The organism is Exiguobacterium sp. PHA03, assembly GCF_041945985.1.
Lineage (GTDB): Bacteria > Bacillota > Bacilli > Exiguobacteriales > Exiguobacteriaceae > Exiguobacterium_A.
Genome location: NZ_JAUTYQ010000004.1, coordinates 1 through 57,671 on the forward strand (window position 1 = coordinate 1; position 57,671 = coordinate 57,671).

Genomic DNA, 57,671 nt, shown 5'->3' on the forward strand with positions numbered 1-57,671 from the left:
ATGTTTGTATTCCGTAGAATACGATTTTTGCCTCATCGTTCAGTTTTCAAAGTTCGTCGTGTCGTTTTCAGCGACTTTAATAAGATATCACGGAATAACTTAAGCGTCAATCCTTTTTTGAAATCTTTTTTCTTTCTTGTCACCGTCCAGCGCGTGTTGCCCTGTCGACATGTATTAATATACTATCTCGGTATAATACCGTCAATAGTTTTTCTAAAAAAACTTTTGAAATCTTTTTTCTTCTATATATAGCAAAAACAATTCTAAGAAAAAGTAAAGCCGATCGTCATACGACCGGCTCATACGTCACGAGTTCGACTCCCGCCCCTTTAGTCGTTTGATATGAGATACGAATCAAACCTTTTCGCATGAAGAAATCGATTAAGCTGCTCAAATCTACTTTAACTTCTTGCAATCGTTCTTCTTCCATCAATTCGTACATCGTCCAAGGATCCGTCCGTTCACGCATAATTTCGAATAAATAGCGTCCTCCCGATAAAACTTTGGACTGCAAAAGGTGCTCAAGCCCAATCAAAGCAAGATGAATACGTTGATCTAGTGTCTCTTCACTCATCAATAATTGCTCGTATAGTTTATAGACATCCGGGTCATCGAGTCGCGCCTGTTCCCAAACGACCGTTTCAGGATGTTTTCCTTTTTCGAGGACGGATAACCGTGCCAGGTGATGCAACGCATGATGGACATGTGTATAGGCATCATAATGATGTCCGCGACTAAACAAGTTTCTTCCATCTTGGAAACGACGCAACAATTTAGCAAAGGAAATCGTCATCTGTAAATGTCGTTCCTCATCAGGAAAATCGAGTAGTTGTCTTTTTAAGTCAACTAAGTAATCGTTTCGTTCGAATACGATCGTCCCTTCAGCAATCCAGTGAATCGCGCGTCGATTGGCATTTAATAAAATCCAGCGTGATAACACATCTTCATGTACGAGGTGTAACGACACCTTTAGTGTATTCAGTCGATAATGTTTGATCGTCCACTCGACTTCTGGGTCTCTCGTGATGACGACAAGAAGTGTATCAAATTGATCCGTCAGGGAATCCCGTGGTTGCCGTTTCTCAACAGCAATGATCCCTTGTGTTTCACGATAAGCCGCGTACTCCGAATAAATCGTTCGTGTTGCTTGTTCCATGTACTTCTCACCCTTCTATACGAACTCGTCGTTACCATTTTCGACAAAAAAACAAGCTTTCCTTCTTCAGGCAATCCCGCATCTTATGCTAGACTGACAACAGGGGGAATTCACTTGAAAAAACAACGTAAAAATAAAATAAACCGCGCGCGAAACTTAGCTATGTTTCTCGTCTTCGGTGGGATGCTCGTCATGTATGGCGGTCTATTACTCAAACAATTCGAGATCATCATGGTCTTACTCATGCTTCTCGGTTTCGTTATGGTCCTCGCCAGTACGGCACTCTATTTCTTGATTGGTCTGACATCAACGAAGGCAGCTGTCGTCACTTGTCCGAACTGTGGAAAAGAAACAAAAGTCCTTGGTCGCGTCGACTTATGTATGCATTGCGATGAACCACTGACGATGGATCCATCTCTTGAAGGTAAAGAATTCGATGAAAAATATAATAAACACAATAAACGAGCTCCCCGCTAAGGCAGCTCGTTTTTTTATTGGACATTCGATTGACAGTCCGGGCAAGTTCCGTACACTTCTAATCGGTGACGATCGACTTTAAAGCCTGTTAAGTGCGCCGCAACCGTTTCGACATCATCGAGCACAGGATAGTTGAAGTCAACGATCTTTCCGCAATTTTCACAGATCATGTGGTAATGGCGTGTCGTAACGAAGTCGAAGCGACTTGAAGCGTCTCCGTAATTCATTTCCTCAACGATTCCTTTTTCTCGAAACACGCGTAAGTTATTATATACAGTCGCCACACTCATATTTGGAAATCGATGTTCGAGTGCACGATAAATCTCATCCGCTGTCGGATGCGTGTGTCCCGTCGTTAAATATTCCAAAATCGCGTGACGTTGTGGTGTCATTCGAACGCCTGATTCCCGAAGTGACTTCACGGCGTCATCCAGCATTTCGTTAGCCACGTCCATCCCCTCATTTCTATCTTTCATTGATTATCAGATTGTAATCTTTATAATTAGTCTACCTACAAATAGGCATTCCGTCAACGGCTCTGCACCGGATTTGACGTCCATGATACAATCATATCGTGATATTTTTCACGAATCATCGATTGGAGGAATCCTCATGTCTACCCACACTACACGTCCTACTTCAGAGGCGTTATATGAAATCGCACAAGAGTGTATCGTTGGTGGCGTTAACAGCCCATCCCGTTCATTCAAAGCCGTCGGTGGCGGCGCACCTGTCTATATGGAACGCGGAGAAGGTGCTTACTTTTATGATGTCGATGGCAATCGTTATATCGATTACTTAGCAGCCTATGGTCCGATCATCACGGGACACGGTCACCCTCACATTACGGAAGCGATCACCCATGCTGCTCAAAACGGTCTTCTTTACGGCACACCACACCGTCTAGAAATCGACTTTGCACATAAACTACAAAAAGCGATCCCATCGCTTGAAAAAGTACGCTTTACGAACTCGGGAACCGAAGCCGTCATGACGACGATTCGTGTCGCACGAGCGTATACGGGTCGTGAGCTCGTCGTGAAGTTCAGTGGCTGTTACCACGGTCACTCGGATTTGATGCTGATTGCAGCAGGTAGCGGACCGGCGACACTTGGTTCTCCCGATTCAGCTGGTGTCACGAAAGCGACGGCAAAAGAAGTCATCACGACACCGTTCAATGATATCGAATCGTACCGTCAAATCATGGAGCAATGGGGCGATCAAGTCGCTTGTGTACTCGTTGAACCGATCGTCGGAAACTTCGGTATCGTCGAACCGCAACCTGGATTCCTTGCTGCAGTCAACGAAATTACGCATGCTCACGGCGCACTCGTCATCTATGATGAAGTCATCACAGCCTTCCGTTTCACGTACGGCAGTGCACAAGAGTTACTCGATATCCGCCCTGATATGACGGCGCTCGGCAAAATCATCGGTGGTGGTTTACCGATTGGTGCTTATGGCGGTCGCAAGGAAATCATGGAACACGTCGCGCCACTCGGTCCGGCTTATCAAGCGGGAACGATGGCAGGTAACCCAGCATCGATGGCCGCCGGTATCGCTTGTCTTGAATTACTTGAGCAGCCTGGTGTCTATGAAAAACTTGATCACCTCGGTGCCTTACTCGAACAAGGTGTACTGGAAGCAGCAAAACGTCATGACGTCACGATTACGATCAACCGTCTAAAAGGTGCCATGACGGTCTACTTCACGGATGAAACAGTCATCGATTACGATGGTGCAGAACGTGCAGATAGCGAGATGTTCGGACGTTTCTTCAAATTGATGCTAGAAGAAGGCGTCAACCTCGCTCCTTCGAAATACGAAGCGTGGTTCCTGACGACAGAACATACGGAAGCCGACATCAAGGAGACGATCGCAGCAGTCAATCGTGCCTTTGCTCGACTTTAAGTCTCTTCACTAAAAAAGCAGCGCCCTCGCAAGGGGCGCTGCTTTTTTGTTATTCGACGAGTTCCAGATTTTGAATGGCATACAGTTCAAAATAAGCGCCTCGTTTTTGCATGAGAACTTCGTGTGTGCCAATTTCCGTAATCTGACCATTTTCAATGACGACGATCTTATCGGCATCGGTAATCGTTGATAAACGGTGCGCGACAGTAAACGTTGTCCGCCCTTTTGCAAGACGCGCTAACGAATCTTGAATCATCGCTTCGCTCTCTAAATCGAGCGCACTCGTCGCCTCATCCAAGATTAGAATCGGCGGATTCTTCAAGAAGACCCGCGCAATCGCAAGACGTTGTTTTTGACCACCCGATAACTTGACGCCTCGTTCACCGACCGGCGTATGATAACCGTTCGGTAATCGTTCGATGAATTCGTGGGCATTCGCTGCTTTTGCTGCTGCGATGACTTCCTCGTCCGTCGCGTCCGGATTCCCCATCTTGATGTTCATTTGGACCGACTCACTAAATAGAATCGATTCCTGCATGACCATCCCGATCTGATCGCGAAGACCTCGCAACTTCAAGTCACGAATATCAACACCGTCAAGCGTGATCCGACCGGCAGACACATCATAAAAACGCGGAATCAAACTGACGAGCGTTGATTTCCCGCCACCTGACATCCCGACGAAAGCAATCCGTTCGCCTGCCTGAACGTCAAGCGTCAAGCGATCGATCGCCAGCTCGCCGCCTTCTTCATAAGCGAAACTGATGTTTTCAAATTGAACGTTTCCGCGGACATCTTTCGGTTCGCGCGCATTCGGTTTTTCCGTAATGTCGTACGGCTCATCTAAAAACTCGAACATCCGGTCCATCGAGGCAATCGACTGTGTCAACGTCGTTGAGGAGTTGACGAGACGACCGAGCGGTGCATACAGACGGTCGATATAACCAATGAACGCGACCATCGTCCCGAGTGTCACTTGATTGTTCAAGACGAAGAACGCCGCCGTTCCGAAGATCAGGATTGGTGCGAAGTCCGTAATCGTCGATACGACGACGTATGTCCGCGCATTCCAGTTCGTTTGACGAAGCGCTGCTTTTAAGAACCCATCATTTTGATGTTTGAACGCTTTGTTTTCGTGTGGTTCCAGTGCAAAACTACGGATGACTGCCATCCCGTTGACCCGCTCCGTCAAATGACCTTGTAGCTCCGCAAGGGCTGCCGAGCGTTCCCGTGTCAATCCACGTAAACGCCCGTAAAAGAACTTAACGGCGAGGGCGTAGAAGGGTAAAGGAATGATCGCGATAAGCGTCAACTTCGGATCAATCGTCCACATGATGGCGATCGCGATGAAAATCGTGATCATATCGAGCCACAGATTCATTAATCCCGTGACGACGAAGTCTTTCGTCTGCTCGACATCATTGATGATTCGCGAAATGACTTCCCCCGTTTTTGTGTTCGAATAAAAACGAAGCGATAATTTCTGAACATGATCAAATAATCGGTTCCGTACGTCAAATAGAATCTTCGACGCTGACCATTGTGCGAGATATTGGCGAACGTATTCAAGCGGCGGCTTGACGATCAAGAAGATGAAGACACCTGCTCCGATCAAATATGCCAATTGCTTACTTTTTTCAGCCATCGGCATCGTGTTCCCAGTTAGGATATGGTCGATGATGTACTTATACAACAATGGAAGTCCGAGTGGGATCGAGAACTTGATGATCCCGACGAAGACCGTCAAGAGGATCTGTTTTTGATACGGCTTGACGAACGCCATATACCGACGAATCGAGCCTTGTTTCTTACGTTTTGCTTGTGTTGCCACATGTTTCACTTCCTTCAACTAAAAAAAGACGATGGCGAACCATCATCTCCGATATCTTGTTTCATATTCACGATACCACATATCCACAAAAGCCGGGTTAAATGGACCCTTGCGACTACGAATCCACTGGATCAGGATTTGGACATTGTCTTTCAAAATACGATCGATCGCCTTCGGATAATTCATCTCGCGGCGATGTTTCTCATATTCGTCCTCATCGAGGATCATGTAGGACATATCCGGATATACTTTGATATCTAAATCATAATCAATGTACTTGACTGCTCGATCTTTCTCATCGAACGTAGAAGGGGATCCGAGGTTACAGTAGTAATAAATGCCATCCTCCCGAATCATGCAAATGACATTGAACCAGAGTTCTGTTGAAAAATAACAGATTGCAGGCTCTCGCGTTCGCCACTGACGACCATCCGATTCACTGACCATGATGCGATCATTGAACCCAATCAATTCTTCTTCCGTCGATTTCAGCACGAGCGTTTCTTCCCAAACTCTGTGTAAGCTCCCGTTATGTTTGAAACTTTGAATCTCAATCTTGCTACTTTCTTTTGGGAATCGACTCATGTGCTACTCCTTTCTAAAGCGTTTTTCTTCCATTCTGTTATACTCTCGTGCTTATTATACCCATTTTCAGAACACATGAAAAACGAAAGGGTATTTTTTCAGAAAAATGACGGAATTCAGCCTTGAAAGTGATTCAAAATCGCATTTTTTCGCTGTTTGAACATCGGTTTCAAGATGAATGCTTCAATGACGAAGGCTGGTAAGAAGGAGGCATACGTCACTTCATCCATGAAATAGACGCCAGATTCACGTTCTTCGACTCGGTGCACGTGGCACCAGGCACGAAACGGATACGGCACTTTTGTACCAACATCGACGAAGACATATTCTTCTACGAAAGGAATCCAAGACGTCCACGAGACAAATAGTGGTGAAACTCCGACACGTAGACGAATCGTATTCCCGGCTCGCGTCCGTGTATCACCCGACGTCTTCACTTGCGGAAATACCGTCAATCGACTCAATGCCTTGGCATCACTTAAAAAATCCCACGCTTGCTTCTTTGATGTATCGACACGCGTCTCAAATCGAAAAGTATGCATTAGATCTCCCCCTTTAATAGTCGATCAATCTTCATTTGGGCGACAGATATCGGATGCGTCGCATACGTTTCCTGATCAACTAGTATCGTCTGGTCCGGCTGTTCCGTCACGCGATAGACAGCAATCTCCCAAATCCGGTGCGAAAAGATGTGTCGAACATGTCCGATAAGCGTTCCGTCACGCTCTTCTTCTGCTTCTCGAAGTGGGTATTGCCACATGCCAGCAAGCAAACCGGTCTCCGCCCGTTGTTCAATTGCGATTTTTCCGTCTGCTTCATAAACAAGAGCATCATATGGAATAATTTGCGTCTTTCCTTTCTTCGTCTTCACAGGCAATTCTTCCTGTGCATTTCGGTCGTATGCGAAACAAACGTCTTGAACAGGACAGAGTCCACACATCGGTGACTTCGGCGTACAGACCATCGCCCCGAGTTCCATCAGACCTTGATTGAAACTGGACGGATCAGCCGGATCAATCAATTGATGCACCGCCGCTTCAAACAATTTCCGCGTCTTCGGTGCAGCGATATCCTCATAGATTCCAAGCACACGCGAAAGAACGCGCATCACATTTCCGTCTACTGCTGGTTCTGCTTGTCCATAAGCAATCGATAGAACCGCTCCTGTCGTGTATGGACCGACGCCTTTCAGCTGACTGAACAATTCCTTTTCATCGGGCACGATTCCATCATATTTTTCAACAACTTCTTGAACCGCGATTTGAAGGTTCTTGACACGGGAATAGTACCCTAAGCCCTCCCAGTGCTTTAGGACTTCACTTTGATCCGCTTCTGCTAAATCATGCGGTGTCGGAAAACGTTTCGTGAAGCGCTCATAATACGGAATGACTGTATCGACGCGCGTTTGTTGGAGCATGATTTCACTAATCCAGATATGATACGGATTTTTGGTTTTTCGCCATGGGAGATCTCGCTGTTCACGAAGGAACCAGGCAATCAGTTCTGTGGTAAATTGTGTTTTATTAAAGTTTGTGAAATATTCTTGAACGACAGTCAAAAGGTTACCTCTTTTCTCTTAAATACGATATATTAATTAAAAATTACTCGGCAGAACCACGATGGATTCACCATCACGATTTCATAGAAGGAGCGAATTCGCATTGGATACTGGTACGCATATTGGCATGGGACTTTGTCTCGCCGCCATCTCGACGCTACACCCTGACGTCGCAGCGAGCACGACGCTGTTTGCTGCCGTGACGACGACAGCGCTCGTCGGCTCACACGCACCGGACTTCGATACTGTCTTTAAATTTAAAGGAAACAGCGCCTACTTGCGCCAACATCGCGGAAAATCACACGGTTTGATCGCTTTGCTCGCTTGGCCATTATTACTTTCGATCGTCATCGGCACGTTATTCGGTGTACCTCCGACTTCATTATGGCTGATGGCACAGATCGCTGTCGCTCTTCATGTCTTCGTCGATCTGTTTAACGCTTACGGCACACAAGCCTTACACCCGTTCAAAAAATCCTGGATCGGTTGGGGTGTCATCAATACATTTGATCCATATCTGTTCACGATGTATTATGCCGCGTTCGGGATTTGGCTACTAACGCGAGCGACGATCGTCATCTTCCCGATTTTAATTGCTATCGTCATCATCTACTACGCTGTTCAATTCAAGTTACGAAACGATGCCCTCGCGACCGCAGCCCGCTATTATCGCGGTGCGCATAAACTGTTCATCTCCCCTGGCATGAAATGGGATGAATGGCATGTCGCGGCACGTTTACGCGATGAGTATTCCGTCGTTAAGATTAACAGTGGAACCGTCGTCGAATGCGGAAACTTCCGGATCAAGGACGAACCACACGGTGACGCCTTGTACGAAATCGTCAAACAAAACGCGGACTTGCAAGCGTTTCTTGAGTTTTCGAAGATTCATACGTATACGGTCTCACGAAAGGATGGCATTGTCGAATACCGCTTCACCAACCTGCGTTACTTCACGAAGGAAGTCTATCCATTCGTTGCCGTCGTCAGAATCGACGCTGCCACACAAGAGATCGTCAGCTCCTATACCGGCTGGGTGTTTAGCGAACGGACCTTGCAGAAAAAACTGTTCATCCCTGCATTATAAAGACAAAGCTCCGCGCAACGGAAATCCCGATGTGCGGAGCTTTTTTCATTCGACGTTTCGACCTGTCATCAAATGCTTGAATTTTTCGTTCGTCGTATTAAACCGGTGTAACATTGCCCCATGCTGTTTGATCTGCTGCTCGACAAAATGAACCGCAACGGCTTCACCTTGATATTTCTCACCTGCGCGCGCGAGTGTCGCTTCGAAATCTTCCCACAGCACTTCGACCCACGTCAGTGCTTCTTCCGGGGTTAATACTTCATTCACTTGTAATAATTCTTCAGCCAGTTGCTGAAGGGCTTGTTCTCGATTCGTCATGTCTGTTCTCCCTCTCCTGTGAATAACGCGAGCGGAATCGCGACTTCCTGAGCCGTTCCTTCAAAATGTCCCCAACCCATGACGCCATTGACGAAGTGTAACTCAAATCGTGCCTCTTCTCCTTCGATTCGGTAAAAGACTCCCCGTTCGAATCGTTTCGGATCGATCAAATAACTTTTCGCAATGGCGATTTTTCGCGTTACGACCTCCACTTCACTGACATTCCCATGTTGCTCCGCTTTTCGTTTTTGTTCACTTAATTTCGTGATCAACATCTCAAGCTCGTATTTCGATAATTGACTCATCCGTGTCTCCATTACAAAAACTCCTCCTCTTCGTTTTTCAGTATAAACGAAAAGGAGGAGAAACTGGATGGATTAGCTTGATTTCAATTCTAGATTCCGCTTACTTTGTAACGCATACATTTTCGCATAAATTCCGGACATCGCGAGGAGTACATCATGTGGTCCTCGCTCGACGATCTGACCATGATCGAGAACAAGAATCTCGTCCGCATCCTTGATCGTCGATAAGCGGTGCGCAATGATGAACGTCGTTCGCCCTTTCGTCAACGTCAACAAAGCCTCTTGAATGACCGCTTCGGTTTCCGAGTCAACACTCGCTGTCGCTTCGTCAAGAACTAGGATCGCAGGGTCGAACGCCAGTGCACGAGCAAAGCTGATCAACTGTCGTTCACCCGCTGATAACGTAGCACCTTTTTCGATGACCGGTTCATCGAGTCCGTTTGGTAAACGATTAATGAATCGATCCGCGCCGACGGCTTCGATCGCTTGTCGTACCCGTTCTTCGGAAATATCAGGATTACCGAGTGTGATGTTCGAACGAATCGTTCCCGTGAAGAGGAACGGATCCTGTAAGACGATGCCCATATGTTCACGGACCGCTTGTTTCGGTAAAGTCGTCACGTCCTGTCCATCAATCAATAACTGTCCTTTTGAAGGATCATAGAAACGCATCAGTAGGTTCATGATGGAGCTTTTCCCGCTACCCGTATGACCGACGAGGGCAATCGTCGCGCCAGGACGAGCATCGATTTGAATTTCACGTAATACGGGATTTCCCGCTTCGTAACTGAATTCGACGTCTTTGAAGGATACCGCTCCTTTAAACCGAGCAACGCGCCCTTGTTCGACCGGCTCGCCCTTTTCGTCGAGCAACTGGAACATTCGGTCCGCTGACACGAGCGCTTGTTGTAGCGGTGACAGCTGATTCATGATTTGAGTGACCGGTTCGAATAAACGGGACACGTAATCGATATACGCATATAAGATCCCGAGTGATAAAAACGATCCATTCGTCAGACTTTTTCCGCCGACGACCCAAATCAACAAGGCGAGCGTCAAGTTTTTCAAAAAGTAGGATAAGTTGTGTGACATCAAGGCATCAAGTCGTAACAACTTTGCCCGTGTCTGATAGTTCTCTTCATTCTTTTGTTCGAATTCAGCAAGAACTTCCTTCTCACGTGCATAAGCCTGAATGATCGGCATCGTCTGGATGTTCTCATTCAGTTGACCATTCATGTCGGCAACGAGGGAGCGAACCTTGAAGTTATTCTTCGTCGCGAGTTTCTGGAACAGCTGAATCCAGAAATAGACGATCGGAATGATGATCAGCGAAACAAGTCCTAAGCGATAATCGAGGAAGAACATCGCGACGAGAATCCCTGCCATCGTGATGATCCCTGAGAAGACTCGGGCGAGCACACCGAGATATAAATCGCGAATCGTTTCCGTATCATTCGTGACGCGACTGACGATTTTTCCGATTGGCGTCTGGTCGAAATAACGAACCGGTAACCGTTGCAGATGCGTAAAGACATCAAGCCGCATCCGTTTGATGATTTTATGAGCAGATCGCTGGAGCAAGATTTGTTGAATCCAGTTCAAACCAGCTGCTGCAAGTAGCAAAAGAACATAGATCAAGGACAACCAGCCGATTGCTTTTAAGTCCTTTGAATAAAAATCATAGACCTGTCCTTGTGTCAGTTTTTGAATATTATCATACGTGTACACATTGTCTCCACGCGTGACCGTCATCGTATTTCCACTGATTTTCCGCTCTCCCCCACTGACGACTTGTTTTGGTACGAAAAAGTAGCCGTTGGTCGTTTGGACGATCGAGACGGATCGAACGATCTGACTTTTCGAGACATCCTGTGCTTTGGCGAACTGACGACCGTCATACGTGACCGCACCGTCTGCTTTAACTTCGACCCAGTCCTTTTCAATCGCTACGATATGTTCATCGATGATGACTTTCGCGATATACGGACCTGTCAATTCCGCACCGACTGCCAGTACGAGTAGAAACAATCCTAAGAAGATCGCTTGTTTCTCATGCATCGCATAGCGGATCAACGAACGGATCGTCGTCTTCCGACGTGCCGGATCGAGTTGATATAATTCCAATTCATTCATGCAAAGGCACCTCCTTACATTTCTTCACTTTGTCGCTCGAATTGTTGAGCGTACCAGCCATTTTGTGCCATCAGGCTGTCATGTGTTCCTCGTTCAGAAATCATTCCGTCTTGCAAGACGATGATTTCGTCCGCATGTGCCACTGCCGATAAGCGATGGGCAACAATTAATGTCGTCGATTGGTGGCGATTCGATCGAATTGAATCGATGATATGTGATTCCGTTTTCGCGTCTACCGCTGATAATGAATCATCCAGCAACAGCAACTCTGGTTTTTTTAACATCGCCCGCGCGATTGACAGACGTTGCTTTTGTCCTCCCGACAACGTAACGCCACGTTCACCGACCATCGTCTCAAGTCCTTGCTCCAGCGTCTCGATATCTTTTTCGAACGATGCGAGACGAATCGCTTCCTGCAATTCTTCTTCTGTCGCTTCACCTGCACCGAATAGAATATTGTCCCGGACGGATTTTGAGAACAGTAAATGTTCTTGTGAGACGTAACCCGTCCAACCGCGAACCGTCTCTAGCGCAACATCTTCATACGGTACGCCGTTGACTGTCAACATGTCCCGTCCGATTGGATACTCACGTAAGAATTGACGCAAGAACGTCGTTTTCCCGGATCCCGTTGGTCCGACGATACCGATCGTTGTTCCTTGTTCAATCGTCATATTCAAATCTCGTAAGACCGGATGGGCTGTCTCTGGATACGTAAACGTCAAATCGTTCATCTCGATCCGTTCAGGGCGATCGACGTGTTTCCGCGGTGTCGAAGCAATCAACGGTTTGACTCGCATCGTTGCTTCTAAGCGATCAAGACTTGCTGTTCCGCGCTGGATGACATTGATCAATTCACCAAAGGCGTACATCGGCCAGATCAGCATCCCGAGATAGATGTTAAAGGCGACCAATTGTCCGAGCGTGATGTCGTTCGTAAAGACGAGATATGTCCCGAACGATAAGCCGATCAAGTAACTGAACCCTACGAGCAACTTGATGATCGGTTCAAATAAGACATCGATTTTTGCGACATGCATGTTTTTCTTAAAAACATCCGTCGTGACATCGTCGAACCGTTTAACGTCGACTGGTTCTTGGACGAACGAGCGAATGACACGCAGTCCGGAAATCGACTCGACGACCTGATCATTCATCGTTCCGAACGAATCCTGGGCCGTGATGAAACGCCCGTGAATCTGACTTCCGAGCTTATTCATCGCGTAGGCGAGAAGCGGCATCGGTAACAAGGCAGCAAGCGTCAGCTTCCAATCGATCGCGACACCCATGACGACAAGCGTGATCGCTGTCATGTTCAACGAGTCGACGAGCGTCAAGACACCAAATCCGGCTGTCCGCTCGACCGCCTTTAAGTCGTTCGTCGCGAGCGCCATCAAGTCTCCCGTCCGATTCTTTTGATAGAATGTCGGCGTCAGTTTTAATAAGTGCGTAAAGAAGCGGCTCCGCAGCGTCCGTTCTAATAAAAAGGCCGTTCCGAATAATTTCGCTAACCATTGATACGTCAAGATGAAGGACACAATGGAGATGACCGTTAATCCGCCGACATACTGCAAAAGTGTCGTCCGGTCCATCGATCCCGACCGTAAACCGTCGATGACCTTACCGATCAGCCACGGTGGCGTTAAATCGATGAAGCCGGTGATGATTAACAAGACGACTGCTACGAGGTACGATGATTTGTGTTCTTTAAGAAACCAACTCAATTGCTTAAATAAACGCATGAGGGTCCCCCCTTTACTGTAAAATGAAGTACTTTTTCCGAGCACGCAAAAAGGCATACGGATTTCCGGATGCAGTCCGAGAATCAGTATGCCTTGAAATGGGCATGATCCATTCTTGTTCGTCTGCGCGCTCGGGAGACGAATCCCCTTGCTCGCACATGAAATGAATTACTTATACGTGCTCAAGAGTCTCCGTCGTATTCAGCTGTTGGATATGAGTGAAACCAATTGGCTTTTTCATAGGACGGTTCCTCCTTTTCTTAGTCTGTGCGTAGAATAGCACAATTGTCGGATAATTGTCAATTTTTCGTCTTGCTTTTATTATTCCACCTCTTCTTCTTTGACTTGTTCAAGGACTTGAGCCGCTAGTCCGTATGGAAATCCTTTTCGGACGAGCGCTTGCTTCACTTTCTGTTCGCGTTCGAACGGTTCAAGTTGCCGGTATTTCGGATAATACTTGCGTGCTTGATAAAGGGCCGCTTGTTCTTCTTCGTCCCCTTCTTCAGCTCGGAACACCTCTTCGATACCCGCCTTGATCAAGTCGGACGAGAAACCGCGTTGCATGAGTGTCATCTGTAGCTTTTGCGTCAGTTCCCGCACGGAACGCCGTTGCAGCTCTTTTTGCTTTTGCCGCAAAAACTTCAGGACTTTTTCGTATTCTTCTTCATCCGTAAACGTCACGATCGCTTCATCAATCGCTATCTTCGGTATCTTCAATGCCTCAAGGTCGCGGCGAATCCGTCCAGGTCCTTGTGGTGTCGTCGCTTTTTTCGTTGCCGTATAAGCAAGTGCGAACTGTTGATCATCCAGATAGCGTTGCTCTGTCAATCGCTCGATCGCATGTTTGATCGCATGCTCCGGTGTCTCTTTCTCTGTTAAATAGGCGACAACTTCACTCGTCGCCCGCATGCGGTACGATAGATGATTCAATGAGAGACGATACGCTTTTTGCTGTTCTTCAGCCGTCAATACTTCCTTGACGAAGTCGTCATCGAGTTCCTTATCGCGTTGCAGATTGTATTTAATTAAGATATCAACGTCTACGGCAAAGGCATATTCCTCTTTACCATCACGCTCAACATAGATATTGAATCGTTCGCTGTTCTTTTTCTGCGTCGAGATCCGTTTAATCTTCATGTCGTTCCCTCCCCTAACTTGATTCGGTAGTTCTACGATATCATGAACAGGCAGGTCTATGTTTGAGTGAAACCATGGAACGGGAACAAATGGAAAGAAGCTACTTTTACTTATCTCAGGGAGGATGAATTACATGAACATTGCGATTACCGGTGGAACCGGTATGATTGGTCAAGCCTTGACGAAGCGTTTATTAGATCAAGGACATCACATCTTTATCTTGACGCGTCATCCGAAAGCGAACGATGCGCATATCACATATATCAAGTGGATGACAAAAGACGCAAAGCCGGAACAGCACTTAGCGGGCGTCGATGCCTTCATTCATCTTGCCGGTGCTTCGATCAACGACGGACGTTGGACGGATGAACGTAAACGTGTCATTCTCGACAGTCGCGTCAGCACGACGAAGGAGCTCGTCCGAATCGTTGAAGCACTCGATCAAAAACCCAATGTCGTGTTGTCCGCTTCTGCGGTTGGCATTTACGGACAAGATCGGCATCAAACCTTCTCTGAAGATCATCCCCTCCCACCGACCGCTGACTTCTTAAGTCATGTCTGTGTCGCGTGGGAAGACCTTGCACGCCCGATTGCTGACGCTGGCATTCGACTCGTCCATCCACGAATCGGGGTCGTCTTGACGAAAGCCGGTGGCGCTTATCCGTTAATGCGTCTGCCTTATGTTTTGTTTGGTGGTGGGACGATGGGCGACGGTAAACAGTGGGTCTCCTGGGTCCATATCGATGATTTAGTCGATTTATTCCTATTCGCGCTTGAAACTCCGACAGTCGAAGGACCGCTGAACATTACTGCGCCTCACCCGGAGACGATGCGCCGTTTCGGACAGACGATCGGAAAAGTCTTACATCGCCCACACTGGCTCCCGGCACCACGCTTCGCATTAGAACTCGCACTCGGTGAAAAGAGTACGATTGTACTAGAAGGAGCTCGTGTTGTCCCGAAAAAAGCGCTCGAAAACGGATACAAGTTTCGGTATGCTGAACTAAAGGATGCATTACGAGCAATCGAGCATTCAAACTAGTACAGGGGTGGACGATACTTGGATATCTTAATTCGAAATGCACATATCTATCCGATTACTTCGGACAGTTTTTACGGGGACATCCGCATTCGTGATGGGAAAATCATTGAAATCGGTGAATTACTGGATCATTTAGAAGACGATCAAGTCATTGAAGCAGAAGGTCACTTTTTATTGCCCGGTTTCATCGATGCCCATACACATCTCGGATTATATGACGAAGGTACCGGAACCGTCGGAAATGATGCGAATGAGACGATTTTCGCGATGACTCCTCATCTACGTGCCATTGATGGCGTCTATCCGCTGGATGAAGGCTTTAAGGAAGCTGTCGAACACGGAATCACGACCGTTCAAGTCATGCCAGGCAGCATGAACATCATCGGTGGCGTCACGAGTGTCATCAAAACGCACGGACGATTCATCGATGATATGATTCTTCGAAAGTATGCGGGTCTGAAGGTGGCGCTCGGTGAAAACCCGAAGCGTGTCCATAGTGCTGGTCGTGCCGGTGAATTGACACGGATGGGCATCATGGGGATGTTGCGCGAAGCCTTTCTTGAAGTTCGAACGCAACCGGTTTCCGAAACCTTCGCCCATCAAATGATCAAACGGGTCCTCGATCACAAGATGCCGCTTCGTGTACATGCACATCGAGCAGATGATATCCTTTCCGCCATTCGTTTCGCGGAAGAGTTTGATCTTGATTTACGCATCGAACATTGTACGGAAGGTCATCTCGTCGCAAAAGAGATGGAACAATTACCGATCGAAAAAGTGACGGTCGGACCAACCTTTACGCGAAAGTCTAAAATCGAACTGAAGAATAAGACATGGGAAACGTACCGGATTCTTCACGAACATGGTCTTGAAATTTCGATTACGACCGATCATCCATACACGCCTGTCCAATACTTGAACCTCTGTGCTGGTCTTGCCGCACGAGAAGGTCTACCGGTCGATGTCGCCTTACGCGCGATCACGATTCATCCAGCCCGTTCGCTCGGTGTGGACGATCGTGTCGGATCGATCGAGGTCGGAAAAGACGCGGATCTCGTCTTGTGGAGTCACTTCCCACTCGACTATTTAGCGAAGCCGCTCATGACGATGATTGATGGAAAAATCATTTTTGAACACGCTCAACTGAACTTGACTTAATCCCACCCCCGCCAGGTGTTTTTTGCACCTTTCGGGGGTTTTAGACGCTTACGGAAAACATCTTGTTTTTGTATCTTTTTTCACAAAAATTATTTTCTTGCAATTTTAAAAAAAGAAGGTAATATTATCTTATCCGACAACTGAAGAAGGCATACCATGCGCGGTTCAAACGAGTCAGACAGGTAGCTTTCGACAATCATTCTTGCGGTCCTAAAAGGAGGAATGGAAGTATGCTCAAGCAACGGGAGCTGAGCGACTGCGCTGATTTGTTCGAACTGATGCAGCATCAAGACGTATATCCGTACGTCCGCCAAAAAACACGGTACTTTGATGAATTTCTGTTTACTACAAAGCAGGCAATCGAAGAGGAAGAACGTGGTGAAATCGTATCACGTACCATCCTAGATGAATTCGATCAACCGATTGGTACGATTAGTTTACTCGATATCGAAGGACAATATGGGTTTCTCGGTACATGGTTAGGTAAACCGTATCATGGTAAAGGATACAATCATTTAGCGAAAGAAGCCTTCTTCTCTGAGCTGTTCTTCGAGCTCGGATATGAGAGTGTCTTCATGAAAATTCGCAAAAGCAATATTCGGTCACAAAAAGCAGCTGAAAAATTGCCGTATGCGTTCTGTGCGGATGAGTTGCGCCCTGCGCTTCTTGAGCAATTGAATGCTGGCGAAACACAGTTCACGCTGTATGAAGTCTCAAAATCTAGTTTCCACATGTACATTCATGGTCGGGAACTCGAAACACTATACGATCACCAACAACTCGAAGCATGAGGGCCTTGTCTCTCATGCTTTTTTGTGTCCACGCATGCGTTTCTAAAGTTTGAAATGGTATGATAAATAAGAAAACTCATCTTTATGGAAGAAACCTTTTCTTCTACAGGAAATGGAGCGAAGACTAATGCCAGAATCGTTTAACATTCTCGTAGTAGATGACGAAGCACAAATGCGTGACCTTCTCGTCTCGAATCTCGAAAAAGAACACTACACGACGATGACAGCTTCTAACGGACAAGAAGCCATCCATCTCATTCAACAAAATACATTCCATCTCGTTCTACTCGATGTCATGATGCCGGAAATGGACGGCTTGACAGCCTGTATGCGCATCCGTGAATTCTCAAATGTTCCGATCATCATGCTGACGGCACGTTCGGACGAACTCGACCGCATCCACGGTCTGAAAATCGGAGCTGATGACTATATTACAAAACCATTCAGCCCCCGAGAACTACTTGCTCGCATCGAAGCGACGCTTCGTCGCTCTCACCGCTTTACAGTTGATCAATCGGCTACTTTAACGCTCGGTATGCTTGAACTCGACACGGAAAGTCGGAGTGTCCACGTCAACGGCAAACCGGTCAGTCTGACGCGTAAGGAATTTGATTTGTTGCATCTGTTCGCTCAAAACAATGATAAGGTCTTTTCTCGCGAACAGTTACTCGATCAAATTTGGGGTGCGGATTATATCGGTAACTTACGGACGGTCGATACGCATATCAAAACACTTCGCTTAAAGCTCGGGGAAGCTGGTGGCTCGATTCAAACCGTCTGGGGCATCGGTTATAAATTCGAGGAAGTATGATTAAGCGCTATACGATCCGGCGCCGGATTTGGATCACGATTTGGTTCACGAGCGTTTTTTCTGCCATTCTGTTCGTCCTGCTGACGTTTTATCTCTACGACCGGTTCTATCTTCAGACGCAAGAAGATATCTTATTGAACCGAGGAGAAAAGCTAATCAACATTTACAAGTCCGAAGGCTTATCTGGTGCTTTTTACGATGGGATGACTTATACGAATGAATTGACGGAATCGAAAGTCTTCTTCATCGATTTTCTGAAGAAAAATCCGGCAGGACTCCGTTTTTTGACGAATGTGGACATCGAACAGCTTCGTAATGGCGAGACGGTCGTCTCGAGCCGGACCCATCCGATTGAAGGAACGGACATTCTAATGACTGGATTTCCGATCATCGAAAACAATCGACTGGTCGGTACGCTGATCTTGTATCTGGAACTCGGTCAAATCAGTGAACCATTCCGCCCACTCCGCCTGATGATCTTCTTCATGATCGGACTGATCGTCTTGAATCTCGTCATCTTCGGACGACAAATCATCGATACGATCATCCGTCCGTTGATCGACATGAAGCGCGCCTCGACTGTTTATGCACAAGGTGACTTTGATTACCGGATTCCGATTCAATCGGACGATGAAATCGGAGAACTCGCAGAAACATTGAACAAGATGGCGGAATCGCTCGGTGAGGTCGACGAGCAGCGGAAGGAGTTCCTCGCAAACGTCAGTCATGAATTGCGGACACCTCTCTCCTACATTCGTGGCTATACGGAGATGATGCAGGATGATTCGCTCGAGGAAGAAAAGCGTGCGCAGTATTACCAAATCATTGAGCGGGAAACGGAGCGTCTGCAACGTCTCGTCAATGATCTGCTCGATCTCGCTCAACTTGAACGCGATTCCTATCCGATGTCGAAACAACCACTTGTCTTCAGTCAAGTACTTGAAGATGTCATTTACCGGATGGAACCGATCGCCCAGTCAAAAGGAGTCTCGTTCGTGATGAATCTCGATCCGGATCAAATTGTCTTAGGCGATACGGACCGCCTTGAGCAAGTCTTCGGCAATTTACTCGATAACGCTTTACGGTACACACCGCCCGGTAAACAGATCTTCTTATCGACTGAAACGATCGGCGATCGGACGCATTGTCTTATCCGGGACGAAGGAGAAGGCATTCCGGAAGAACATCTCGATCGACTGACGAAACGTTTTTACCGCGTCGATAAATCACGGACGCGGAAAGATGGCGGAACCGGTCTTGGTCTTGCGATCACAAAACACATCATCGATCGTCATGATGGGACGATCCGGTTCAACTCCGTTCTTGGAGAAGGAACGACCGTCCACATCGAGTTACCGCTTCTTCCGGATGAAGAGGATGAATTCGAATAATGGAACAACATGTCATCCAAACCTTTGAACTCTTCGGACCGTTCGCTCCATTCGTTAGTGTCTTGGTTGGCGTCGTCATCAGTGTTCTTGGTGTCCTACCAAGTACGTTTGTCACCGCTGCGAATCTCGTCTATTTCGGTCTATGGATGGGCACATTGCTCTCCTTCATCGGTGAAGTCTTAGGTGCGGTTTGTGCGTTTCTACTATACCAAAAAGGACTGCGCTATGCCCTTCGTCGCCCACTTCCCGATCGATTCGCTCGTTTGCAACAAAAACTACAAGCACAACAAGGACATGAAGCGTTTTGGACGATCATATTACTACGGCTGTTGCCGTTCGTCCCGTCTGGCATCGTCAACATCATCAGTGCTGCTAGTAGTATCTCCGTCCTACTTTTCCTGACTGCGAGTACGATCGGAAAAATTCCAGCCATGTTAGTCGAAGTGCTCGCCGTCCATCAGTTCATGCAATCCTCGTCCATCGTTCAATGGTCGATTGCAGGTGTGGCACTCGTTGGTTATCTGATCTATCATATTCATCAAAAACGAACACCATCGATTTAAAACTACAGGCATCTGAAAGGAAGTATTGTTCGTGGAGTTAAGGCGTTTTGGAACATCCGATCTATTTGTGTCCCCGCTTGGATTCGGAGCCGGTCACATCGGTGCAGAACAGATGACGGACCGGGAAGCAGTTTATTTACTCGAACAAGCACGTGATCTCGGCATCAACCTGATCGATACGGCACGCGGCTACGGCTTATCGGAGCAACGCGTCGGACAATTTCTAAAGAATCGTCGGCACGACGTCATTCTGTCGACGAAAGTCGGCTATGATGTTCCCGGTGCGCAGGACTGGACGTTTGAAGCCGTCCGTGGTGGCATCGATCAAGCCTTACAGACGATGCAAACGGATCATCTCGACATCGTACACTTACATTCTTGTAGTCAAGAAATCCTCGCTCAAAGTGACGTCATCGAAGCGCTTGAACAAGCAAAACAAGCTGGGAAAGTCCGCGTCATCGCCTATTCAGGCGATCGGGAAGACTTAGTATATGCGATCGAAACGAACCGCTTCGACAGTTTCCAAACGTCGTTCAATCTATTTGACCAACGTGTCGATGAAGTCCTGCCCACTCTTCTAGATCACGGAGTCATCGCCAAGCGTCCGATCGGCAACGCCCCGTGGCGCTTCACGGAGCGTCCGGTCGGACAGTATGTCGAACCATATTGGGAACGTGCGCAACAACTCGCTTATCCACTCGAGGAATCCAGTTGGCTTGAAACTGCGCTTCGTTTTACAGTCTTTGAACCAGGAATCACGACGGCCGTCATTGGCACGTCTCGACCCGAACATCTCGCGTTGAATCAGCAACTGATTGAGCGCGGTCCACTCCCCGCTGACCGCGTCAGTCAATTGAAGGAACGTTTTTCCGAATGTGATGCCACGTTCGATTATGTTTCGCAAACGTAAGTGAGCAGTCACAGAAAAAAAGCCCGTATGTTCACTCGTTCAAGGAGTGCATACGGGCTTATTTCGCGCTTAGAACTTTTTCTTTTTCTTCTTTTCGAGCACGACGATCGCTTCAACGTGCGCCGTTTGTGGGAACATATCATACGGTTGAATGTACGATACCTTATATCCCGCTTTCATCAAATGATCGCAATCACGTGCAAGCGTCTGCGGGTTACACGAGACATAGATGATTTTTTTCGCCTTAGACGAAATCATTGCGTTCAATAACTGCGTATCACAACCTGAACGGGGGGGATCGACGATGAAGACGTCTGGAATCCAGCCTTCCTTCACCCAACGTGGAATCCATGCTTCTGCCTTACCGACGACATAATGCGCATGGTCAAAGCCATATTGCTTCATATGCGCATTCGCATCTTCAACTGCTTCTTCGATGATTTCCATACCACGGACTTCTTTTGCACCCTTAGCAATCCAAAGTCCGATTGAACCGACACCTGCGTAAGCATCAACGACACGTTCTTCGCCTGTCAAAGCAGCAGCACGGGCAATTTCCTCATACATCCGTTCTGCCTGTTCCGGGTTCAACTGGAAGAAGGCGCGTGGCGACAGTTGATACGTGAACTCGCCCATCTCTTCTTCAATCCGTTCGACACCGCGCAAGACTTCCGTCTCTTCTCCAAAAACACGTGACGTCAACTTATCATTGATGTTCAGCGCGACCGAGACGACACCTGGAATGTCCATGATATCGCGCGACAAACCCTCTAGATCACGGAAGCCGTCTTTAAAGGCAACGAGCACGACTTGAATTTCACCCGTTTTGATTCCTGTCCGGACGACGATATGGCGCATGACACCGTCTTGTTTTGCTGCATGGTAAACAGGTACTTTATAATCGTTGAGTAATTTCGTGACAGCTTGGTTGACACGAAGCGTATCCTTATTTTGGACGACACAATCATCGATTGCGACCAGACGATTCGAATTCGCAGAATAGAGACCACTAACGATTTCATTGCCTTGTTTCCCGACGACGAATTGTGATTTATTGCGGTAACCCCACTCCTTCGAACCAATCGTCGGACGGATATCGGCCTTTTCGACATTCAATTTCGTTGATTTTAAGAACGCATTGCGAAGCATCTCTTCCTTATAACGCAATTGCCCATCGTAACTCATATGTTGTAATTGACAGCCACCACAGACACTATAGACTGGGCAAAGTGGTGTCACGCGGTCTGGTGAACGATCGTCACGCTTTAAGATCTTTGCATTCGCATAGTTCGCATGAATTTCCGTGATCTCGATTTGCGCCGTCTCACCTACAAGCAATCCTGGGATGAAGACGATTTGTCGCTCGAGCGTCGCGATCCCTTCACCGTTGATGCCCATCCGTAGACAAGTGACCGAACGGACCTCACCTGTCTGTAATTTGATTTTTGTTGCCATTGATTTCATCCTTTCTCTTTACGCAAATGAAAAAGCGGTCTCAATCTACCGCTTTTTTCGTTTCTTCTTGTTCTTTCATATCCTTCGCATACCGAACGACTTTCGCCTTGAGTTGATCTAGTGATACGATCAGTCGTTCCAAATCTTCGATATCTGATGATTCATCGAGTGAATCGATTGTATGACAGAGAAGCTGCATTCTTGATTTTAGCACATTCATTTGACCAAGTTTATCAGTTCTTGCTTTTCCCATTATTCAGACTTCCTTTCTTCCGCTGGATTCCGACGTTATTTTAGCATACGATACGAAGTGGAGCACTAAAAAGGAGGAGTATCTATGTCACATTCATCACCCATCACGATCGCGAACGATCCGTGGGAAGCTTATCGCGACATTGAACAATACGGCACGGTCCGTTTGACGAACATTGAAGTCACGACGACAAAACTGTGTAACATGCGCTGCGAACATTGTGCCGTCGGTTACATGTTATCCAGTAGCGAGTCACCTGAAATCCCTGTCGAACTGCTTATTCAACGTCTGGATGAAATCGAACACCTACGCGCCTTTTCCATTACAGGCGGCGAACCGATGCTTTCAATGAAGTCCGTCAAGGAGTACGTCGTCCCTTTACTTAAGTATGCCCACGAACGTGGCGCTAAAACCCAAATCAACTCAAATTTAACACTTCCATTATCTCGTTATGAATTAATTATCCCTTATCTCGATGTCTTGCATATCTCACATAACTGGGGAACAGCCGATGATTTCATCGATGGTGGCTTTGCGATGATGGAGCGAAAACCGTCACGTGAAGCACGAACGAAACTATTTGAAACGATGAAAGAGAATGCTCGTGTCTTGAATGCACGTGGTGTCATCGTGTCTGCCGAAACGATGATCAATAAACGGACGTTGCCACATCTTGAAGCGATCCATAAGGAAATCGTCGATATGGGCTGTGTCCGTCACGAAGTGCATCCAATGTACCCAGCTGACTTTGCGTCGATGATCGAGGCGGCTAGCTTATCTGAAATCCGAGACGGAATCCATCGTTTGCTCGACGTCCGCGATCCGAACGTCTGGATGTTGTTCGGAACACTTCCTTTCTACGCATGTTCGATGGAAGAGGCAGATTTAGAATTGCACCGTCGCTTGCGTCAAGAAAAAAACGTATCGGTTCGCAATGACCCTGATGGTCGTTCTCGTCTTAACGTCAACATCTTCGACGGTGAAATCATCGTAACCGATTTCGGTGACGAACTCGCTTCGCTCGGTACGATTCACGAGACGTCCTTCAATGATGCGTATGCCCAGTGGCAAGAGACAGAACTGAATAAAAGCTTGTCGTGTCACTGTCCTGCGGTGCAGTGTCTTGGACCGAACGCGCTTGTGAAAAACGCATATTACCCTGAGATTGATTTCACAAAACAATCGAGTCGGCTTTAAGAATCAAAAAAAAGGTTTTGAACAATGGCGTCCCGGGAAAAATGTCACAAAGTAGACACATTCTGTTTTATAAAAAGGGGTGACCGGGATGGAATGGCTCGTAGGTATTGTCGCAATCATCGGTACGTTCAGTATGGTTCTGTTCGTCATGATGGTTGGTATTCGTGCTTCACACAGTATCGAACATGATGAAGTGTTCGATCAGACAGATTGGGATGAACATCTCCTGCACATGCCTCGTCCGACACGGTTTGAACAAGAAAATAAATGAAACACGCCCCGGTCTCCCTTTTCGAAGTCCGGGGCGTGTTATGCTAAAAGAAAAAAGAAAGGTCGTCGTTACTTGTGTCACGTCGTTTTGCTCTCATCTTATCGATCGTCTTCATTTCCGGTTTCACACAAGGATTACTGATTCCATTACTGTCCATCTTGTTAGAACGTCAAGGGACATCTGCTTTCATTAATGGACTCAGTGCCGCCGTCCTCTATATCGGTGTCATCGTTGCCGCACCTCTTATGGAAGGTCCATTACGACGGCGTGGTTATATTCCTGTCATCTCATTCGGTCTTGCCCTTGTCGCAGTGGCTGTCTTCTTATTCCCATTACTCCCAAGCATTATCGCTTGGGTAATTCTCCGCTTCCTCGTCGGTTTCGGTGATCAGACGTTACATTATGGGTCACAAGTCTGGGTAACGTCCATTACACCAAACGAACGGTTAGGACGAACGATGTCGTTATACGGGATGGCATTCGGTCTCGGTTTTGCCTTAGGTCCTCTTGCTGCACCGCTCGTCGATGTGATCGATTGGTTACCGTTCGTGTTAACAGGAACTTTGACCGTCATCGTTCTGATTTTATTATTCCGTATGCCAAATGAAAAACCGTCGTCCGTCATGCCAGAGGAATTGCAAAGTGCTGCTTCACGGTATCGACTCGTCCTATCGACTGCTTGGTTTACATTACTTCCTGGTTTTACATACGGTTTTCTCGAAGCCACACTGAATGCCAGTTTTCCCGTTTTTGCGACGCGTAACGGATATGGTTTATCCGAGACAAGTACCTTGATCACGACATTCGTCGTCAGCTCATTGATCATGCAGCTACCACTGGGGCGACTTGCCGATCACTTCGGAAAACGTCGGACGTTAGTCACTGTACTGTCGATTGGTTCCGTCGCTTTTCTCACTGCTTGCTTCGCCTTCGAACGTTACGGTTGGTTGTTCGCGATTTTTGCCGTCAGTGGAATGGCACTCGGCTCGACGTATTCGCTCGGTGTTGCCTATATGACAGAACAGCTACCACGTCATCTTCTACCGACGGGTAACTTACTTGCCGGGATTGCCTTCAGTCTCGGTTCGATTCTTGGTCCAATTGCCGGTAGTCTGTTCGTCATACTCCCTTCCATGCTGTATTTCAGTTTATTCGTTCTTGTCTTGACGACGCTTGCGCTTCTATTGCGGTATGCCAAACGTCATGAGACACCCCGAATCTAAAAAACGGACCTTGCGCCATCGATGCGCAAGATCCGTTTTTTTCATTTCACGATTCCTTCTTGCCGAAAACTCCGCCAGAGCTTATCGTCGATCGCATACGGCTGTTCTTTTGCACGCTTCAGCTCTTCTGTCTCGAGCAGCACGACGACCTCTCGACCGTTGATTGACCACACTGAATCGTAACCTCTCTCCGCCTCGATGATTTCCACATCCACATCTCCATGGGTTTCCTTCAACTGCTGACTGACGCACGTTACGACGAACCGGGCAAACTCATCACGTGGACGACGAGTGGCAATGATCTTTCGAACGATCTCATTCCGTTCCATTCGTTTTCATCTCCTTCCGTTTTATAGTCGCACTAGCCTTTCAGACAAGGCCGAATCGGTCTTCACTTGACCGTACAGAAAAAAGCCGAACGGGTCGGCTTGAGCAACGAACGATTGGGAGTTACTTTGATTGAAACTATTTTTGCACGATTCTGAATCTTCGTCAACCTCGCTTTTGAAACCATACAGGAAGGTACGTCGAGACTAAAATACCACTGACAACGAAGAGTAACCCAAGCAACGCTTGCGGTGGAATCGTCTCGCCGAGAATCAAGGCCGATAAACTGACACCATAGATTGGTACGAAGAACATGAACAACGACACTTTACTGACTGGATTATATTTCATTAGTAAGTTCCAAAGCGTAAATCCAGTCGCTGATAAGAAGGCAAGATACACGAGCATCCAAGCACTTGTCGTTGAAAAGGTGAATGGTGCGACGTGACCATCGAGAATGACTCCTGCGATAAAGAGACCGATTGATCCAATGACCATCGCCCATCCAGTCATCGGTGCCACCGGATAACGTGCCGAGTATTCTTTGGCAACCAAGTTACCGAACGCCCCGGAAACCATTGCCGCAATCAATAATCCTTCTCCAAGACCAAATGAGACACCTTGCCCACCTTGCGGCCAGTTGGCCAAGATGACACCTGTAAACCCAAGGAATAAGGCAAGTCCTTTGAATCGATTCAATCGATCGTCCTCGTACCGGAAATGAGCCAGTAGCATTTGGAAGAACGAAGTCGAGCCGGCAATGATTGATCCTTGCACACCGGTTGATAAAGAGAGACCAATATAGAAAAAGACATACTGCAAGAACGTCAAAAAGAAACCAAGACGGCTATAGGGATAGGTCCGATTCTTCAGTGTAATCGTTTGTTTAAAGACGAATACACTGACGACAAGTAGCAACACCCCTGCTAAAAAGAAGCGATAGCTCGCAAACAATAGTTGCTCCCCGTATTCAGAAGACGTGATCTGTAATAATTCATAACTTTTCTTAATGAAGGGAAACGCACTTCCCCACAAAAAGGTCGTCAATAATGCAAAGACGACGAGACCAATCCGATGGGTTAAAATTTTTTGCATCTTTCTGGTTCCTTTCCTGTTCCTTTTCACTGAAGCATGGTATAGTAATTCTACAGATAATAATAATTATAATCTAGAGACAATGAAACTCATTATCAATCAGTCAAACTCATTGATATATCACATTCTCATTCTCTTTCTATAATGATTTCATTTCTCATTTACATTTTGAAAGGAGTTTTAATATGATGACTTCCACTACTACCGATGTTCAACAGCGTTCCGTATTCCGTCATGCTTGGGATGAGCATCACGAATTGATTCTAGCATTGTTTAGCGGAATATTGATTTTAGTTGCTTATGGACTCGAAAAATTCAATACGGCGTCTGCCGTTTATGTCACGTTGTACTTATCAGCATATGTGATTGGAGGATATGCGAAAGCAAAGGAAGGCTTGACGGAAACGTATCAAGAAAAAACGTTGAACGTCGAATTGTTGATGATTTTAGCTGCCATCGGTGCCGCTGCCATCGGCTACTGGATGGAAGGTGCGATCCTTATCTTCATCTTCGCGTTATCCGGTGCTCTTGAAACCTATACGATGAATAAAAATGAACGGGCGTTACAAAGTTTAATGTCCTTACAGCCAGAGGAAGCAACGCGTCTGAATGAAAACGGACAACTTGAAGTCGTTGGAATCGAGCAACTAGTAATCGGTAACCTCGTCTATGTTCGTCCCGGGGAACGCATTCCGGTCGATGGTGTCATCGTTCGTGGTCAAGCAGCAATCGAAGAAGCATCGATTACAGGCGAATCGATTCCTGTTGAAAAACAAACGGGCGATACCGTCTATAACTCGACCGTCAACATGAATGGCGTCTTGACGATTGAAATGACGAAAGCCGCTGATGAATCATTGTTCCAAAAAATCATTCATATGGTCCAAAACGCACAAAGTGAGCAGTCTCCCTCTGCTCAGTTCATCGAACGATTTGAAAGTCGTTATGTCAAAATCGTCCTCCTCGTCGTTGCCCTGATGATGGTCCTTCCTCATTACGTCGTCGGCTGGACATTCGAGACAAGCATTTATCGGGCGATGATTTTACTCGTTGTTGCTTCGCCTTGTGCGCTTGTCGCGTCGATTACCCCTGCTGCCTTGTCTGCAATCGCCGCATCTGCGAAAAATGGCGTTCTCTTCAAAGGTGGAGCACATATCGAGACACTCGGACAAGTCGACACGATCGTCTTCGATAAAACAGGGACTCTGACAACAGGTAAACCCGTCGTTACTGAAAGTCGGTACGCGGAAGGTATCGATATCCGAGCCGTCGAACAAGCGGTTGCTTCCATTGAAGCCCAGTCGAATCACCCGCTCGCACAAGCGATCGTTGATCACTTAAAAACCGATGTTCGCGAACCGTCAACGTTCAAAGATGTGACAGGATACGGGATTGAAGCAACTGTCGATGGCGTCACGTATCGCATTGGCAAGCGAGCATTCCACGAAGGTCTAGACGATCCATTCGTCACGATTGAACAGTCACTGAAAGAACAAGGGCATACAATCGTTTATGTCAGCAATGGATCACAAATCGTAGCACTTTATGCATTACGTGATACGATTCGTCCGGAAGCTAAAACAGCAATCGCCGCTTTAAACGATCTCGGCATCGCGACGATCATGTTGACAGGTGATAATCCGGTCACGGCAGCAGCCATCTCGCGTGAAGCGGGTTTAACGGACTTCGTCGCTGAATGCTTACCGGAAGATAAAGTGCGCTATATTAAGCAATACCAAACAGAAGGTCGGACCGTTGCGATGGTCGGTGATGGTATCAATGATGCTCCGGCGCTCGCACTGGCACATGTCGGGATTGCAATGGGTGAAGGAACGGATGCTGCGCTTGAGACTGCTGACGTTGTCTTGATGAAAAACGATTTAGGTCGTCTTGCCTACGCCGTGCATAAAGCCCGGAAGATGAACCGGATCGTCAAACAAAACATCACGCTTGCGATCGGTGTCATCCTTCTATTGATCGCATCCAACTTGTCACAGTTCCTAATCATGCCGTTCGCTGTCGTCGGACACGAAGGATCGACGATTCTTGTCATCCTGAATGGCTTACGTCTTCTTCAACAGGATGCTTTACCAACTCTCCCACAGCGTGTATCCGAAAAACGATTAGCCGCTTAATCATAAAAAAAAACGTCTGACTGCCGCATGGCAATCAGACGTTTTTCGTCTCTTCATCCGAACGTATTCGTCGGAATCGAATCGAGTTCTGCTTGTTCCTTCAAGCGTTTTTCTTCCATCTTCTTCGGATCCGCTTTTTTCATGAATCGTTCCCATGACGCGTTCAATTCAGAACCAAGTAAGATGATCAATCCTGTGAAATAAAGCCATAATAACAAGATAACGACACTACCGAGTGAACCGTACGTCTGATTGTAGTTTGAGAAGTTCGAGACGTAGAATCCAAATCCGACCGATAGTAATTGCCAGACGATGACACCAAAGACGGCTCCTGGGATCGCTTCCTTAAAGGTAATCGGGCGCTTTGGTGCGACGCGGTAAAAGATCGACAGTATACCAATCAATAGAATCGTTGAAACGACGTAACGCAAGACCGTTAATAAGATTTTTTGCCCCATATCGATCGGGAGAACGAAATTCGCAAGATACGTGATGATTGGACCACCAAGAACGTTCAAGACAATCAATAATAACATCCCGATTCCGAGAACAATCGTGAGTAGTAAAGCAATCCCGCGTGCTGCGACAAAACCACGTGGCGAGAAATCACCATAGGCATGGTTCGCTGTCGTGATCAAGCGATCGACACCTTTTGAAGCGGACCAGATGGCAAGAATCGCACCAATCGATAACAATCCCCCCTGCGGATCCTTGATGGCTTGAAAAATCGTATCCGTGAATGTATTGACGGCCCCACCCGGTGCTAAGTCCCGGATTTGTGACTCAAGTGTCTGACGATCAATATCAAAGAACGACAAGACGGAAATGACGAAAATGATACCTGGGAAAATGGATAAAAACCAGTAATAGGCGAGTGTCCCTGCATAATCTGTAATGTTGTGATCGGACATTCGCTGCTTTAAGTTCAAGGCAAGCCCTTTAGGATCGCGTGAATGCGCCATCGTCATCTCTCCTTCATGAAAAAGAGGCAGTCAAAGACCACCTCATTGTTTTAATATACTTTTCCCATTTTATTTCAATTAAAACCTCATTCGTTTTCAGAAAGAATCAATTTATAGAACGGTTCTGTCATTTCTGCCAATTGTTTGGCAAGAGACGGTGGACGAATCGGCAATGACGGCAACTCGGATCGTTTAATCCAGACTGGTGTATAACCAGACCCTTCCTCTTCGAATTCTTCACCCATACCTGTTCCAAAGCGACCGCCAATTGCTTTCGCCCAAAAATAAGGGTTATCGAATCCGTTAAAACGGACGATGGCAGCAATGCCATTCAACTCCACGTCGACACCAAGTTCTTCATGTGCTTCACGAATCGCTGTCTCTTCTAGTGATTCTCCATCATCTTTTCCACCGCCTGGAAAGACATAATACGTTTCGTTCGGTTTATCCCGTCGAATCAACGCAATTTCATCCTGTTCATTTCGTAAAATGATCGCACTTCGTTGAATCGGCATGACGCCACCCCTTTTCAAAATTAATTCATTGAATGGCATCCAGCATTTCTGGAACCAATCCGTTTTCTGTCGAAGCGATGACTTCTGCCGCGATTTTCATGCCAAGCTTTAATGCCTCTTCTGCTGGTTTTTCTTTTGTCAATTCAGATAAGACAGCAGAGAAGAAGGAATCGCCTGCTCCCGTTGAGTCGACGACTTTTACTTTTTTCGTTCCAACATGACCTGACGTCGCCGTACGACGATCGACGTAGACCGCCCCTAGTTCACTCATCGTCACGACCGTGAATGGAGCACCTTTTTTCGCTAGCTCATTTGCTACATGAATCGCATCTTCTACCGTCACGATTGACAGATCAGACAAAATTTCTGCTTCTTCGCGACTGCAAATGAATCCAGTGAATCCTTGTAACAGATGACGATTACGTTCAATGACGCTCAAGTGACCACAAACACCAAACAATGGCAACTCCATTTTGCGACATAGATGAATCAAACGTTCCAAGACTGTAACAGACAAATCAAGATCGATGGCAACGGCATCGACTCCATCGAGCGCATAGATTGATTGACGTAAAATCGCCTCTTCGAGCAACTTCGCATCCGGTTGTTTCGAGATTGAGGTTTGCAAGTCACCTTCGTTATCCATGACCGCTAGCCACATACCCATTCCATGATCTTCTAACATTTCGACATGATCCACATTCGCACCGTAAGATTTCAGCTCATCGAGCACTCCCACGCCAATCTGATCATTCGTAACCGTCGAGATAAAGCGAACTTCATTCCCGAGGACGGCTAAGTTTTGTGCTACGTTGCGTCCTGTTCCTCCATTCGAAAACGTGATGTCTCCTACGTTTTTCGCATCCTTGTGCAAAGGAGCGAACGAAGTTCCTTTTATGTCGACGAATACTTTTCCGATTACCGCGATTTTATTCATTCCAGTTCCACCTCTAACCATATTTCCTGATTCCCGATCCTTGAATTGATCTTTCAGGCACATTGCTTCAATTATAGTAAAATTTTAAATCAGTGACAACCGAAGCACTTTTTTTCTAACTGTTCGCTATCTTCTCATAAAAAAACAGCAAGCGAATCGCCTGCTGCTTTGTTTGAATTTAGATGTTCGCAATCACGAGACTGATTGCGAGTAATAATCCGAAAATCGTATTTACTTTGCCAGTCTGCGCCATACCAGGCATCAGTTGTTCTGGTGGCAAGTCCTCCCAGAAGAGACGGACCGTTTTAATCATGAGCGGAATACTTAACAACGCAAGTAAGGCAAACCAAGAGACTTCGAATGCCAGTACAGCAATGATGAGTGACAGGACAGCTGCCGCAAAAAATCCGATCAAAACGTACACGGCACGGCGATGCCCTACAAGACAGGCAATCGTTTTTCGTCCGTTGACCTTGTCATTATCCAAGTCCCGAATGTTATTTGCAAGCAGGATTGAACCGATCAAGATGGCAACAGGTATCGAAATCGCAATGGCTTCCGTTGGTACATAACCAATTTGCAAGTAGGCGGAGATCGCAATGATGATATATCCCATGAAAAAGCCAGCAACCACTTCCCCAAATGGTGTATACGCGATCGGTAGTGGTCCTCCGGTGTAAATATATCCGACGAACATCGAAATGAGTCCTACGACAAGCAACCACCACGAAGTCTCGATGCATAGATACACACCGAGTAGTGCGGAAATGCCATACAACGTAAGTGCAAATGCAAGAATCGTACCTGGCTTGAATCCATCACGTACGATTGATCCACCGATTCCGACCGATTCCTCTGTATCTAAACCACGTTTGTAATCGTAGTATTCATTGAACAGATTCGTTGCGATTTGAATCAACATCGATGCGATTAACATCGCTACGAACAAATCCAAGCGTATCGATTCCACACGTGGTGCGACAACTGCCGTACCGACGACGACCGGAACAAAACTTGCTGTCAGTGTATGCGGTCGTGTCATTCGCCAATAGACAGCGATTGATTTATTCATATAATAACCCCTTTCCTGTCTAAGTGTAGCGGGTTTCGTTTTTTGATGTCAATGTTCAATCCAAGATAGCTTATTCCTTCTTTTTTGTCCGCAAAAAGTTTACACTTAGAATAAGTGAAACATATCACAGTATCTACAGACTAGGGGGCAATGAGCGGTATGGCTTACGCTCAACAAGAGCTAAAACAGTGTATCGAACAGGCCGTCAGTCAGGCGAATGCCTCACAACGACCTATACTTGCTTCGTATTCATGGGAAATCGAAGCAACTGACATGCGTTCTCTCGAACAGGGTATCGAGGAACGATTTTATTTCGCGACACCTGATCGCTCGATGCGGGCCATTGGGTTTGGCATCGTACAACAACTTCAGGCTTCAGGAACGGATCGTTTTTTACGAATTCAATCGCAATGGACAAATGTGAATCGCGACCATGTCGGTCATGATTTGTTTGCGTTCAGCGGATTCTCTTTCACTGAACTTAACCAACCGGATTATCGCTGGTCTTCCTTTGGAGACGCTTCGATGACGATTCCGAAGTTTTTATTTTTAGAGCAAGATGGTAAGACACGCGTGACGATCTTTGCCCGTGTTGAACCGATGGATCAAGTCGATTCAATCTTAAATCAGCTCGCACTTGATTTCGCCAAAGTTAATCAACCGCAAACACCGACTTCGACAGGCGTCACGCGTTTACGTCTATCTCGGGATGGAAATGAAGCCTTTGAAGCCTCGTTTCAACAAGCGATGCATTACTTGGAGACAACACTTGAAAAAATCGTTTTGGCGCGGGAAGTCGTCTACGAACTGGACCGCCCACTTGATGTAGCCGCCGTCGTTGCTGAACTCGAAGATACGCAGCCCGGTAGCTATGTCTTCTGCTTCCAGCCGAATCCGGAAGAGGCCTTTATCGGAGCCACACCGGAACGACTCGTCCAAAAACGTGGACGTCGCCTTGAGACAGCAGCCGTCGCCGGTTCTGCACCGCGCCACGCGACGGATGAGATGGATGAGGCACTCGGTCAATCGTTATTACAAGATCAAAAGAACCGAATGGAGCACGGGATTGTCGCTGATTCGATCGAACGGACGTTATCTGCTTTTTCAGAGCAACTGGATTGTCCGGATACCCCGATTCTCTTAAAAAATCGTCATATCCAACATCTCTATACACCGATCACAGCGCGATTAAAAGCAGATGTCACGTTATTCCAACTGATTGAGAAACTTCATCCGACACCTGCACTTGGTGGCGAGCCAAAGCAATTAGCGGTCGATGCGATCCAAGAGATTGAAACGTTCGAACGGGGTTGGTACGGTTCACCCGTCGGTTGGATGAACGGACAAGATGATGGGGAATTCATTGTTGCCATTCGCTCTGGATTATTTACGGAACGGGCTGTCATTCTTTATGCCGGTTGCGGTCTTGTTGAAGGTTCTCATTTCGACAGCGAGCTAGCAGAGACGGAAACTAAACTATCACCGATGTTACAAGCTCTTTCACACATTGGTTCGATTGAAAAGGATGATATTTATGTTGACTAAGTGGATGCACACGTTAATTGATACGCTCGTTGCGTCTGGTGTCCGGGACTTCGTCATCAGTCCCGGTTCCCGCTCGACACCACTTGCTATTGCAGCTTTTCTGCATCCGTCTAGCCGTACCCACGTCCTTGTTGACGAACGGTCGGCTAGTTTTTTTGCTTTAGGTTTAACACGGACGGAAGAGCGTGTTCGTCCCGTTGCGCTAATTTGTACAAGCGGTACCGCTGCGACGAACTATTATTCAGCAGTAACCGAAGCTAATATTTTTGAACTTCCATTGATCGTTTTGACTGCCGATCGACCTCATGAATTACGTAATGTCGGGGCACCTCAAGCTATCGATCAGGTCGGACTATACGGCAAGCAGGTTCGTCATGCATTTGATCTTCCCTTAGCAGAAGAAGCGAGTCTTCCTTACGTCGCTCATGTCGCAAAACGTGCAACCCTGCTCTCCCTGACGGAACCGGCGGGACCAGTTCAAATCAACGTTCCATTACGTGAACCACTCGTGCCTGAACTCGATCTTTTACGAACAGGTCGTCCTGTCGGCGTTTTACCTGAACCGACATCGGGAGTAAATAACGCCTTAGCGATCGTGCTTCAGAAAGAGCGCCTTCTTTTTGTACTTGGACCACAACTTGCTGCCGCGGACAGTCAGATTGTCATCTCGTATGCAAAACAAGCAGGGATTCCGGTCTTAGCAGATCCACTCAGTCAAGGGCGGCAATCGCATGATGATCACGTCTTTGCCTACTACGATACATGGCTAAAACATCCGGCCACCGCTCAGCACGTCCGACCGGATCGAATCATTCGTTTCGGCGCCATGCCGACGTCAAAACCTTATCTGCTTTGGTCTCGGGATATTCCGACGACAGTCGTTGGTCATCCAGGGAATTGGCGCGATCCCCAACTCCATTCGGATTTCGTGATTGGTCACGCGCGACAACTCGAACATCATGAGCCCGTTCCGCATGACCCTACGTACCTCAATCTGTTACAACAGGCAGAGCGACGCGTCACCGATGCCTTTACGACGATCGATCAAGAGGAGATGACGGAGTATAACGTCGTCCGCGCGTTAACGACGTTACAAGAAGGAAGCCTATTCGTTTCGAACAGTATGCCAATCCGAGATATTGATACGTTCTTGCCTACAGGAACACCCCTTCGTCTACTCGCGAACCGTGGAGCAAATGGGATTGACGGCATCCTCTCGAGTGCTCTCGGGGCAACGTTTGATGCCAAACACCGCTATTTACTCGTTGGTGACCTGGCATTCATTCATGATATCAACGGGCTGATGACAGCGCGCACGCTTCCGTTAACGATCATTCTCGTCAACAATGCGGGTGGCGGCATCTTTAGCTTCTTACCGCAACAGCAACTCGAGCAAGCGGTGTTCGAGCCACTATTCGGTACACCGCAGCATCTCGACTTCGACTCCCTTGCCTCCGGCTACGGTGTGACCTATCAGGCGATTGATTCGATTGCTGCGTTACGTCAAGCACTTGCGGAAGAGACGAATGTCACTCGGATACTTGAAGTCAAGACAACACGAATCGAAAACGTACAGATGCATCGTTCGATTTGGGACGTGACGAATCAAGCGTTAGCCGAGGTATTCCGATGATTTTACGCGGTCATCCCTATCATGTGAAAATCGAGGGAGCTGGTCCACCGCTCTTATTACTCCACGGTTTTACAGGCTCCCTCTCGACGTGGGACATGCTAAGTGAGCATTTATCGACTCACTTCACCGTCTACCGCCTCGATTTGATGGGACATGGAGAAACGATACCAGCGTCTAATCAACGAATGCGTTTGACACAACAAGTCAAGGATCTTGAGGCGCTGCTCGCTACACGATCCGAGCCATGGATTGTCCTCGGTTATTCGATGGGCGGACGAATCGCCTTAATGTTGAGTGTCGTCTCTGAGCAAATCGCTCGAACAATCGCTGTTAGTACAACACCAGGTATCAAGACGGCAGTGGAGCGAAAAGTACGTCGTGCATCCGATCGTATGTTAGCGGAGCGACTCGAAAAGGATGGACTCGAAGCTTTCATTGATCATTGGGAGACACTTGGATTATTTAAACCTCAAGCGCTTCTCAAAGAACAACAACGCACGCGACTGCGTCAGGAGCGTATGTCTCAAACGGTTGAAGGTCTGAGTGCTTCGCTTCGAGCACAAGGTACAGGAAGCATGCCCTCTCTTTGGTCATGCCTTCCGAAAGAGATTGATTGGATCGTCGGGGAAGAGGATGAAAAATTCCGCGCCATCGCCTTACGAGCGGCATCACCTGAAAAAATTCACGTGATTTTGCATGCTTCGCATGCCCCACATATCGACCAACCGCAAAAGTTTGTTACAATGGTAAAGAATCTACTTATTCATCACTAACATATTGGGGGAATTCAAATGAAATACGCTCCGGAATGGGTATCAGCCCGTAGCTATGAAGACATCAAATATGAACAATGGAACGGGATCGCAAAAATCACGATCAACCGTCCAGAAGTTCGCAATGCGTTCCGACCACACACGGTCCATGAACTCATCGACGCATTTTCACGTGCACGTGACGATCAAAACGTCGGCGTCATCATCTTAACAGGTGAAGGCGATCTCGCATTCTGCTCTGGTGGAGACCAAAAGGTACGCGGACATGGTGGATATGTCGGCGACGATGAAATCCCACGTTTAAACGTCCTTGATCTTCAACGTTTGATTCGTGTCATCCCGAAACCAGTCATCGCTATGGTCGCAGGTTATGCGATTGGTGGCGGACACGTCCTTCACCTCGTGTGTGACTTGACGATCGCTGCAGACAACGCCCGCTTCGGACAAACAGGTCCAAAAGTCGGTTCATTCGATGCTGGATATGGCTCTGGTTACCTCGCGCGCGTCGTTGGACACAAGAAAGCGCGTGAAATCTGGTACCTCTGCCGTCAATATGACGCACAGCAAGCACTTGATATGGGACTCGTCAACACGGTCGTTCCACTCGCGGATCTCGAGCAAGAAACGATTCAATGGTGTGCTGAAATTCTTCAACATTCACCAACGGCTCTTCGTTTCCTCAAAGCGGCATTCAACGCCGATTCAGATGGTCTCGCAGGGATTCAGCAACTCGCAGGAGATGCAACATTACTGTACTACACGACTGACGAAGCAAAAGAAGGACGCGATGCGTTCAAAGAAAAACGCAATCCTGACTTCGGACAGTTTCCGCGTTTCCCATAATGAAAAAAAGGTTCAATCGTCTTATGACATTGAACCTTTTTCGTATATTCATCAAAAAGGAAGTGACTATTTTGTATCCTTGGATCTATACACGGGCAAAAGAGCAACCGGATGACATCGCGCTCATTACGGAAACGGAGCGTTGGACGTGGTCTGAACTATATGCACGCGCGCATCGTTTGGCGAGTACGTGGGCGACGATCGTGACACGCGGAGACCGGATTGCTCTTTACGGTCCATCCAGTGCACAGTATATCGTCGCTCTTCACGCTGCTCAATTGCTTGAATTAACCGTCGTCCCGATCAACACTCGACTAACGCAAACGGAAGTGCTGCGCCAATTCAAACAGGCAGATGTGCGGCTCGTCGTAACAGACCGGATACTCGATACAGCGATTCCGTGTCGAGCTTTTTCTTATGAAAAAGAAGCGCCCGATCTGTTAATACGCCATATGCCTAAACAATACGTCCAATCAATGCTCTTTACGAGTGGTACGACCGGACATCCGAAAGCTGTGGAACAAACGATGTTGAATCATTTCTCGAGTGCGACGAATGCCGCTCGTCATATCGGATCACTGCCAGAGGATCGTTTTTTGATTGTCACACCACTGTTTCATATGAGTGGGTTAGCCGTCGTCTATCGAGCGGTCATCTATGGAGTACCGATCATTCTCGAGCCACATTTTTCACCAGAACGCGCCTTACACTGGATTACGACGGAAAAAATTACACATGTCTCACTCGTCTCAATCATGCTTGATCGGTTGCTCGACGCCGGACTACGTCGTCACGCGCTTCGCGTCGTACTGACAGGGGGTGGTCCTGTTCCATTACCGATTCTGACGCGTGCACTCGACCGCAATATTCCTGTCATGCAGACATATGGGATGACGGAAACAGCTTCTCAAATCGCGACTCTTCTGCCTGAGGATGCCTTACGAAAAATCGGATCAGCTGGACAAGCCATTTATCCGACGCAAATCCGCATCACGCGCCACCAAGAAATCGAAGTCAAAGGACCGACAATCATGAAAGGCTATTTTCATGATGAAGAGAAAACGGCAGACGCCTTTACAGCAGACGGTTTTTTCAAGACTGGTGACTTAGGACGTTTGGACGCCGATGGATACCTATATGTCCTCGATCGTCGAAGTGATCTCATCATCTCAGGTGGGGAAAATATTTACCCAGCTGAGGTCGAATCAGCACTTCTCTCGATCGATGGGATTCAAGAAGCAGGTGTCGTCGGACGATTTGATGCTAAATGGGGACAAGTTCCGGTTGCCTTCATCGTTAGTTCACTCGATGAAGCCATCATCCGAACGGAAATCAGTCAATTGCTCGCCAAATATAAATGTCCGGTTGATTACATCTATCATAGCGTTTTGCCACGCAATGCGAACGGTAAACTATTGCGGAAACAACTGAAGGAGTCATTATGAGCATCACCCTCCGGTCTGCCGAATTGTTCGATGTACCGCTCGTCTTTCGTCGTCCGATGCAAACAGCACTCTCGACGTTAACGATACGCAGGACGACGATTTTGCGCCTGACCGATTCGGAAGGACGAATGGGTTACGGGGAAGGAGTCGCGTTTGATACACCGTGGTATACGTCCGAAACACAACATTCTCTGCAAGGAATCGCTTCACTGCTGTACCAGTTACTTGACCAACCGCTCCATCATCCAGCAGATGTCACGCACCGCTTCCGCATCGTGCAAGGCAATCCGATGGCAAAAGCGATGTTTGAAGGAGCGATTTATGAATTATTCGCAGCAGCTGCCGGACAATCGCTCGCTACGTATCTCGGAGGTGATGAATCATCCCTCGTACCTTGCGGGAAAGCACTCGGACGGGCTTCTGCAGCGCAGACCGTCGAAGCCGTCGGACAAGCGATCGCCTCCGGATATGGACGGATCAAGCTGAAGCTCGCTCCGACGGATACCGTCGTTCTTGAGCAAGTACGTGCCGCTTTCCCTGATGCGCCCTTGATGTTTGACGCTAACGGCAGCTTCACAGAAGCAGACTTTCCTTTATTACAGCATTGGGATTCATTCGGTCTCGTTATGATGGAACAACCTCTCGTAGCGTCGGATTGGTCCGGACATCAACGTCTCGCTAAACTCTTGCAGACACCGATTTGTCTAGATGAATCCATCGTCGCTCCAGCGGATGCCGATTTGATGAAGAAGCTTCACGCTGGTCAGATTCTGAACATCAAACCGGCACGTGTCGGTGGGCTGACGAACGCTTTGTCCCTTCGAACAAAAGCGCCCTACTGGCTCGGAGGGATGTTCGAGAGCGGCATCGGACGTCGTCAGACCCTTGCTTTCGCGACACTTCCAGGGCTCGCTTATCCGATCGATATGGCAAGTACTGCGGATTATTTTGAAGAAGATTTGCTCGAGACCCCGTATCATGTCGAACACGGACACATTCGCTATTTTGCTCCAGCCGTATCCGAGTCCCAATTAAACAAATTGGCAACCTCCCGGATCTCTTTGTAACAAGAACACCACGACGAAAAAGAGGCAATGGATTGACTTCCATTGCCTCTTTTTGTGTTTTATTATGCGAACTTTTTTAGAACGATTCTTTGCCTTCGACTTTCGTCAAAATCTCATACCCGTCCTTTAAGACGACGACAGTGTGCTCAAACTGTGAGACAAGGCTCCGATTTGGTGTGTATAACGTCCAGCCATCCCGCTCATCTTCGATACAGAACTCGTCTCCTGTTGAAATGAACGTCTCGACAGCAATGACTTGCCCTTCCTTCAGCAGATCGTTTTCTTCACGATTGAAGTAGTTCGAGATGGATTCCGGCTCACCATGAAGTGTCTTCCCGAGACCATGCCCCGCTAAGTTACGGATGACGGTGAAACCACTCTTACGCGTTTCAGCATAGATCGCTTTTCCGATCTGATTGACCTTCGTTCCGGCTTTGACCTTCTCGAGTCCTTTTTCAAGCGCCGTCAATGATACTTCAACGAGTCGGACATCTTCCGGACGTTTTGCTTCTCCTGCGATGACTGTTTTCCCCGTATCCGAATAGTAGCCATTCTTCACAGCTGAGACATCGACATTAACAATATCGCCTTCTTGAACGACATATTTACCGGGAATACCGTGTGCTGCGATATCGTTGACACTGATACATGTCGCTCCCGGAAAATCATACATGACGATCGGGGCAGATTCTGCTCCCTGCTCCTTCAGAATACGTGCTCCGATGTCATCAAGTTCCTTTGTCGTGATTCCTGGTTTGACGGCATCCGCCATCTCGTCGCGCGCCATCGCGACGATGCGTCCAATTTCTCGTAATGCTTCATAATCATAATCTAACACTTTCATTTCCTCCTCATTCACTCAATCGTTCTTGATATAGATAATCTGCGGAGATATCCGCAAATAAGAACATGCCATTGCTGAGCGGCATACTAAACGTCCGCGTTTGTTCACTCGAGCTGAAGTCGACGTACCGTTCCGACAGATATCCGCTATGCCGTCTCTCCATTGCTACCGTCGTCCGGATAAAGTAAGGACGAAAACTCCAGTTGTATCCCTTGTAGAAGGAATACAGTTTCCACTCGCCACTCTTTTTACTGACATTCGAAGACTGTTGGAAGCCATTCGCGTCCGTGATGTAAAACCGGATGAATTCCGGCTCCATCTTCCGGGCGAGCATTAGCAGCCATTGATCGAGATCTTGCTCCGACTTCAAGGACTGACAATACTCATTAAATCGGACTGTCCAGTCTTGCTCCAGTTGGAACAGGCGATTCATCTGTTCCCGATCATATTTATAGAACATCGGGACTTCATGGATCAAGACCTCCATTCCAGGACAAGTCATGACCCATTCCGGCGCAGCCTCTCCTAAAAGATTCCCCATGTAATAGCGTCCACCATGCTGCCACGCATATCGAAGTTGACCAAGATGACTGATGTTTTTATACAAAAGTGGCGCTCCAAGCTGATCACAAAGGTGCTCCATCGTCTGTAAGAGATGCGGATACGATGCTGAGACGGTCTTTTTCTCAATCATTGAAGATAGATCGACGATTAACATATCCGGCGACATCGAAAAGACGCGTTCGAGACTCGTTGCTTCCGCGCGATCCAGCGCTACCTTCAGTCCAGAATTCTGATAGTACGCGACGATCCGGCCCAGACGATCAAAATCATCGACTTGAACATCCGTCAAAGTAACATACATCCGTTCTTTTGGAAACGACGAGTCGACCGTACGTAAAACATGCAAGAAATCTTCCCCACCGTTCTCAAACAACCAAGCCGGACGACAACAGATCAGGATGAACGCTTGTGTATCGGAGGGTACTTTTTGGAATGCTTGACGGACGACATGTCCCATGACTTCGAGCTGATACTCGATCGGAACATCATCTTCCTGAAAAAATGGTTTTAACGGTTCTCCACGAAAATGGGACTGGATTTCATACCCTTCCACCTTAAAAGGGGCAGCGCCTACGATCGGTTGAAACCACGCCTCTATCTCTTCGGGATGAACGATGACATCTAATGCGTCCATTCTATTCCCCCCTTGTACTCTTGTTCTATCTTAACAAAAAAGGAGCCTCTCTGTAACGAGAGAGCCCCCTGTTTTACGATAACGTCGTATCTTTCCGCATTGCGATATACAAATACACACCGAATGTCGCCGTCAAGTAGATGATACTCAGGACACCGTATTGAATCCCAACAGCTCCGCCCTTACCAATGGCCAGCACAAGAAAGATGATGCCACCAAATAATAAGGTCGCTAACGGAATATAACGAAAATGTCCTTTTGTCGTCCGCTCACAAATCTTTTTCGTCGCGACGATCAGTGCAACGAGACAGACGGATGCTGCTACATAAATGGTATACACGAATGATTCAGCCCTCTCCCTATCGTTCATGGCTCATTTTATCACGATCGCTTAGATAAATCATAAAAAAGAACCGACTTGTCTGTGACAAATCGGTTCGAATCGTTTACTTTTCAAAGCGTGGTTTGCGTCCACCACGGTTACGATCGCTTTCGCTACGGTTGCTACGTCCAGCATAACCGCCTTCACGACGATCTGATGAAGAAGATGAACGACCACCTTCACGACGATCGCCACCACGCGGGTTGTTTCCACGGTATCCGCCACTGCGGTTGCCGCTTCCACTTCCACCTTTGTTTCCGTAAGGACGACGGTTTCCACCACCGTTGCTACCGAAACGTTTCACGCGGATTGGTTCGATTGAAGAGATTTGGACTGGTGTTGCATCCGGCTCTTTCGTCAATCCTTTAAGTGCTGCTGAAAGAAGTTCCACTGCTTCGTACTCTTCTAAGAGTTCTTGTGCAAGTGTCGTATATTCTTTTGAGTCTTTTGCTTCAACACGTTTAATGAGTTCTTGTGCAGCAAGCTTCAAGTTGCCTTCTAAGATTTCATCAAGTGTTGGTGCATGACGACGTGACATTTTTTTGTTCGTGACACGTTCGATTGTTTTGATTTGACCGAATTCACGTGGTGTAACAAATGTGACAGCCGATCCTGTTTTACCAGCACGACCTGTACGACCGATCCGGTGAACGTAGCTTTCTGGATCTTGTGGGACATCGAAGTTGTAGACGTGTGTGACACCAGAGATGTCAAGACCACGTGCTGCAACGTCTGTCGCTACGAGGATATCGATCGTTCCTTTTTTGAAACGACGGATGACTTGGTCACGTTTTGCTTGTGTTAAGTCACCATGTAAACCATCAGCTGTGTATCCGCGTTGGATCAAGCCTTCTGTCATCTCGTCAACACGTTTTTTCGTACGACCGAAGATGATTGAAAGTTCTGGAGAATCTGTGTCGATCAAACGGCAAAGAACGTCGAATTTTTGGCTTTCTTTCAATTCGATGAATGACTGGTCGATGTTTTCAACTGTCATTTCTTTTGCTTTGACTTTGATGTGCGTCGGAGTCGTCATGAAACGATCTGCGATTTTACGAATTTGTGGTGGCATCGTTGCTGAGAACAAGAGTGTTTGACGTGTTTCAGGAAGTGCACCGAGGATTTTCTCGATATCTTCGACGAATCCCATGTTCAACATCTCATCTGCCTCGTCAAGGATGACCGTTTGAACGTGATCGAGGTTCAACGTCTTACGGTTCATGTGGTCCATCAAACGTCCTGGTGTCGCAACGACGATTTGTGGATTTTTGCGAAGTGCACGGATTTGACGATCGATTTGCTGACCGCCGTAAACAGGAAGTGCATGAACGCGTTTTACTTCACCGATCCGGTTCAATTCTTCAGCTACTTGGATTGCAAGCTCACGTGTCGGAGCAAGGATCAACGCTTGGATGTTGCGTGATTTTGCGTCAAGACGCTCGATTGTTGGGATACCGAATGCTGCAGTTTTACCAGTACCTGTTTGTGCTTGACCAATTAAGTCAACGCCGCTGAGTCCGACTGGAATTGTTTCTGCTTGGATTGGTGTTGCTTCTTCAAAGCCCATTTTTAGGACACCTTTGATAAGTGCCTCACTAAGATTTAATTCACGAAATGTTGTCAATGCTAAATACTCTCCTTTGTCATATGAAAAGCGTCTGCCACTAAACAGACGCTACCGTAACGAATACAATCGACTACCTATTATAACAGAATCTATCCCATAAAGATAGAGTGGTTTCTCTCATAATAATGTTTAGGGAAGTCACCATCATAATCGTTGCCATAAGGGCGAGGGAAAGGCGAAGTGCCCGGACCGTGCGATGAACGTCATCGCGTGCCCCCACTAGTGATGGGGTATATTCAGTAAATGGTCGCCGGTAATCAAACCAGCCGCAACCACCAAAATGATGAATTCCTTACTATCTATTCGAAACGCAGGCTTACTCGGTTTGATTATTGCGTCAACCGAATACCCGTTTCATTTTTTTCTATTTTTTTATCTTTCAACAGGCGACCGAGCGCTCGTTTGAATGCTGCCTTACTGAGACCGAATACTTCATCGATCGTCTCGGGAGCTGTCTTATCACCATACGGCATCTGACCATCATGTTCAAGTAGATGGTTCAGAATCAACTCCGCGTCTGTATCAATGGCTTCAAAGGCACGTGGTCGTGCTGAAAGTAATACTGTACCATCTGGTTTTACATTTGTCACTCGTAATTTCAAGACTTCTCCAAGACGCGGCCAACGTTCCATCTCGCGTTCATGCAAGAATCCGATTGACTGATCGTTGACCCAGACATTGACGCCTGGTTCGCGTTGTGAGAAGACGAGACCTTCGACGTCCATGTTGTTCCATTCTTCTGGAGCTGGCTTCGCTCGTAAGTTGAAGTAAGCATATGGTGCAGGGTCTCCGAGTAAACGAAGCTTTTGATCATGTTTTAGACGAATGAAAAGTTGATCGCCTTCTTCCGGCCAGAACATCCGACGTTGCGGCAAATCGTCAAGTGAGACAAGAACATCTTTTTGAATCCCGATATTCGCGAACACTCCTGTGTTATAGCGTGTCCCATTGATCGTCGTCTTGACGTAGTCTTCAAATGAAGCTTCTGGAATCGTCATCGATGATGCCAAACGTCCTTCATTATCTTGATACAAGAAGACTTCTACTTCATCATCAAGAGCTACTTTTTGTGTCTGTTCATTGTTATGCAACAACACATCTTCATTTCCATCTGTCAAAAACACTCCGAACTCTGCTTCACGTTCTACTTTTAATGTGACAACCTGTCCTGCGCGTAATCCCATTTCGGGTCATCTCCTCTCTCTATTTGAATTGGTTCAAGTTCATTCTTACCATCCTTCTGTTCTTTCCCTACCATACTATACTCTTTTTCTGTTCACCTCTGAAATCGACCCCACGATGACAGTTGTGACATATTTGTGAACGAAACACATTTGCGTGATTTTTTTGAAAAAAAGATATATGATTAAATAACAGGAAAAAGAAGGTTTAGTTTAGGTAAATATGGGGGATAAAAATGTTTCATAATATTCAATCGCGTTCGTTCGCTCGACGCTTCACGAAAACATTGGTTTTTGCATTTTTTGCTTTCCTTGCTACGATTGGAATCGTTTTTGCAGAAGGATCAAACAGTACAGATATGACTCCGAAGACACCAGCGCTTCAGCAAATCGATCGCCCTTAAAATCTACACCTTCCGTGTGGATTTTTTTATTTTTTCCGGACATTTACAGGACGATAAAGGAAAATCAAGTTCAACCTCGAATTAGATGAACATACCTATATTTTAATTTCGAGGAGGAAACGGACGTGCTCTTCTACTTATTCACGACGATTGCGGGTCTCATCACTACATACTTAAGTTTTGTTACCGGTTATTATACAAGTTCGATTGGTGTTTTCGTCTTTACGTTAGCGATTTGCCTATCGTTATCATCGATTCGACAGTTACTCCGTACGTCCTATCTGACTTACATTGAATACATTCAATACCGTCGCGTCAAAAAACAGTACGAACGCATGAAAAAACGAGAACAGTCTTATCAAATTGCCTATCCTAATCGAGATTCGAGTACACCACTTGCATTCTCTGGGACAGACCAGCATGATAAATAAAGAACACGATTTCATCACCTAGGAGGAACAGATTCATTATGAACGAAATCCCTTTATCAAACGGTTGGACACTCCGCTACTCACCTGTCATCGATTTATGGTTGAAGGAAGATGGCGTACTGCTCGTAGATCACGAAGATAAGGTCCGCTTGACTCTCATCTTGGATGAAGAGACGATGGAAATCAAACAGATCGACAACACGAACGCTACGTTCTCCGTTGATCCGACGACACGTCGCCTCACTTTCGAACTTGGAGAAAGCGAAGAGGAATCTGAGCCTCGTTACTGGGAATAATCATGGAGACCGGGTGCGACACCTGGTCTTTTTTTGTACAATAACATCAGCAATGAAAAAAAGGAGCTGTCACTTTACTATGATCCGTACTGTCATTTGGTTCATTTATTTTGGACTTGTCTTACCCTGTACCTTACCGTTTTTACCAACCGCAAAACGTCGAACGCATCTCGCGCGCTATGCATTCGTTCAGCGTGTAGCGAGCGCCTGGGCGAACTCTCTCCTCCGACTTGCTGGCGTTCGTGTCCATGTGACGGGGCATGAACATATTCCGGCAAATGAACCTGTCGTGTTCATCTCGAATCACCAAGGAAACTTCGATGTTCCGATTCTACTTGGAAAAATCGATAAACCAAAAGCATTCATCTCAAAAATCGAAGTGAATAAAATTCCAATCGTTAATGTCTGGATGAATCTGATGGGGTGTGTCATGATTGACCGAAAAGACCGACGCCAGTCCCTAAAAGCGATCCGCTCTGGTGTCGACACGATCAAGGACGGACAATCAATGATCATCTTCCCAGAAGGAACACGTTCAAAAGGCGGACCGATGGCGGAATTCAAAGCAGGAAGTTTTACCCTTGCGACATCAAGTGGCGCACGCGTCGTACCCGTCGCGATTTCAGGTAGTTATCGTGTCATGGAGGAAACGGGTAAGATCCGTCCGGCTACAGTCGAAGTCACGATCTTGCCGTCGATTGATCCGAGCACGATGACACAGAAAGAACTCGTCCAGACGGTCGAACATCAAATCAAACAGATTGTAGAAGGTGTCTAATATGTTAATGAAAGTAGAAAATCTCAAAAAAGAATTTGCCGATAAAATTGTCTTCGAAGATGTCACGTTTTCCGTCTCTCCTGGTGACCGGATCGGTATCATTGGCGTCAACGGTACCGGTAAATCGACCCTTCTGCACATTCTAGCAGGCAAAGAAACAGCAGATGCTGGTACGATCCATCATCCAAATGATTATCGGATCCGTTTGCTATCGCAAACGACCGATTATCCGGAAGATCGGACTGTCATGGAAGTACTCCTGTCGGGTGACACACCAACGATCAACGCGTTGCGCCACTACGAAACGGCACGACTAGCGCTCGAACAGGATCCGACAAGTGAGACGTTACTCAACCGCTTCATCACAGCGCAAACCGAGGTTGATGCCGCGCAAGCGTGGGACACGGAATCGCGTTTAAAAATGATCTTAAACAAACTCGGCATCCTCGACTTGAACGCGTTGATCGGCTCTCTTTCCGGAGGACAACGTAAGCGCGTCGGACTCGCTGAAGCCTTACTCGATGAAGCCGATCTCCTCCTGCTTGATGAGCCGACGAACGAACTTGATGCCGAGACGATCAGCTGGCTTGAGACTCAAATCAAGGAATACCGTGGTGCGATTCTACTAATCACTCATGATCGCTATTTCTTGAATCGTGTCACGAATCATATGATGGAGATTGCAAATGGAACAGCTTATTTCTATGTCGGAAACTATGAATCGTTTCTTGAAAAACGTGCCGAACGTCGTGAACGGACGGCTTCTATGGAGGAAAAACGTCAAAACATCCTCCGTCGCGAACTCGCTTGGTTGCGTCGCGGAGCAAAAGCACGGACGACGAAACAAAAAGCCCGGATCCAGCGCGTGGATGCTTTACAAGACCTTTCGTATGAGGAAGAAGAAGCGACACTTGAAGTACAGGTCGGTTCGACCCGCCTCGGCAAGAAAGTCATTGAAGCATATGACGTCTCGCACCGATTTGGTGAACGGACACTTTTTGAATCGTTTGACGCTCTGATCGGACGCAAAGAGCGGTATGGCATCGTTGGTCGAAACGGTAGTGGAAAATCGACACTTCTTTCAATCCTCGCGAAACGCTTAGAGCCAACAACGGGTGAGATCATTCACGGCGAAACGGTGAAGATCGGTTTTTACGGTCAATTCGCCGAATTCACGCATCCCGAACGCCGCGTCATCGATGAGGTCGAACGGATCGCAAAAGTCATTACGACACTCGCCGGTGAGGAGATCACAGCAAGTCAGATGCTCGAACAATTTCTCTTTAAACCGGAAGCACAATATAAACAAATCGGCAAGCTTTCTGGTGGCGAAAAGCGACGTCTGAAATTGTTAACGATTTTGATGGAAGAACCGAACGTCCTCTTCCTTGATGAGCCAACGAACGACTTGGATACCGAGACCTTATCCGTACTAGAAGATTATTTAGAATCATTCCCAGGTACTGTCATCACAGTCAGTCATGATCGCTACTTCCTCGATCGGGTCGTCGATCGCCTGATTGCATTTGAAGATGGAAACATCATTTTTTATTACGGACAATATACAGACTATCTTGAGCAAATGGCAGCACCCGTTCCCTCAATCGTCGTTGAAAAAACGGCAGAGGTTGCTACAGCACCAAAAACAGAGACGCCAAAGAAACTAAGTTATCAGGAACAACAAGATTGGGCTATCATTGAGCAACAAATTGAAGAGAGTGAAGTTGAACTAGAGCAATTAGAGGCTGATCTCGCTTCAGCAGGAAGTGATCTCGGAAAGGTCAATGAATTGTATCAAGCCATCGAAAAGACCAAAGCGACGCTTGACGAGCGAATGGAATATTGGACATATCTTTCTGAAAAAATCGAGGCATTTGAAAACCATCGCCAATCTAATCAGTAAATCCGATAAGCGGAGTTCTTCACTTAGAAGAGTTCCGCTTTTTTTATGAAATAGAAAACATCTCTTACTTTTATTTTTAATTATGAAAATAAATGTGAATTCATATTAGATATCGGGTAATGTTATAGCATATTTCGTTTTGGAGGAAGGCTTGCGAAAGGAGGAGTTCTAGTGAAACGGATGGTTCAAAACATCTACCCTATCGTCGCATTCTACTTAGTCATTACTTACATACTGCTCTGGCTATTGCCACAAGACCTTTCGTTACAACTCTCGGCAGTCATTAGTTTAAGCGGTTCTTTCATGATTTTCTTATTTAGTCGATCGACGGCTTTCAAACAACCTTCCCTTCCGTACAAGTGGTTATCCATCGCCTTCTTCTCTTATTTTTTGGGCGATTTCCTGAATATGATTGGACGTTTCTTTCAATGGAACGATGTCAATTTGAACGTCTTGCTGGATTTACCTTATACGATTCATTTGACAATGATGGTCCTTTTCTTTTTCCGACAATTAGATTTGACATTATTCAAAAAACAAAAGTTATTGATTCTTGATTCCTTGACTTTATTCGCTGTTTCAATGATTGCTGGATATATCGCTATTTTCCGCTTTGTTCCCTCTTATACGCGAACGACACTCGAGCAAATCAGTTGGACATTTTATGCCTTCTTGACAATTTTGTTGACGCTTTTCTTTTTTTTACTCTATGCGTCTGGGTTAAGACGGAACGTATCACGATCAGGATTTATCTTTCTTGTCCTCGGAACATTCATTCTCGGCATGACGAACTTCGTGTTTTATACCTTGTTATTAAACGGTGAACCGCAAATATCGGGTCTATTGCTTCCGCTATATCCACTTAGCGGTCTGTTCCTCATCGCCTTTCTGAACACACGTACACTTCCCATTAGTCGTGAGGAGCAAGCAAATCTCATTCGAGTCGAGACACTTACGCGTTCACTGTTGGTTTACATCTTATTATCTGCGCTGATTCTTTATATTACGTTTTTTCCTGTCTCTCGAACCTTCTTCTTGTTGTCTATTGGTATTACGTTTTTATTATTTTTAACACGGCAGCTTTTTTCATACCGGGAAAATCTTCGGTTGTTACAGGAAACAACGGCATTACAAACGAATCTAGAAGACATCGTTCATCAAAAAACAGAGTTGCTACAGTTGCGTGAAAAAGAACTGACGTCACTTTTTTTGTCTTATCCAGAAATCGTTTTTGAAATCGATGACATGTATCAGATTCGATCCGTCAATCCAGCCGCTGCAGAAGCAGGATGGAATGATTTACCGCTCGGACCGAGTCAACGTCGTCAACTTGATCGGCTCATCCCGTTGCTTCAACAAAAGCAGTCGACCTATCCTGCTCACCTCCTACATGTACCTGCTACGGACGAACATCCAGAAACCTTTTTGAATACGACAATCATCGATATTCCACATCAGCAACGCTATTTCGTCGTCTTAGCGGATGTCACAGAAGACTATCAACAGGAAGTATGGCTAGAACGTATGGGATACCATGACTCACTCACTCGTTTACCAAACCGGCGTTACTTCGAGGAGCAACTCTATCTAACTCTGCCAACGCTAGATTATGGCTCCTTATTATTCATAGATTTGGACGGATTCAAACAAATCAATGACACCTATGGACATGATGTCGGTGATTTACTGCTACAAGAAACAGCAACGCGTCTTCAATCAATGACGACGCCAACTGATCTCGTCGCACGCCTTGGTGGAGATGAATTCTTGATCTTCATTCAGGCATCTGCCTCGGAAACTCGACAGTTTGCCGAACACGTTCTCGAAATCCTAAATTATCCATTCTATATCAACACGTATACGCTTCGTATCACACCATCTATCGGAATTTCCTTATACCCTGAAGACGGTAAGAGTTCAGAACAGTTATTGATTCGGGCAGACGAAGCCATGTACCAGATCAAGAAGAACGAGAAAAATAACTATATGTTCGCTGTCCACATCAAACGTTAGGAGGGATCCCGTGCTTAAATCAAACTACTTCATCCGTTGGTTCCCTGCCATGCTCGTCATCTCTTTTATTCTAATGATCCTTACTACATGGACTCCTTCCATCTCTAATGGGATTGTCGAACAGGTACTTCAGTATGTATCACTTGGGTTGATCGCTTACTTCATTCTTACGGCTTATCGTAAAGAACAAATATTAGTCGTACCCAGACGAAATTTCTGGCTGATTGCTTTAGGATCACTGGTTTTATCCTATATCGGTTCCATTTTTGAGACGTTACGTTTTGTCTATTCAGACTTTCCAATTCCATCTATTTATAGCCTGATTTTATTTTCAATATCCCATTACGTATTCTTATACGCGATTTTTTACCGAATCATCACAAAACGAACACTCGGACAACATGTACTTGCTTTCGTTGATGCCGCGATTATCGTCATTTTCATTGGACTTGTCGCATTCCATGTCCTCAATGAACTGACGAACCCTGGGCTTCAGACTGTTCCTTATGCCATCATCGTCATTACGAACACATCACTCGGTTTGTTCGTTTTTTTCTATTTTACGTTCATCCAAGAAACACATTGGGTATCACGGATGGCCTTATTTCTATTATTCTTATCCATTTTCATTCGTGGTATCTATGAAGTCTCTAGTGTCTACTTCCCTGATTTTTCAGCGAATTATCTGGTGTTCTTCCCGATATTGATTCGTTTGGCGCAAAGCGCAGCTATTCTATGGCATGTTGATCATATTGAAGAAGGAACTGCTCGAACGACGGTCATTCCCCGTTCGTGGCTTCCTTTACTGGCCATCCCTTTGTTCATCCACTACATGGTGGAACAAGAAGGTGGAAAACTCGACATCTTTATCATCTTATTCCTACTAATCGTTCGACAAATCTTGATTGCCCGTCAACATGGGTTGATTGTCGCACAATTACACGAACGAAATGAACAACTCGCTTCACGCATTGAACATCGAAAACAACAAATCCAAGATAGTGAACAACAGGTCATTCCACTCTTCCTCGGTCATCCTGATCCGATGATTCGACTCGATCAGTCCGGCACTGCGCTGTACGCGAATTTAGCTGCCCAACGTCTGTTTCATTTGCCAGATATGACGATTGAACATGTTCCTCGTACGATGCGTCATTTGTTAGAAATGCTCGAAACGAACGTTGATGAGTATGAGGATGAACAAAGTCGACGCTATGAAATCATTGATATTCCGATTCAAATTGCCGCTACCTCGATGGGACGATTCACGATTTTACATGATGTCACGGAAAGCAAAATTCGTCAAAAGAGAATCGAATACCATGCCTATCATGATGCTTTGACTAATATCGGAAACCGTCGTTCCTTAGAACGAGATTTCTCAAATCGACTCTCCGATAAGAATTATCTTGCCTTAGTCGATTTAGATGGATTTAAGCAAGTCAATGATACGTATGGTCACGAGGCAGGAGATTATGTATTAATTGAAGTTGCGAAGCGATTGAGCGAACATACAAGTTCTTCGGAATCCGTGTATCGCCTCGGTGGAGATGAATTCGCGATCCTTTTACAAGCCGATGATGAACTCTCCTTACGCCGAAAATGTAAATCCTTTTTACAATTTTTAAGACGTCCCTATGTCTACAAAGGACAATCTTTATTCGTTTCCGCAAGCATCGGAGTGACAGCGTGTCATGAGGCCGATCTTGAAACATGTTTAAAGCAAGCCGATCTTGCCATGTATCGCGTGAAACATCGGGATAAGAATGATGTCGCTTTATATCGAGCGGACCCATGAAAAAACCTAGGACATATGACTTTTTGTAGTCAACGTGTCCTAGGTTTTTTGAGTTATTCTTCTGGTCTTGGTGCAATGTTACCTTCTTCGATATCGAGGAGCAAGTCGATTAATTCCGCACAAAACTCTGGATATTGACGAAGTAACGCGTCTTCTCCCACTTCATCCACGAAGTCCGTCAACAAAGCGAGGACTTCTGGTACTAATGCGCGCGCTACCTTCATGTAGGCAATCGCAAAGCGCCACTTACCAGAAATATAGAGCAGTTTCCCAATCAACAGATCCCCCGGTTCGACTTCAATCTCAGCCAAATCCGTTTGATACGTCTGTTTCGACATTAAATCAACAACACCATCTGCATCGACTTGAAACAGCGACGGCATCGGGTCAGCTAATCCACGCAAGGCGCGATAGAGACTAGGTGATAGCTCGTCTTTTATCTGCTCGAGAAAACGACCGTGCGGTGTTTTTCCTTGATCATCCGTTTCATAGAAGATCGCCCAGTCAACGAATAAGTCCCGGAACAATTCAGCATCTTTTAAATACCAACGTCCTTCTGTCGCAATCTCTTCAATGAAAGCGACCCAGTCCGTACTGCGTGCTGTTGCTGCTTCCTGATACATTTTCTTCAAGGCTGCATTCATTTCCGCTTCAGAAACCGTCGTCGGAAATGGAATTACTTTTCGATCGTTCTTCATTTCGATCGCCCTTTCCGGTGAGGAGTAGCCGGTCGCTTAATCGTCTGAGGAGCTGTGAATTCACGTTTCGGAATGACTTCTCCGCGGTAAATTTCCATTGGCTCCATCTCGACGCCCATTTGCTTTGCAAGTGTTTTTAAGTGTTTTAAATCTTGATCCGTGACAAGTGCAAGTACCATCCCATTTGCGTTTCCGCGTCCCGTCCGACCTGAACGGTGTACGAAATCGTCAAGCGACTCCGGTAAATCGTAATGGACGACGTGTGTGACCGCTTCGATATCAAGCCCACGCGCCGCAAGACCTGTCGTGACGAGTAAAGGAAACTCTCCCTTTTTATAAGAACGCAAGGTCTCCATCCGCTCTCGCTTTCCTTTTTCAGCGTCTAAAATCCGGTATTTCAGTGAGAATTTACTCAACTCGCCATTCAATGGTCCAAGGAATGAGCGATTGTTGATGAATGTCAGCACTTTTGATCCTTGCATGTTCGCCAGACGACGTAACAATTCCGGTTTCTGACGACGTGAAGTCTCCAAATAACCGAATGTCACTTGTGTGCTGACGGCACGCTCAACACGAATCGTCTCAGGATCATTCGCAAGCGTCCGTCCCCATTCTGCTGTCCGTTCCGGCAATGTCGCTGAGACAAATGCCAGTTGTCGATCGCGTAGCGCACTATTTGCGATTCGCGTCGCCGAGTCACTCATGCCACTTTCATAAATTTGATCCGCTTCATCTAAAACGATCAATTTCACCTTATGCATCTTCAGCTTCTTCGAATCAATCAACTCGACGAGACGTCCCGGTGTTCCGACGATGATTTGCGGCTTTTTCTTCAATCGTTCATATTGTCGCTTTAATTCAACACCACCAATGAATGCACCGGATTTGATACCACTTCCTTGAGCAAATAATTGAATGACTTGATGAATTTGCATGACGAGTTCCCGTGTTGGTGCCGTGATGACGACTTGCACGTGTGGCTCTTCCACTTCAATCTTTTCTAAAGCTGGAATGACATAAGCAAGCGTTTTCCCTGTTCCTGTCGGCGCTTCAGCTAGGACATCTTTTCCTTCGCGCAACAACGGAATCGCTTGTTCTTGAACAGGCATCAACTCTGTAAAGCGCGCCCGTTCCCATGCTTCCTGTAAAAATGGTTTTGTAAAGTTCATAACGATTTCTCCTACTCTCTTAATTCCATCATGCCGTTACGTATTCGACATGATCTCCTGATGCATCACGGTATCCCCGTATTGTCTGTGTATATTCATTTCCTGCGTCGAGCAATCGGATGTGGAACCGGACTTCTTCTTCACCAGCTTCTTCCTTTAAAATCTCGAAGCCTTGGATGACACGATCCTGTAATTCTGCAGCGAGTGCCGGATACACGGCAAGACTCGCATACGTCGCTTTTACGTCCACGGGACGGCGAACAAGCGCAATCCAGTATGATTCATCATAGCCGATAAAGTCTTCATAATCAAAATCATCTTCAAACCGAATCCAGAATCCATCACCTTCAAATTCTGTGATCATCCCAGTTCGCGTCGAACCTTCCGATCCGATTTTCAGCGAGACCCAGTCTCCCGACTGATAATCTCCTTGTTGCGTTAATGACACATACTCCATTTGGCACACCTCCACGTTCTATGTTCCCTTTTTCATTGTCAACGATACGTCCTAAAAACACAAGATACCGTAACGTGACATTCCTCACAGTTTCAACTGTGCTAGTGGATCTTTTTCAAATCAGCTCATACAGTTCCGTGAAAATCTTGATTTACCAGACTTCAACTGTTTTTTAATCTTCACTCTTTCATAGGTACAGAAATAAAGAAAGCCCGTCATATCAACGTTTGTTCACTTGTTAAAATATTCACATGAACGTAAAGGGAATCTCTACCTCCTTTTGTTACACTATTCACATAAGGAACTGATCATTAGCTCAATTTTAAAGGAGTGGTATCCATGTTATTAGAAAAAACGAGTGCCTGGGCAAACTTTACGTCTGGCGAATGGATCAAGACAATCGATGTTGCAGACTTCATCCGGCTCAATCGCACGGAATATACAGGTGATGATCACTTTTTAGTCGATCCGACGCAAGCGACGCAACGGCTTTGGCAACAAATTCTACAGTTGACGAATGAAGAACGACAACGTGGTGGTGTGTATGCCGTCGATGCCAAGACACCATCAACGATTCTCTCGCATGATGCAGGGTATCTGGATCCCTCTCTTGAAAAAATCGTCGGCTTACAGACGGATGAACCGTTCAAACGTTCAATTCATCCGAACGGCGGGATTCGGATGGTGAATGATGCCTTAGCTGCGTATGGCTTTGAAGCAGACGAGACCGTCACGAAAATTTTCAGCGATTACCGAAAAACACACAACCAAGGGGTTTTTGATGCTTATACTCCAGAGATGCGCGCCGCGCGTAAAGCCGGTATCATCACAGGATTACCAGACGCCTATGGACGTGGGCGGATCATTGGCGACTATCGTCGTGTCGCTTTGTACGGAACAGCACGTTTGATTGAAGAACGTAAGCGAGACTTGAAGGCACGTGGCGGCTTCCTCTCTGAATCGATGATCCGCGACCGCGAAGAAATGAATGAACAATTGCGCGCATTAACGGAATTGACCGAGCTTGGAACTCGCTATGGTTTTGATCTCTCCCGCCCTGCAGAAACAGCACAAGAAGCATTCCAGTGGGTCTATCTTGCTTATCTTGCTGCGATCAAAGAACAAAATGGTGCAGCTATGTCACTCGGTCGCGTCTCGACGTTCCTCGATATTTATGTCGAACGTGATCTTGCGACCGGCCGCTTGACGGAAGAAACAGCACAAGAGCTCGTCGATCATTTTGTCATGAAACTTCGGATCGTCAAATTCTTACGAACACCGGACTATAACGATCTCTTCTCTGGCGACCCGACGTGGGTAACGGAATCGATTGGCGGGATGAGTGAAGATGGTCGATCAAATGTCACGAAAAGTTCATTCCGCTTCTTACACACGCTTTCGACACTCGGTCCGGCACCTGAACCGAATCTAACTGTTCTCTGGTCCACTCAGCTTCCACGCGGATTCAAGGAATTCTGCGCGAAGATGTCGATCATATCAAGCTCGATTCAGTATGAGAACGATGATTTGATGTTGCCGGTTTATGGGGATGATTACGGCATCGCTTGTTGTGTCTCCGCGATGCGGATCGGGAAACAGATGCAGTTCTTCGGTGCTCGAGCAAACCTTGCAAAAGCATTACTTTATACAATCAATGGCGGAATGGACGAGAAGCTCAAAATTCAAGTCGCCCCAGCCACACCATTGATGCTCGACGAAGTACTCGATTACGAGACAGTCATGGCGGCTTACGATCGTCAACTCGATTGGCTCGCAGAACTGTACGTCAACACACTGAATGTCATCCACTACATGCATGATAAGTACAGTTACGAACGGATTGAAATGGCTTTACATGATCCGGAAATCTTACGGACGATGGCATGCGGCATCGCTGGTTTATCGGTCGTCGCTGACAGTCTATCCGCTATTCGTTATGCAACAGTCCGCCCGATCCGAGATGCGGATGGGATTGCAGTTGATTTCAAGATCGAAGGTGAGTTTCCAAAGTTCGGGAATAACGATGAACGAGTCGATCAGATGGCGGTTGATCTCGTGACATTGTTCATGGAGAAAATCCGTAAACATCCAACGTATCGAAATGCGCTCCCGACACAGTCTGTCCTGACGATTACTTCAAACGTCGTCTACGGTAAGAAAACAGGAAATACACCCGATGGACGCCGTGCGGGTGAACCATTTGCACCCGGTGCTAACCCGATGCATGGACGTGATACCCGTGGTTCTATCGCTGCTCTGACGTCTGTCGGGAAACTACCATATGAACATGCGCTCGATGGTATCTCCTACACGTTCTCGATCGTTCCAAAAGCACTTGGTAAGGAGGAAGCAACACGTATTCGCAATACGGTCGGATTACTTGACGGATATATGGGTGGTACGACTTCAAAAGGTCATCACTTGAATGTCAACGTCTTCGACCGTGAGACGTTACTCGATGCCATGGAGCATCCAGAACAGTATCCACAGTTAACGATTCGGGTTTCCGGTTATGCCGTCAACTTCATTAAACTGACGCGTGAACAACAGATTGATGTCATCAATCGTACGTTCCACGGTTCTCTCTAAAATGATGTGTAGTATGTGAAAGGAAGTGAGCAGAATGACCTATGGTATGATCCATTCCGTTGAATCATGTGGAACAGTCGATGGTCCTGGCATTCGATTCATCGTCTTTACGCAAGGATGTCCACTACGGTGTCAATACTGTCATAACGTGGATACATGGGAGTTCGGTTGCGGACAGCGTGTCTCAGCAGACGAAGTCGTAAAAGAAGCGATCAGCTATCGCTCCTTTTTCGAGGCGACGGGTGGCGG

55 protein-coding genes and 1 pseudogene (1 of these 56 running past the window's edge) are annotated in these 57,671 nt (G+C 46.6%); 29 read left to right on the forward strand and 27 right to left on the reverse strand.

Features of this window, described 5'->3' with window-relative positions; genetic code table 11:
- Positions 1 to 286: 286 nt before the first annotated feature.
- Complete coding sequence (locus Q7C19_RS13815) at positions 287 to 1,156, reverse strand: nucleotidyltransferase-like protein (protein WP_035412741.1); 870 nt, start codon at positions 1,154 to 1,156, stop codon at positions 287 to 289.
- Between the two features lie 114 nt (positions 1,157 to 1,270).
- Here Q7C19_RS13815 and Q7C19_RS13820 point away from each other — a divergent pair, with 114 nt between their 5' ends.
- A complete protein-coding gene (locus Q7C19_RS13820; protein ID WP_029340912.1) occupies positions 1,271 to 1,633 on the forward strand; it encodes a DUF2614 family zinc ribbon-containing protein in 363 nt (120 codons plus the stop codon).
- Positions 1,634 to 1,647: 14 nt separating this feature from the next.
- Here Q7C19_RS13820 and perR read toward each other — a convergent pair whose 3' ends face one another.
- Positions 1,648 to 2,070 carry a peroxide-responsive transcriptional repressor PerR gene (perR, locus tag Q7C19_RS13825; protein WP_369792039.1) on the reverse strand — a complete coding sequence of 141 codons (423 nt, stop codon included), beginning with the start codon at positions 2,068 to 2,070 and terminating at the stop codon, positions 1,648 to 1,650.
- Positions 2,071 to 2,245: 175 nt separating this feature from the next.
- Here perR and Q7C19_RS13830 point away from each other — a divergent pair, with 175 nt between their 5' ends.
- Positions 2,246 to 3,544, forward strand: a complete 1,299-nt coding sequence (locus Q7C19_RS13830) for a glutamate-1-semialdehyde 2,1-aminomutase (RefSeq protein ID WP_375092338.1) — start codon at positions 2,246 to 2,248, stop codon at positions 3,542 to 3,544.
- Between the two features lie 49 nt (positions 3,545 to 3,593).
- Here the strand turns inward: Q7C19_RS13830 and Q7C19_RS13835 are convergent, their stop codons facing one another.
- The 4 genes from Q7C19_RS13835 to mutY form a co-directional block, all read right to left on the reverse strand.
- The gene (locus Q7C19_RS13835; protein WP_035412790.1) at positions 3,594 to 5,327 is read right to left on the reverse strand and encodes an ABC transporter ATP-binding protein; all 1,734 of its coding nucleotides are present in this window, start codon (positions 5,325 to 5,327) and stop codon (positions 3,594 to 3,596) included.
- A gap of 90 nt (positions 5,328 to 5,417) precedes the next feature.
- Positions 5,418 to 5,960: a nucleoside tri-diphosphate phosphatase gene (gene ntdP, locus Q7C19_RS13840; RefSeq protein ID WP_023467311.1), complete on the reverse strand. Its 543-nt coding sequence runs from the start codon at positions 5,958 to 5,960 to the stop codon at positions 5,418 to 5,420.
- A 116-nt stretch (positions 5,961 to 6,076) separates the two neighbouring features.
- The gene (locus Q7C19_RS13845; protein WP_035412732.1) at positions 6,077 to 6,502 is read right to left on the reverse strand and encodes an SRPBCC family protein; all 426 of its coding nucleotides are present in this window, start codon (positions 6,500 to 6,502) and stop codon (positions 6,077 to 6,079) included.
- On the reverse strand, positions 6,502 to 7,518 hold the full coding sequence (gene mutY / locus Q7C19_RS13850) for an A/G-specific adenine glycosylase (protein WP_375092339.1): 1,017 nt from the start codon (positions 7,516 to 7,518) through the stop codon (positions 6,502 to 6,504). Before mutY ends, Q7C19_RS13845 begins: the two co-directional genes overlap by 1 nt.
- A 103-nt stretch (positions 7,519 to 7,621) precedes the next feature.
- On the opposite strand from mutY, the gene Q7C19_RS13855 reads away from it, so the two are divergent.
- On the forward strand, positions 7,622 to 8,605 hold the full coding sequence (locus Q7C19_RS13855) for a metal-dependent hydrolase (protein WP_035412727.1): 984 nt from the start codon (positions 7,622 to 7,624) through the stop codon (positions 8,603 to 8,605).
- A 45-nt stretch (positions 8,606 to 8,650) separates the two neighbouring features.
- Here the strand turns inward: Q7C19_RS13855 and Q7C19_RS13860 are convergent, their stop codons facing one another.
- The 5 genes from Q7C19_RS13860 to Q7C19_RS13880 all read right to left on the reverse strand — a co-directional run bounded on the left by Q7C19_RS13860 (position 8,651) and on the right by Q7C19_RS13880 (position 14,240).
- Positions 8,651 to 8,923, reverse strand: coding sequence for a YfhJ family protein (locus tag Q7C19_RS13860; protein WP_023467307.1), 273 nt, complete (start codon positions 8,921 to 8,923; stop codon positions 8,651 to 8,653).
- Positions 8,920 to 9,240: a DUF1811 family protein gene (locus tag Q7C19_RS13865; protein WP_375092340.1), complete on the reverse strand. Its 321-nt coding sequence runs from the start codon at positions 9,238 to 9,240 to the stop codon at positions 8,920 to 8,922. Before Q7C19_RS13865 ends, Q7C19_RS13860 begins: the two co-directional genes overlap by 4 nt.
- Before the next feature lie 60 nt (positions 9,241 to 9,300).
- Positions 9,301 to 11,361 (reverse strand): ABC transporter ATP-binding protein, encoded by a 2,061-nt coding sequence (locus Q7C19_RS13870; protein ID WP_375092341.1) that lies wholly within the window; start codon positions 11,359 to 11,361, stop codon positions 9,301 to 9,303.
- Positions 11,362 to 11,375: 14 nt separating this feature from the next.
- Complete coding sequence (locus tag Q7C19_RS13875; RefSeq protein ID WP_375092342.1) at positions 11,376 to 13,103, reverse strand: ABC transporter ATP-binding protein; 1,728 nt, start codon at positions 13,101 to 13,103, stop codon at positions 11,376 to 11,378.
- A gap of 321 nt (positions 13,104 to 13,424) precedes the next feature.
- Entirely contained in the window at positions 13,425 to 14,240 is an 816-nt protein-coding gene (locus tag Q7C19_RS13880) for a RecX family transcriptional regulator (protein WP_056063661.1), read from the reverse strand.
- A 133-nt stretch (positions 14,241 to 14,373) separates the two neighbouring features.
- Here Q7C19_RS13880 and Q7C19_RS13885 point away from each other — a divergent pair, with 133 nt between their 5' ends.
- The 7 genes from Q7C19_RS13885 to Q7C19_RS13915 all read left to right on the forward strand — a co-directional run bounded on the left by Q7C19_RS13885 (position 14,374) and on the right by Q7C19_RS13915 (position 20,906).
- Complete coding sequence (locus tag Q7C19_RS13885; protein WP_290775420.1) at positions 14,374 to 15,282, forward strand: TIGR01777 family oxidoreductase; 909 nt, start codon at positions 14,374 to 14,376, stop codon at positions 15,280 to 15,282.
- Positions 15,283 to 15,300: 18 nt separating this feature from the next.
- The gene (locus tag Q7C19_RS13890) at positions 15,301 to 16,440 is read left to right on the forward strand and encodes an amidohydrolase (protein ID WP_035412712.1); all 1,140 of its coding nucleotides are present in this window, start codon (positions 15,301 to 15,303) and stop codon (positions 16,438 to 16,440) included.
- Between the two features lie 230 nt (positions 16,441 to 16,670).
- A complete protein-coding gene (locus tag Q7C19_RS13895; protein WP_023467300.1) occupies positions 16,671 to 17,231 on the forward strand; it encodes a GNAT family N-acetyltransferase in 561 nt (186 codons plus the stop codon).
- 127 nt (positions 17,232 to 17,358) lie between these two features.
- Positions 17,359 to 18,042 carry a response regulator transcription factor gene (locus Q7C19_RS13900; RefSeq protein ID WP_023467299.1) on the forward strand — a complete coding sequence of 228 codons (684 nt, stop codon included), beginning with the start codon at positions 17,359 to 17,361 and terminating at the stop codon, positions 18,040 to 18,042.
- Positions 18,039 to 19,433 (forward strand): sensor histidine kinase, encoded by a 1,395-nt coding sequence (locus Q7C19_RS13905; protein WP_290775417.1) that lies wholly within the window; start codon positions 18,039 to 18,041, stop codon positions 19,431 to 19,433. The genes Q7C19_RS13900 and Q7C19_RS13905 overlap by 4 nt, the downstream gene beginning before the upstream one ends.
- On the forward strand, positions 19,433 to 19,996 hold the full coding sequence (locus Q7C19_RS13910; protein WP_375092343.1) for a TVP38/TMEM64 family protein: 564 nt from the start codon (positions 19,433 to 19,435) through the stop codon (positions 19,994 to 19,996). The genes Q7C19_RS13905 and Q7C19_RS13910 overlap by 1 nt, the downstream gene beginning before the upstream one ends.
- 31 nt (positions 19,997 to 20,027) lie before the next feature.
- Complete coding sequence (locus Q7C19_RS13915) at positions 20,028 to 20,906, forward strand: aldo/keto reductase (RefSeq protein ID WP_375092344.1); 879 nt, start codon at positions 20,028 to 20,030, stop codon at positions 20,904 to 20,906.
- A 69-nt stretch (positions 20,907 to 20,975) separates the two neighbouring features.
- On the opposite strand, the gene rlmD is transcribed toward Q7C19_RS13915, so the two are convergent.
- Together rlmD and Q7C19_RS13925 are read right to left on the reverse strand one after the other, a co-directional pair.
- Complete coding sequence (gene rlmD, locus Q7C19_RS13920) at positions 20,976 to 22,361, reverse strand: 23S rRNA (uracil(1939)-C(5))-methyltransferase RlmD (protein ID WP_056063648.1); 1,386 nt, start codon at positions 22,359 to 22,361, stop codon at positions 20,976 to 20,978.
- Positions 22,362 to 22,401: 40 nt separating this feature from the next.
- Positions 22,402 to 22,614 (reverse strand): SE1561 family protein, encoded by a 213-nt coding sequence (locus tag Q7C19_RS13925; RefSeq protein ID WP_023467294.1) that lies wholly within the window; start codon positions 22,612 to 22,614, stop codon positions 22,402 to 22,404.
- Positions 22,615 to 22,698: 84 nt separating this feature from the next.
- On the opposite strand from Q7C19_RS13925, the gene yfkAB reads away from it, so the two are divergent.
- The 3 genes and pseudogenes from yfkAB to Q7C19_RS13940 form a co-directional block, all read left to right on the forward strand.
- Positions 22,699 to 23,811 (forward strand): radical SAM/CxCxxxxC motif protein YfkAB, encoded by a 1,113-nt coding sequence (gene yfkAB, locus Q7C19_RS13930; RefSeq protein WP_375092345.1) that lies wholly within the window; start codon positions 22,699 to 22,701, stop codon positions 23,809 to 23,811.
- Positions 23,812 to 23,899: 88 nt separating this feature from the next.
- The gene (locus tag Q7C19_RS13935) at positions 23,900 to 24,082 is read left to right on the forward strand and encodes a hypothetical protein (RefSeq protein ID WP_023467292.1); all 183 of its coding nucleotides are present in this window, start codon (positions 23,900 to 23,902) and stop codon (positions 24,080 to 24,082) included.
- Between the two features lie 68 nt (positions 24,083 to 24,150).
- Positions 24,151 to 25,305 (forward strand): annotated as a pseudogene (locus Q7C19_RS13940) (MFS transporter); the annotation flags it as partial.
- A gap of 41 nt (positions 25,306 to 25,346) precedes the next feature.
- On the opposite strand, the gene Q7C19_RS13945 reads toward Q7C19_RS13940, so the two are convergent.
- Both Q7C19_RS13945 and Q7C19_RS13950 read right to left on the reverse strand, forming a co-directional pair.
- Complete coding sequence (locus Q7C19_RS13945) at positions 25,347 to 25,634, reverse strand: hypothetical protein (protein ID WP_023467290.1); 288 nt, start codon at positions 25,632 to 25,634, stop codon at positions 25,347 to 25,349.
- Positions 25,635 to 25,797: 163 nt separating this feature from the next.
- Positions 25,798 to 26,727, reverse strand: coding sequence for a DMT family transporter (locus Q7C19_RS13950; RefSeq protein ID WP_375092346.1), 930 nt, complete (start codon positions 26,725 to 26,727; stop codon positions 25,798 to 25,800).
- Between the two features lie 188 nt (positions 26,728 to 26,915).
- Between Q7C19_RS13950 and Q7C19_RS13955 the strand changes: the two genes are divergently transcribed.
- A complete protein-coding gene (locus Q7C19_RS13955; RefSeq protein ID WP_375092347.1) occupies positions 26,916 to 28,862 on the forward strand; it encodes a heavy metal translocating P-type ATPase in 1,947 nt (648 codons plus the stop codon).
- 53 nt (positions 28,863 to 28,915) lie between these two features.
- Here the strand turns inward: Q7C19_RS13955 and Q7C19_RS13960 are convergent, their stop codons facing one another.
- From Q7C19_RS13960 to Q7C19_RS13975, 4 genes are all read right to left on the reverse strand, one after another.
- Positions 28,916 to 29,824 (reverse strand): YihY/virulence factor BrkB family protein, encoded by a 909-nt coding sequence (locus Q7C19_RS13960; RefSeq protein WP_035412690.1) that lies wholly within the window; start codon positions 29,822 to 29,824, stop codon positions 28,916 to 28,918.
- Positions 29,825 to 29,910: 86 nt separating this feature from the next.
- Positions 29,911 to 30,339, reverse strand: coding sequence for an NUDIX hydrolase (locus Q7C19_RS13965; RefSeq protein WP_035412687.1), 429 nt, complete (start codon positions 30,337 to 30,339; stop codon positions 29,911 to 29,913).
- A 25-nt stretch (positions 30,340 to 30,364) separates the two neighbouring features.
- Positions 30,365 to 31,276 carry a guanosine-inosine kinase gene (locus Q7C19_RS13970; RefSeq protein WP_035412684.1) on the reverse strand — a complete coding sequence of 304 codons (912 nt, stop codon included), beginning with the start codon at positions 31,274 to 31,276 and terminating at the stop codon, positions 30,365 to 30,367.
- A 178-nt stretch (positions 31,277 to 31,454) separates the two neighbouring features.
- Positions 31,455 to 32,348, reverse strand: coding sequence for a 1,4-dihydroxy-2-naphthoate polyprenyltransferase (locus Q7C19_RS13975; protein ID WP_056063630.1), 894 nt, complete (start codon positions 32,346 to 32,348; stop codon positions 31,455 to 31,457).
- Positions 32,349 to 32,507: 159 nt separating this feature from the next.
- On the opposite strand from Q7C19_RS13975, the gene Q7C19_RS13980 reads away from it, so the two are divergent.
- From Q7C19_RS13980 to menC, 6 genes are all read left to right on the forward strand, one after another.
- On the forward strand, positions 32,508 to 33,893 hold the full coding sequence (locus Q7C19_RS13980) for an isochorismate synthase (RefSeq protein WP_035412678.1): 1,386 nt from the start codon (positions 32,508 to 32,510) through the stop codon (positions 33,891 to 33,893).
- 4 nt (positions 33,894 to 33,897) lie between these two features.
- Positions 33,898 to 35,526, forward strand: coding sequence for a 2-succinyl-5-enolpyruvyl-6-hydroxy-3-cyclohexene-1-carboxylic-acid synthase (gene menD / locus Q7C19_RS13985; RefSeq protein WP_375092348.1), 1,629 nt, complete (start codon positions 33,898 to 33,900; stop codon positions 35,524 to 35,526).
- The gene (gene menH, locus Q7C19_RS13990) at positions 35,523 to 36,299 is read left to right on the forward strand and encodes a 2-succinyl-6-hydroxy-2,4-cyclohexadiene-1-carboxylate synthase (RefSeq protein WP_035412672.1); all 777 of its coding nucleotides are present in this window, start codon (positions 35,523 to 35,525) and stop codon (positions 36,297 to 36,299) included. Before menD ends, menH begins: the two co-directional genes overlap by 4 nt.
- Positions 36,300 to 36,317: 18 nt before the next feature.
- Positions 36,318 to 37,142, forward strand: a complete 825-nt coding sequence (menB, locus tag Q7C19_RS13995) for a 1,4-dihydroxy-2-naphthoyl-CoA synthase (RefSeq protein ID WP_023469886.1) — start codon at positions 36,318 to 36,320, stop codon at positions 37,140 to 37,142.
- Between the two features lie 62 nt (positions 37,143 to 37,204).
- A complete protein-coding gene (gene menE / locus Q7C19_RS14000) occupies positions 37,205 to 38,587 on the forward strand; it encodes an o-succinylbenzoate--CoA ligase (RefSeq protein ID WP_375092391.1) in 1,383 nt (460 codons plus the stop codon).
- Positions 38,584 to 39,654: an o-succinylbenzoate synthase gene (gene menC / locus Q7C19_RS14005; RefSeq protein ID WP_375092349.1), complete on the forward strand. Its 1,071-nt coding sequence runs from the start codon at positions 38,584 to 38,586 to the stop codon at positions 39,652 to 39,654. The genes menE and menC overlap by 4 nt, the downstream gene beginning before the upstream one ends.
- Positions 39,655 to 39,730: 76 nt before the next feature.
- On the opposite strand, the gene map is transcribed toward menC, so the two are convergent.
- The 5 genes from map to Q7C19_RS14030 all read right to left on the reverse strand — a co-directional run bounded on the left by map (position 39,731) and on the right by Q7C19_RS14030 (position 44,889).
- On the reverse strand, positions 39,731 to 40,492 hold the full coding sequence (gene map, locus Q7C19_RS14010) for a type I methionyl aminopeptidase (RefSeq protein ID WP_375092350.1): 762 nt from the start codon (positions 40,490 to 40,492) through the stop codon (positions 39,731 to 39,733).
- Positions 40,493 to 40,505: 13 nt separating this feature from the next.
- On the reverse strand, positions 40,506 to 41,696 hold the full coding sequence (locus Q7C19_RS14015) for an EAL-associated domain-containing protein (RefSeq protein WP_375092351.1): 1,191 nt from the start codon (positions 41,694 to 41,696) through the stop codon (positions 40,506 to 40,508).
- A 73-nt stretch (positions 41,697 to 41,769) separates the two neighbouring features.
- A complete protein-coding gene (locus Q7C19_RS14020; protein WP_035412663.1) occupies positions 41,770 to 42,036 on the reverse strand; it encodes a hypothetical protein in 267 nt (88 codons plus the stop codon).
- A 106-nt stretch (positions 42,037 to 42,142) separates the two neighbouring features.
- Positions 42,143 to 43,702, reverse strand: a complete 1,560-nt coding sequence (cshA, locus tag Q7C19_RS14025) for a degradosome RNA helicase CshA (RefSeq protein WP_035412660.1) — start codon at positions 43,700 to 43,702, stop codon at positions 42,143 to 42,145.
- Positions 43,703 to 44,034: 332 nt separating this feature from the next.
- Entirely contained in the window at positions 44,035 to 44,889 is an 855-nt protein-coding gene (locus Q7C19_RS14030; RefSeq protein ID WP_214856486.1) for a CvfB family protein, read from the reverse strand.
- A gap of 233 nt (positions 44,890 to 45,122) precedes the next feature.
- On the opposite strand from Q7C19_RS14030, the gene Q7C19_RS14035 reads away from it, so the two are divergent.
- The 7 genes from Q7C19_RS14035 (at position 45,123) to Q7C19_RS14065 (ending at position 52,509) form a co-directional block, all read left to right on the forward strand.
- Complete coding sequence (locus tag Q7C19_RS14035; RefSeq protein WP_023467274.1) at positions 45,123 to 45,290, forward strand: hypothetical protein; 168 nt, start codon at positions 45,123 to 45,125, stop codon at positions 45,288 to 45,290.
- A 125-nt stretch (positions 45,291 to 45,415) separates the two neighbouring features.
- The gene (locus Q7C19_RS14040) at positions 45,416 to 45,721 is read left to right on the forward strand and encodes a hypothetical protein (RefSeq protein WP_035412654.1); all 306 of its coding nucleotides are present in this window, start codon (positions 45,416 to 45,418) and stop codon (positions 45,719 to 45,721) included.
- A gap of 38 nt (positions 45,722 to 45,759) precedes the next feature.
- Positions 45,760 to 46,017 carry a hypothetical protein gene (locus Q7C19_RS14045; protein ID WP_023467272.1) on the forward strand — a complete coding sequence of 86 codons (258 nt, stop codon included), beginning with the start codon at positions 45,760 to 45,762 and terminating at the stop codon, positions 46,015 to 46,017.
- A gap of 79 nt (positions 46,018 to 46,096) precedes the next feature.
- Positions 46,097 to 46,795: a lysophospholipid acyltransferase family protein gene (locus Q7C19_RS14050; protein WP_035412648.1), complete on the forward strand. Its 699-nt coding sequence runs from the start codon at positions 46,097 to 46,099 to the stop codon at positions 46,793 to 46,795.
- Between the two features lies 1 nt (position 46,796).
- Positions 46,797 to 48,698 carry an ABC-F family ATP-binding cassette domain-containing protein gene (locus Q7C19_RS14055; RefSeq protein ID WP_290787906.1) on the forward strand — a complete coding sequence of 634 codons (1,902 nt, stop codon included), beginning with the start codon at positions 46,797 to 46,799 and terminating at the stop codon, positions 48,696 to 48,698.
- A gap of 180 nt (positions 48,699 to 48,878) precedes the next feature.
- Complete coding sequence (locus Q7C19_RS14060; protein ID WP_375092392.1) at positions 48,879 to 50,711, forward strand: diguanylate cyclase domain-containing protein; 1,833 nt, start codon at positions 48,879 to 48,881, stop codon at positions 50,709 to 50,711.
- Between the two features lie 10 nt (positions 50,712 to 50,721).
- Positions 50,722 to 52,509, forward strand: coding sequence for a GGDEF domain-containing protein (locus tag Q7C19_RS14065; RefSeq protein ID WP_056063607.1), 1,788 nt, complete (start codon positions 50,722 to 50,724; stop codon positions 52,507 to 52,509).
- Between the two features lie 53 nt (positions 52,510 to 52,562).
- Here the strand turns inward: Q7C19_RS14065 and Q7C19_RS14070 are convergent, their stop codons facing one another.
- Genes Q7C19_RS14070 through Q7C19_RS14080 form a run of 3 tightly spaced genes read right to left on the reverse strand, consistent with a single transcriptional unit; the run spans position 52,563 to position 54,833 of the window.
- Entirely contained in the window at positions 52,563 to 53,207 is a 645-nt protein-coding gene (locus Q7C19_RS14070) for a hypothetical protein (protein WP_035412639.1), read from the reverse strand.
- The gene (locus tag Q7C19_RS14075; RefSeq protein ID WP_035412637.1) at positions 53,204 to 54,376 is read right to left on the reverse strand and encodes a DEAD/DEAH box helicase; all 1,173 of its coding nucleotides are present in this window, start codon (positions 54,374 to 54,376) and stop codon (positions 53,204 to 53,206) included. The genes Q7C19_RS14070 and Q7C19_RS14075 overlap by 4 nt, the downstream gene beginning before the upstream one ends.
- A gap of 28 nt (positions 54,377 to 54,404) precedes the next feature.
- Positions 54,405 to 54,833, reverse strand: coding sequence for a hypothetical protein (locus Q7C19_RS14080; protein ID WP_375092352.1), 429 nt, complete (start codon positions 54,831 to 54,833; stop codon positions 54,405 to 54,407).
- Positions 54,834 to 55,172: 339 nt separating this feature from the next.
- Here Q7C19_RS14080 and pflB point away from each other — a divergent pair, with 339 nt between their 5' ends.
- Together pflB and pflA are read left to right on the forward strand one after the other, a co-directional pair.
- A complete protein-coding gene (pflB, locus tag Q7C19_RS14085) occupies positions 55,173 to 57,422 on the forward strand; it encodes a formate C-acetyltransferase (protein WP_375092353.1) in 2,250 nt (749 codons plus the stop codon).
- A gap of 34 nt (positions 57,423 to 57,456) precedes the next feature.
- On the forward strand, positions 57,457 to 57,671 hold the start of the coding sequence (gene pflA / locus Q7C19_RS14090) for a pyruvate formate-lyase-activating protein (protein WP_035412629.1). 505 nt of this gene lie beyond the right edge of the window; 215 of the gene's 720 nt are visible here — the first part of the coding sequence; its start codon is at positions 57,457 to 57,459; the stop codon falls past the right edge of the window.

Bases quoted from the DNA above. Each gene is read 5' to 3' on its own strand.
- menB (WP_023469886.1), top strand. From the start codon at position 36,318: ATGAAATACGCTCCGGAATGGGTATCAGCCCGTAGCTATGAAGACATC.
- Q7C19_RS14015 (WP_375092351.1), bottom strand. From the start codon at position 41,696: ATGGACGCATTAGATGTCATCGTTCATCCCGAAGAGATAGAGGCGTGG.
- Q7C19_RS13860 (WP_023467307.1), bottom strand. From the start codon at position 8,923: ATGACGAATCGAGAACAAGCCCTTCAGCAACTGGCTGAAGAATTATTA.
- Q7C19_RS13870 (WP_375092341.1), bottom strand. From the start codon at position 11,361: ATGAATGAATTGGAATTATATCAACTCGATCCGGCACGTCGGAAGACG.
- Q7C19_RS13975 (WP_056063630.1), bottom strand. From the start codon at position 32,348: ATGAATAAATCAATCGCTGTCTATTGGCGAATGACACGACCGCATACA.
- Q7C19_RS13955 (WP_375092347.1), top strand. From the start codon at position 26,916: ATGACTTCCACTACTACCGATGTTCAACAGCGTTCCGTATTCCGTCAT.
- Q7C19_RS14050 (WP_035412648.1), top strand. From the start codon at position 46,097: ATGATCCGTACTGTCATTTGGTTCATTTATTTTGGACTTGTCTTACCC.
- Q7C19_RS13900 (WP_023467299.1), top strand. From the start codon at position 17,359: ATGCCAGAATCGTTTAACATTCTCGTAGTAGATGACGAAGCACAAATG.
- Q7C19_RS14045 (WP_023467272.1), top strand. From the start codon at position 45,760: ATGAACGAAATCCCTTTATCAAACGGTTGGACACTCCGCTACTCACCT.
- pflB (WP_375092353.1), top strand. From the start codon at position 55,173: ATGTTATTAGAAAAAACGAGTGCCTGGGCAAACTTTACGTCTGGCGAA.
- menH (WP_035412672.1), top strand. From the start codon at position 35,523: ATGATTTTACGCGGTCATCCCTATCATGTGAAAATCGAGGGAGCTGGT.
- perR (WP_369792039.1), bottom strand. From the start codon at position 2,070: ATGCTGGATGACGCCGTGAAGTCACTTCGGGAATCAGGCGTTCGAATG.
- yfkAB (WP_375092345.1), top strand. From the start codon at position 22,699: ATGTCACATTCATCACCCATCACGATCGCGAACGATCCGTGGGAAGCT.
- Q7C19_RS13875 (WP_375092342.1), bottom strand. From the start codon at position 13,103: ATGCGTTTATTTAAGCAATTGAGTTGGTTTCTTAAAGAACACAAATCA.
- Q7C19_RS14060 (WP_375092392.1), top strand. From the start codon at position 48,879: ATGGTTCAAAACATCTACCCTATCGTCGCATTCTACTTAGTCATTACT.
- Q7C19_RS13925 (WP_023467294.1), bottom strand. From the start codon at position 22,614: ATGGGAAAAGCAAGAACTGATAAACTTGGTCAAATGAATGTGCTAAAA.
- Q7C19_RS14075 (WP_035412637.1), bottom strand. From the start codon at position 54,376: ATGAACTTTACAAAACCATTTTTACAGGAAGCATGGGAACGGGCGCGC.
- Q7C19_RS13905 (WP_290775417.1), top strand. From the start codon at position 18,039: ATGATTAAGCGCTATACGATCCGGCGCCGGATTTGGATCACGATTTGG.
- Q7C19_RS14035 (WP_023467274.1), top strand. From the start codon at position 45,123: ATGTTTCATAATATTCAATCGCGTTCGTTCGCTCGACGCTTCACGAAA.
- Q7C19_RS13880 (WP_056063661.1), bottom strand. From the start codon at position 14,240: ATGAAGATTAAACGGATCTCGACGCAGAAAAAGAACAGCGAACGATTC.
- Q7C19_RS13815 (WP_035412741.1), bottom strand. From the start codon at position 1,156: ATGGAACAAGCAACACGAACGATTTATTCGGAGTACGCGGCTTATCGT.
- Q7C19_RS13965 (WP_035412687.1), bottom strand. From the start codon at position 30,339: ATGCCGATTCAACGAAGTGCGATCATTTTACGAAATGAACAGGATGAA.
- Q7C19_RS13950 (WP_375092346.1), bottom strand. From the start codon at position 26,727: ATGCAAAAAATTTTAACCCATCGGATTGGTCTCGTCGTCTTTGCATTA.
- Q7C19_RS13885 (WP_290775420.1), top strand. From the start codon at position 14,374: ATGAACATTGCGATTACCGGTGGAACCGGTATGATTGGTCAAGCCTTG.
- Q7C19_RS14055 (WP_290787906.1), top strand. From the start codon at position 46,797: ATGTTAATGAAAGTAGAAAATCTCAAAAAAGAATTTGCCGATAAAATT.
- Q7C19_RS13980 (WP_035412678.1), top strand. From the start codon at position 32,508: ATGGCTTACGCTCAACAAGAGCTAAAACAGTGTATCGAACAGGCCGTC.
- Q7C19_RS14070 (WP_035412639.1), bottom strand. From the start codon at position 53,207: ATGAAGAACGATCGAAAAGTAATTCCATTTCCGACGACGGTTTCTGAA.
- Q7C19_RS13910 (WP_375092343.1), top strand. From the start codon at position 19,433: ATGGAACAACATGTCATCCAAACCTTTGAACTCTTCGGACCGTTCGCT.
- menC (WP_375092349.1), top strand. From the start codon at position 38,584: ATGAGCATCACCCTCCGGTCTGCCGAATTGTTCGATGTACCGCTCGTC.
- Q7C19_RS14080 (WP_375092352.1), bottom strand. From the start codon at position 54,833: ATGGAGTATGTGTCATTAACGCAACAAGGAGATTATCAGTCGGGAGAC.
- Q7C19_RS13835 (WP_035412790.1), bottom strand. From the start codon at position 5,327: ATGGCGTTCGTCAAGCCGTATCAAAAACAGATCCTCTTGACGGTCTTC.
- Q7C19_RS13830 (WP_375092338.1), top strand. From the start codon at position 2,246: ATGTCTACCCACACTACACGTCCTACTTCAGAGGCGTTATATGAAATC.
- Q7C19_RS13960 (WP_035412690.1), bottom strand. From the start codon at position 29,824: ATGGCGCATTCACGCGATCCTAAAGGGCTTGCCTTGAACTTAAAGCAG.
- Q7C19_RS14030 (WP_214856486.1), bottom strand. From the start codon at position 44,889: ATGGGATTACGCGCAGGACAGGTTGTCACATTAAAAGTAGAACGTGAA.
- rlmD (WP_056063648.1), bottom strand. From the start codon at position 22,361: ATGGCAACAAAAATCAAATTACAGACAGGTGAGGTCCGTTCGGTCACT.
- Q7C19_RS13845 (WP_035412732.1), bottom strand. From the start codon at position 6,502: ATGCATACTTTTCGATTTGAGACGCGTGTCGATACATCAAAGAAGCAA.
- Q7C19_RS13865 (WP_375092340.1), bottom strand. From the start codon at position 9,240: ATGGAGACACGGATGAGTCAATTATCGAAATACGAGCTTGAGATGTTG.
- menD (WP_375092348.1), top strand. From the start codon at position 33,898: ATGCACACGTTAATTGATACGCTCGTTGCGTCTGGTGTCCGGGACTTC.
- Q7C19_RS13970 (WP_035412684.1), bottom strand. From the start codon at position 31,276: ATGAATAAAATCGCGGTAATCGGAAAAGTATTCGTCGACATAAAAGGA.
- ntdP (WP_023467311.1), bottom strand. From the start codon at position 5,960: ATGAGTCGATTCCCAAAAGAAAGTAGCAAGATTGAGATTCAAAGTTTC.
- Q7C19_RS13945 (WP_023467290.1), bottom strand. From the start codon at position 25,634: ATGGAACGGAATGAGATCGTTCGAAAGATCATTGCCACTCGTCGTCCA.
- Q7C19_RS13895 (WP_023467300.1), top strand. From the start codon at position 16,671: ATGCTCAAGCAACGGGAGCTGAGCGACTGCGCTGATTTGTTCGAACTG.
- Q7C19_RS13935 (WP_023467292.1), top strand. From the start codon at position 23,900: ATGGAATGGCTCGTAGGTATTGTCGCAATCATCGGTACGTTCAGTATG.